This window comes from Stenotrophomonas beteli (genome assembly GCF_001431665.1).
Lineage (GTDB): Bacteria > Pseudomonadota > Gammaproteobacteria > Xanthomonadales > Xanthomonadaceae > Stenotrophomonas > Stenotrophomonas beteli.
On the sequence record NZ_LLXV01000057.1, the window covers coordinates 57,672 to 104,787 of the forward strand.

43 protein-coding genes (1 of these 43 running past the window's edge) are annotated in these 47,116 nt (G+C 67.9%); 30 read left to right on the forward strand and 13 right to left on the reverse strand.

The annotated features are described in order from the left end of the window. Nucleotides 1-1,777, forward strand: partial view of a LamG-like jellyroll fold domain-containing protein gene (locus tag ARC23_RS15550; RefSeq protein ID WP_057498036.1) — the 3' portion only. The gene continues 2,027 nt to the left of window position 1, outside the view; only the last 1,777 of its 3,804 coding nucleotides appear in the window; its start codon lies beyond the left edge, outside the window; it ends in the stop codon at nt 1,775-1,777. A gap of 34 nt (nt 1,778-1,811) precedes the next feature. Here the strand turns inward: ARC23_RS15550 and ARC23_RS15555 are convergent, their stop codons facing one another. Genes ARC23_RS15555 through ARC23_RS15565 form a run of 3 tightly spaced genes read right to left on the reverse strand, consistent with a single transcriptional unit; the run spans nt 1,812 to nt 5,044 of the window. Further along, nucleotides 1,812-2,399, reverse strand: coding sequence for a cysteine dioxygenase family protein (locus ARC23_RS15555; RefSeq protein ID WP_005421147.1), 588 nt, complete (start codon nt 2,397-2,399; stop codon nt 1,812-1,814). 51 nt (nt 2,400-2,450) lie between these two features. Beyond that, entirely contained in the window at nt 2,451-4,073 is a 1,623-nt protein-coding gene (locus ARC23_RS15560; protein ID WP_057498037.1) for a carboxylesterase/lipase family protein, read from the reverse strand. Then, nucleotides 4,070-5,044 carry an alpha/beta hydrolase gene (locus ARC23_RS15565; RefSeq protein WP_057498038.1) on the reverse strand — a complete coding sequence of 325 codons (975 nt, stop codon included), beginning with the start codon at nt 5,042-5,044 and terminating at the stop codon, nt 4,070-4,072. The genes ARC23_RS15560 and ARC23_RS15565 overlap by 4 nt, the downstream gene beginning before the upstream one ends. 174 nt (nt 5,045-5,218) lie before the next feature. Here ARC23_RS15565 and ARC23_RS15570 point away from each other — a divergent pair, with 174 nt between their 5' ends. The 9 genes from ARC23_RS15570 (at nt 5,219) to ARC23_RS15610 (ending at nt 14,684) form a co-directional block, all read left to right on the forward strand. Then, entirely contained in the window at nt 5,219-6,046 is an 828-nt protein-coding gene (locus ARC23_RS15570; RefSeq protein ID WP_057498039.1) for a 2-keto-4-pentenoate hydratase, read from the forward strand. A 40-nt stretch (nt 6,047-6,086) separates the two neighbouring features. Further along, nucleotides 6,087-7,088 carry a TRAP transporter substrate-binding protein gene (locus ARC23_RS15575; protein WP_057498040.1) on the forward strand — a complete coding sequence of 334 codons (1,002 nt, stop codon included), beginning with the start codon at nt 6,087-6,089 and terminating at the stop codon, nt 7,086-7,088. 10 nt (nt 7,089-7,098) lie between these two features. Further along, nucleotides 7,099-7,629 (forward strand): TRAP transporter small permease, encoded by a 531-nt coding sequence (locus ARC23_RS15580; protein ID WP_005421135.1) that lies wholly within the window; start codon nt 7,099-7,101, stop codon nt 7,627-7,629. Between the two features lie 3 nt (nt 7,630-7,632). After that, the gene (locus ARC23_RS15585) at nt 7,633-8,916 is read left to right on the forward strand and encodes a TRAP transporter large permease (RefSeq protein ID WP_005421133.1); all 1,284 of its coding nucleotides are present in this window, start codon (nt 7,633-7,635) and stop codon (nt 8,914-8,916) included. Between the two features lie 17 nt (nt 8,917-8,933). Further along, nucleotides 8,934-10,523, forward strand: a complete 1,590-nt coding sequence (locus ARC23_RS15590; protein ID WP_057498041.1) for a family 43 glycosylhydrolase — start codon at nt 8,934-8,936, stop codon at nt 10,521-10,523. A 39-nt stretch (nt 10,524-10,562) separates the two neighbouring features. After that, a complete protein-coding gene (locus ARC23_RS15595; protein WP_057498042.1) occupies nt 10,563-11,621 on the forward strand; it encodes a LacI family DNA-binding transcriptional regulator in 1,059 nt (352 codons plus the stop codon). 197 nt (nt 11,622-11,818) lie between these two features. Further along, nucleotides 11,819-12,667 carry a 5-dehydro-4-deoxy-D-glucuronate isomerase gene (gene kduI, locus ARC23_RS15600; RefSeq protein WP_049416190.1) on the forward strand — a complete coding sequence of 283 codons (849 nt, stop codon included), beginning with the start codon at nt 11,819-11,821 and terminating at the stop codon, nt 12,665-12,667. A gap of 71 nt (nt 12,668-12,738) precedes the next feature. Next, complete coding sequence (gene kduD, locus ARC23_RS15605; protein WP_005421125.1) at nt 12,739-13,494, forward strand: 2-dehydro-3-deoxy-D-gluconate 5-dehydrogenase KduD; 756 nt, start codon at nt 12,739-12,741, stop codon at nt 13,492-13,494. 92 nt (nt 13,495-13,586) lie between these two features. Then, the gene (locus tag ARC23_RS15610; protein ID WP_057498043.1) at nt 13,587-14,684 is read left to right on the forward strand and encodes a GDSL-type esterase/lipase family protein; all 1,098 of its coding nucleotides are present in this window, start codon (nt 13,587-13,589) and stop codon (nt 14,682-14,684) included. A gap of 78 nt (nt 14,685-14,762) precedes the next feature. Here ARC23_RS15610 and ARC23_RS20860 read toward each other — a convergent pair whose 3' ends face one another. Then, nucleotides 14,763-15,413 carry a DMP19 family protein gene (locus ARC23_RS20860; RefSeq protein WP_152985285.1) on the reverse strand — a complete coding sequence of 217 codons (651 nt, stop codon included), beginning with the start codon at nt 15,411-15,413 and terminating at the stop codon, nt 14,763-14,765. A gap of 31 nt (nt 15,414-15,444) precedes the next feature. After that, nucleotides 15,445-16,338 carry a phenylalanine 4-monooxygenase gene (gene phhA / locus ARC23_RS15620; protein ID WP_057498044.1) on the reverse strand — a complete coding sequence of 298 codons (894 nt, stop codon included), beginning with the start codon at nt 16,336-16,338 and terminating at the stop codon, nt 15,445-15,447. 125 nt (nt 16,339-16,463) lie between these two features. Here phhA and ARC23_RS15625 point away from each other — a divergent pair, with 125 nt between their 5' ends. Further along, nucleotides 16,464-16,949 (forward strand): Lrp/AsnC family transcriptional regulator, encoded by a 486-nt coding sequence (locus ARC23_RS15625; RefSeq protein WP_057498045.1) that lies wholly within the window; start codon nt 16,464-16,466, stop codon nt 16,947-16,949. 38 nt (nt 16,950-16,987) lie between these two features. On the opposite strand, the gene ARC23_RS15630 is transcribed toward ARC23_RS15625, so the two are convergent. Beyond that, a complete protein-coding gene (locus tag ARC23_RS15630) occupies nt 16,988-17,980 on the reverse strand; it encodes a patatin-like phospholipase family protein (protein WP_057498077.1) in 993 nt (330 codons plus the stop codon). Between the two features lie 181 nt (nt 17,981-18,161). Next, on the reverse strand, nt 18,162-19,181 hold the full coding sequence (locus ARC23_RS15635; protein ID WP_057498046.1) for a TIGR00266 family protein: 1,020 nt from the start codon (nt 19,179-19,181) through the stop codon (nt 18,162-18,164). 158 nt (nt 19,182-19,339) lie between these two features. Between ARC23_RS15635 and ARC23_RS15640 the strand changes: the two genes are divergently transcribed. Further along, nucleotides 19,340-21,610: a TonB-dependent receptor gene (locus ARC23_RS15640; protein ID WP_057498047.1), complete on the forward strand. Its 2,271-nt coding sequence runs from the start codon at nt 19,340-19,342 to the stop codon at nt 21,608-21,610. A gap of 189 nt (nt 21,611-21,799) precedes the next feature. On the opposite strand, the gene ARC23_RS15645 is transcribed toward ARC23_RS15640, so the two are convergent. Beyond that, entirely contained in the window at nt 21,800-22,639 is an 840-nt protein-coding gene (locus ARC23_RS15645; protein WP_057498048.1) for an acid phosphatase, read from the reverse strand. Between the two features lie 260 nt (nt 22,640-22,899). Here ARC23_RS15645 and ARC23_RS15650 point away from each other — a divergent pair, with 260 nt between their 5' ends. Together ARC23_RS15650 and ARC23_RS15655 are read left to right on the forward strand one after the other, a co-directional pair. Then, nucleotides 22,900-23,778, forward strand: coding sequence for a lipase family protein (locus tag ARC23_RS15650; protein WP_057498049.1), 879 nt, complete (start codon nt 22,900-22,902; stop codon nt 23,776-23,778). Between the two features lie 11 nt (nt 23,779-23,789). Then, nucleotides 23,790-24,992 carry a DUF4785 domain-containing protein gene (locus ARC23_RS15655; RefSeq protein WP_057498050.1) on the forward strand — a complete coding sequence of 401 codons (1,203 nt, stop codon included), beginning with the start codon at nt 23,790-23,792 and terminating at the stop codon, nt 24,990-24,992. A gap of 125 nt (nt 24,993-25,117) precedes the next feature. Here the strand turns inward: ARC23_RS15655 and ARC23_RS15660 are convergent, their stop codons facing one another. After that, nucleotides 25,118-25,939, reverse strand: coding sequence for an ABC transporter ATP-binding protein (locus ARC23_RS15660; protein ID WP_057498051.1), 822 nt, complete (start codon nt 25,937-25,939; stop codon nt 25,118-25,120). 151 nt (nt 25,940-26,090) lie between these two features. On the opposite strand from ARC23_RS15660, the gene ARC23_RS15665 reads away from it, so the two are divergent. From ARC23_RS15665 to ARC23_RS15680, 4 genes are all read left to right on the forward strand, one after another. Further along, nucleotides 26,091-27,293 carry a DesA family fatty acid desaturase gene (locus tag ARC23_RS15665; protein ID WP_057498052.1) on the forward strand — a complete coding sequence of 401 codons (1,203 nt, stop codon included), beginning with the start codon at nt 26,091-26,093 and terminating at the stop codon, nt 27,291-27,293. Continuing rightward, nucleotides 27,290-27,622, forward strand: coding sequence for an EF-hand domain-containing protein (locus ARC23_RS15670; RefSeq protein ID WP_057498053.1), 333 nt, complete (start codon nt 27,290-27,292; stop codon nt 27,620-27,622). The genes ARC23_RS15665 and ARC23_RS15670 overlap by 4 nt, the downstream gene beginning before the upstream one ends. Before the next feature lie 19 nt (nt 27,623-27,641). Then, nucleotides 27,642-28,454: a bifunctional DNA-formamidopyrimidine glycosylase/DNA-(apurinic or apyrimidinic site) lyase gene (gene mutM / locus ARC23_RS15675; RefSeq protein WP_057498054.1), complete on the forward strand. Its 813-nt coding sequence runs from the start codon at nt 27,642-27,644 to the stop codon at nt 28,452-28,454. Between the two features lie 104 nt (nt 28,455-28,558). After that, nucleotides 28,559-30,163: an OpgD/OpgG family glucan biosynthesis protein gene (locus ARC23_RS15680; protein ID WP_057498055.1), complete on the forward strand. Its 1,605-nt coding sequence runs from the start codon at nt 28,559-28,561 to the stop codon at nt 30,161-30,163. A 538-nt stretch (nt 30,164-30,701) separates the two neighbouring features. On the opposite strand, the gene ARC23_RS15685 is transcribed toward ARC23_RS15680, so the two are convergent. Both ARC23_RS15685 and ARC23_RS15690 read right to left on the reverse strand, forming a co-directional pair. Beyond that, the gene (locus ARC23_RS15685; RefSeq protein ID WP_057498056.1) at nt 30,702-31,322 is read right to left on the reverse strand and encodes a thymidine kinase; all 621 of its coding nucleotides are present in this window, start codon (nt 31,320-31,322) and stop codon (nt 30,702-30,704) included. Between the two features lie 9 nt (nt 31,323-31,331). Next, nucleotides 31,332-32,060, reverse strand: coding sequence for an SEL1-like repeat protein (locus ARC23_RS15690; protein WP_057498057.1), 729 nt, complete (start codon nt 32,058-32,060; stop codon nt 31,332-31,334). A gap of 363 nt (nt 32,061-32,423) precedes the next feature. Between ARC23_RS15690 and ARC23_RS15695 the strand changes: the two genes are divergently transcribed. From ARC23_RS15695 to ARC23_RS15710, 4 genes are all read left to right on the forward strand, one after another. After that, nucleotides 32,424-34,400, forward strand: a complete 1,977-nt coding sequence (locus tag ARC23_RS15695; RefSeq protein WP_057498058.1) for a UvrD-helicase domain-containing protein — start codon at nt 32,424-32,426, stop codon at nt 34,398-34,400. An 83-nt stretch (nt 34,401-34,483) separates the two neighbouring features. Next, on the forward strand, nt 34,484-35,248 hold the full coding sequence (locus tag ARC23_RS15700) for a DUF3592 domain-containing protein (RefSeq protein ID WP_057498059.1): 765 nt from the start codon (nt 34,484-34,486) through the stop codon (nt 35,246-35,248). 21 nt (nt 35,249-35,269) lie between these two features. Beyond that, on the forward strand, nt 35,270-35,788 hold the full coding sequence (locus tag ARC23_RS15705; protein WP_057498060.1) for a DUF3592 domain-containing protein: 519 nt from the start codon (nt 35,270-35,272) through the stop codon (nt 35,786-35,788). A 60-nt stretch (nt 35,789-35,848) separates the two neighbouring features. Beyond that, nucleotides 35,849-36,376 carry a GNAT family N-acetyltransferase gene (locus tag ARC23_RS15710; protein WP_057498061.1) on the forward strand — a complete coding sequence of 176 codons (528 nt, stop codon included), beginning with the start codon at nt 35,849-35,851 and terminating at the stop codon, nt 36,374-36,376. A 72-nt stretch (nt 36,377-36,448) separates the two neighbouring features. Here ARC23_RS15710 and ARC23_RS15715 read toward each other — a convergent pair whose 3' ends face one another. Next, complete coding sequence (locus ARC23_RS15715; RefSeq protein ID WP_057498062.1) at nt 36,449-37,099, reverse strand: YceH family protein; 651 nt, start codon at nt 37,097-37,099, stop codon at nt 36,449-36,451. Nucleotides 37,100-37,200: 101 nt separating this feature from the next. On the opposite strand from ARC23_RS15715, the gene ARC23_RS15720 reads away from it, so the two are divergent. The 5 genes from ARC23_RS15720 (at nt 37,201) to plsB (ending at nt 43,795) form a co-directional block, all read left to right on the forward strand. Next, nucleotides 37,201-38,124, forward strand: a complete 924-nt coding sequence (locus ARC23_RS15720; protein ID WP_049416065.1) for a 5'-nucleotidase, lipoprotein e(P4) family — start codon at nt 37,201-37,203, stop codon at nt 38,122-38,124. Next, on the forward strand, nt 38,121-38,846 hold the full coding sequence (pyrF, locus tag ARC23_RS15725) for an orotidine-5'-phosphate decarboxylase (protein ID WP_057498063.1): 726 nt from the start codon (nt 38,121-38,123) through the stop codon (nt 38,844-38,846). Before ARC23_RS15720 ends, pyrF begins: the two co-directional genes overlap by 4 nt. Nucleotides 38,847-39,065: 219 nt before the next feature. Further along, nucleotides 39,066-39,890 (forward strand): S1 family peptidase, encoded by an 825-nt coding sequence (locus ARC23_RS15730; RefSeq protein WP_057498064.1) that lies wholly within the window; start codon nt 39,066-39,068, stop codon nt 39,888-39,890. A gap of 315 nt (nt 39,891-40,205) precedes the next feature. Further along, nucleotides 40,206-41,159, forward strand: coding sequence for a hypothetical protein (locus tag ARC23_RS15735; RefSeq protein ID WP_057498066.1), 954 nt, complete (start codon nt 40,206-40,208; stop codon nt 41,157-41,159). Then, nucleotides 41,159-43,795, forward strand: a complete 2,637-nt coding sequence (gene plsB, locus ARC23_RS15740) for a glycerol-3-phosphate 1-O-acyltransferase PlsB (protein ID WP_057498067.1) — start codon at nt 41,159-41,161, stop codon at nt 43,793-43,795. The genes ARC23_RS15735 and plsB overlap by 1 nt, the downstream gene beginning before the upstream one ends. A 99-nt stretch (nt 43,796-43,894) precedes the next feature. Here the strand turns inward: plsB and ARC23_RS15745 are convergent, their stop codons facing one another. Next, nucleotides 43,895-44,098: a YdcH family protein gene (locus tag ARC23_RS15745; RefSeq protein WP_057498068.1), complete on the reverse strand. Its 204-nt coding sequence runs from the start codon at nt 44,096-44,098 to the stop codon at nt 43,895-43,897. Between the two features lie 91 nt (nt 44,099-44,189). On the opposite strand from ARC23_RS15745, the gene ttcA reads away from it, so the two are divergent. Genes ttcA through ARC23_RS15760 form a run of 3 tightly spaced genes read left to right on the forward strand, consistent with a single transcriptional unit; the run spans nt 44,190 to nt 46,891 of the window. Then, complete coding sequence (gene ttcA, locus ARC23_RS15750) at nt 44,190-45,110, forward strand: tRNA 2-thiocytidine(32) synthetase TtcA (RefSeq protein WP_203226369.1); 921 nt, start codon at nt 44,190-44,192, stop codon at nt 45,108-45,110. Nucleotides 45,111-45,146: 36 nt separating this feature from the next. Continuing rightward, complete coding sequence (locus tag ARC23_RS15755; RefSeq protein ID WP_004153441.1) at nt 45,147-46,052, forward strand: recombination-associated protein RdgC; 906 nt, start codon at nt 45,147-45,149, stop codon at nt 46,050-46,052. Nucleotides 46,053-46,111: 59 nt separating this feature from the next. Beyond that, nucleotides 46,112-46,891 (forward strand): M48 family metallopeptidase, encoded by a 780-nt coding sequence (locus ARC23_RS15760; RefSeq protein ID WP_057498071.1) that lies wholly within the window; start codon nt 46,112-46,114, stop codon nt 46,889-46,891. Nucleotides 46,892-47,116 lie beyond the last annotated feature (225 nt).

Below are 47,116 nucleotides of genomic sequence, written 5' to 3' on the forward strand. Positions count from 1 at the left end.
CTACAACAGCCAGGGCCGACCGCCCTACACGGCACCCGCCGTGCCCAGGGGCGTGCCGGCGTGGGCGTTCAACCAAGTGCAGGACCTGGCGCAGGTGCGGCAGTTCGTTGACTGGTGGATCGATGAACGGCAGGTGGCCTACGGGGATTTCGGCGGTGGCATCTCCGACGATTCCGACCTGACCCAGCAGTGGCCGGGGCTGGCCCTGATGGGTGTGCAGCCGGATCGATTGAACGCCTCGCTGACCGCGCTGTCCGATGCGGTGTACCGCAACGGCATGTTCAGCAACGGCTTGAGCACCATCGAGACCGACGAGCTGCATTCCTATGAGGAAGGCATCAACACCAACAGCGCCATGCTCTACCTCAACTGGGGCGATCCGCTGACGCTGGAACGCCTGATGGAAACGGTGAAGGCCTTCGACGAGCGCATCATCCTGCGCAACCCGCAGGGCCACCTGCTGTTTTCCAGCAACTGGTTCGGCGGCAACAAGGTCTACCGCGAACCGAACTGGCAGTGGCAGAAGCCGTATTCTTTCCCGGTGCTGCACCCGGCGTTCCTGCTGGGCCAGTACAACGCCGATCCCACCGGCCGCGCGCTGGTGATCGGCCTGGCCGATGGCTATCTGGCCCACGCAGGCAAGGACGACAAGGGACGCTTCACCCTGCCCAACGAGATCAACTGGGCCAGCGGTGCCACCCGCGGCGGCGAGTTGAACAACGGCTCCGGCAGTGGCGACACGATGCACACATTCTGGGCGGCGTGGCGCTGGAGCGGCGATGCGAAGTACCTGCAGGCACTGGACTACCGCGTGGCTCGTGGCGGCCCGGGCGCACTGGCCAACCTGGGCGAGAACGTCGTGGACGTACTGGGCCGGCAACAGGACTGGTATCCGCTGCTGCGCGCCGAGGCGGACGCGGGAAAAACCGGCTTCGCCAGCCTGATGGCCTGGCAGGCCAGCGGCGACAGGTCATACATCGCCGCCCTGCATGCCGACGGCCTGCAGGCGAAAGTGCAGCGCGCGTACATGAACACCGAGGGCCACTGGTGGTCCGACCGCGTGGAAGCGCCCAGTGAATTCCTGCAGCGCGCACGCCTGGGTGGCGTTGCGCTGAAGCGCAACCAGAGTTGGCCCGGTCACGCCGTCAGCTGGCGCTTCGACCGCGAGGGAGCGGCCGAACAGGTCGCCCTGCTGGTGCATGCGCCGTCGCGTGAACGTTTCACCGTTACCAGCTACAACCTGGGCACGCGCACCATCGGCGCCGACATGACCGGCTGGAACGTGGCCAGCGGGACCTGGCGGATACGCAGCGGCGTGGATGCCGATGGCGATGGCCACATCGACGGCACGCCCGCCGAACGCCGCGTGCAGCTGGAAACCAGCGCTTCGGTAGCGCTGCAGTTCCGTCCCGGGCGTACCGAGGTGTTCGAGTTCGAACGCGTGTCCGAGGGAACACCGGTGGAAACACGGCCGGACCTGGGCGTGGGTCGCGGCGACGTACGCATCGACGGCAGCCAGCTGCAGGTGACCGTGCACAGCCTGGGCCATGTCGGCACCGGCGTGGGCGTAGCAATGCTGGAAGACGCGCGCGGTCGCGAGATCGCCCGCACGGACGTGCCGGCGCTGGGCGCACCCAGTGACCTGCAGCCGAAGACCGTGCAGGTCCGGTTGCCGTTGCCGGCCGGCGACCGCAGCGGCCTGCGCGTGCGCGTGGCGCTGGCCGACGGTGGCGAGGAAGTGACCCGGCTCAACAACGTGGTCGGCGTGCCACGATGATGCCTGCATTACGCCCGGCTTGATCCGGCGCGGGTCAGGACGCCTCGGTCTCCAGCCGCTTCATCCGGCGCTGGTACCAGCCATCATCCAACGGCTCGAACACCGCGCTGCGTTCCATCACGCCCTCGTAGACGTGCAGCGACACGGCCACGTCCGCGTCGCTGGCGTTGCACAGCGTGTGGTACTCGTGCGGCGGAATCAGGCTGCCGGCACTACCGCGGTGGCCGTACAGCGTAGGCTGGGCGGCAAAGCGATGACGTTCGCCATCCTGTTCAATCAGCGCATAGGGAGTGACGATCAGTTCGCCCTGCCAGACACCTTCCACGCACCACATGGCATCGTGGTCATGCAGGGGCGTGCCCTGGCCTGGGCCCCAGCACATGGCGATGACGCTGTAGCCCAGGGTCGGGCTGCGGTGCAGTTCACGGCGTGCGTAATGCCCTTCGACCGGGCGCCGCACGCAGGGGGGCAGCTGGATGGACGGATCGACGATGGCCTCGCGCAGCACCCGCTGCAGCGCACCGGTGATGGCCTCCGGCGTACCCAGCATCACCGCGGCATCGATCGCAGCGAACAGCCGCTCCCGGCCGGTGAATGACGGTGGCAAGGACATCGTTCCCATGTCCCGACTCTAGCCGAGAGGGGTTAACAGAATGTTTGCACCGCGGTGTCATCACTGCGTACCGCGCTGCACGAACGGTACTTTCGCGTACAGCGCACGTTCGCCGGCACGAGGATCGTCCACCACGCCGCTCTGGCGATCGAACAGCATGGTCTGCCGCCGGGGCAGCGCGTAGGATGGCCATTGCGGCATTCCGCGATGATTGGGGTCGCCGTTGCGCGCGAAGGCGATCAGTGCGTCGCTCATTGTCGCCGCCAGCGTATGCGCATCCGCGCCGCCACCGGTGCGTGCGCCGGGCAGGCCGGCGTTGTCGAACACCAGTGGGATGTCCAGCGTGTGGAAGGCGCGCAGCCGGCCTTGCTCCACCGGTGAGCCCCAGTCCAGCTGGTAGGCCCAGGTGGGCGCGGCCCCACTGGGCTGGCGCGCACGCGCTTCCAGTTCTTCCACTGCGCCGCGCCAGGAACGGCCTGCGGTAGTGGCCGCGAAGAACACCTCCGAAGGCGTGTAATGCGGGTACAGGCGCCGATACTCGGCGATCACCGCCTGCGGCAGCAGATCCACGAACTGCTGGCGTTGCAGCTGTGCCGGCAGCGTCTCCCAGGTCAAGGTGAAGTTGGCCGGATCGTTGCCGAGGAAGGCGCGGGTCTCGTCGCGCGTATTGCCGATCACCATCGGAATGCTGGCCGACTGCCGCGGTGCCTGCGGCCAGAACGGATGCACCGGAAGGGAGACTTCGTCCAGTACCGGCCCGAAGTACAGCGATGTGCTTTCCACCCGCGATGGATCGCGGGCACGGGTGGCTGCAAGCAGATCGGCGGCCGGGAGCCGCAGCAGGGCAGACAGGTCCTTTGCACCCACTGCCTCCATTGCAATGGCGGCGCGCTGTGCGGCGGCACGCGGGCCGGCCGCGGTGACCTGCTGCCCGCTCATCGTCCACGCGCGCTGGAACAGGCCGCGTGCCGCCGGCATCGCCATCAGCGTGGCGATCTTGGCGCCGCCCCCGGACTGGCCGAACACGGTGATGTTTCCAGCGTCACCGCCGAAGATCGCCGCGTGTTCGCGTACCCACTGCAGCGCCTGTACCAGGTCGAGCTGGCCGACATTCCCCGACGCGGCGTAGCGTGCGTCGCCAAGTGCGCCCAGGTACAGGTAACCGAAGGTGTTCAGCCGATGATTGACGGTCACCACCACCACATCGCCGCGGCGGCACAGCGCACTGCCGTCGTACAGCGGATCGCTGCCGGAGCCGTTGTTGAACCCACCCCCGTGTATGTAGACCAGCACCGGGCGGCGGCCGCCATCCCCCAGTGCGGGGGTCCAGACGTTGAGGAACAGGCAGTCTTCGCTGCCGGGGCCTTCCGCGCCGCCCTGCGGTGCGGCCGCGCCATAGTCCAATGCATCGGCGATCCCGTTCCATGCCGCTTCCCGGCGTGGTGGCTGGAAGCGATGGGTGCCGGTATCGGCGCCGTAGCGCACGCCGCGGAATACCAGCACGCCTTGTTCATGCTGGCCGCGCAGGCGCCCCCCGCGCACGCGGACGATCGGCAAGCGTTCGTCGCGTGCACCGGGCAACGCCGCTGCCGGCAGTGCCACCAGCGTGGCCGTGGCCAACGCCCAGCGCGCGCTGTCGCGCAGGAAACGGCGGCGCTGCAGATCGTCGGGTGCTCCCGTCATCGGCTGCCCTCCGCACCCTTTCCTGCTGTCAGCCATGCCTGTGCCAGCGCTGGCCACTGCGCCAGGGTGGAGCCGGGCTGCAGGTGCATGCCGAAGCCGTGGCCACCATGGGCGAACACATGCAGTTCGTGCTCGACACCCGCCCTGGCCAGCGCCTGCGCCATCGCCTCGCTGTTGTGCACGCTGACCACGCGATCGTCGTTGGCATGGATCAGCATGGTCGGTGGCATGTCCGCGCGCACGTGCTCCTGCACCGAGTACTGGGCCGCCAATGCGGGGTCAGGGTGCTCGCCCAGCAATCGCCCGCGCGAACCGCTGTGCGCATGCGCGCCCATGTCGATGACCGGGTAGACCAGCACCGCCCGTGCCGGGCGCGCGCTCAGTTGATCGATCGCATCGCGTGCGGGATAGACCGGCGCATCGAAGCCAGTGGCCAGCCGCGCAGCCACGTGGCCGCCGGCGGAAAAGCCCATGACCGCCACATTGTCAGCCTCCAGGCCGCGGCGTGCGGCCTGGTCGCGCACGACCCGCAGCGCACGCTGGGCATCGGCCAGCGCCGCCTGGCGGTCCCTGCCCGGCTGCGGCAGGCGATAGCGAAGCACGAACAGGGTGAAGCCTGCCCGCTGCACCCAGTCCGGTACCAGCGCGCTGTCCTCCTTGTCGATCACTACCCGCTGGTAGCCGCCGCCCGGGATGACCAGCACCGCCTGCCCGTTCGGACGTGGCGGCGCGTGCACGATCATGTACGGCGCATCGATCCCGTCCACGAACCGGTCCGGATGGGCCGGTTCGGGGCTGCGCTCAACCACCCGCGCCTTCCGTGCCGGAGCGCTCAGGCCAGGAACCTGGCCGTCCGGCCACAGCGGCAGGCGTTCGCCCGCCACCTCCCCGGCAAGTCGCTGGCCGTCGCGCAGCGGGACGTCGGTGGCACGTGCCGGGGCTACCGTCAGCAGAACGGACAGGCACAGCACAAGAGGGGGCAGACGCATGGCGGACCGGGCTCCAGCGAAGGGTGGGCAGCGTGCCGCAGGCGCCCCGGAAGCGGGTGTGATGCGCTGCGGCTTGCGTGATGACACCGGTTTACCATATACACCTCCTGCAGACGCTGTCGATGGGCAGTGCAACAACGCAGAGGGAGACCGTTCTTGAGCAACGAACACGGCACACAGGGGCAGAGGCCGGCGCCGGACGGTGCAGCCGCCATCGCCCGCGCCTTCACCGATGCACGCCGCGCAGGCAAGGCCCTGCCCGCGTTCCCCGGAGAGATCCCCGGCGATCTGGTGGCTGCCTACCACGTGCAGGACCAGGCCATCGGTCTGTGGAGCGATACGGTGGTCGGCTGGAAGGTGGGTTACATCGCTGCCGAGCGCCGCGACGGCTCCGGCGATGAGCGCCTGCTGGGGCCGATCTTCAAACGTCAGCTCTGGAATGATACCGGTGGAACAAGCGACATCCCGGTCTTCGTCGGGGGCTTCGGCGCAGTCGAAGCAGAGTACGTGCTGGAGCTGTTGGAGGACGCGCCGGCCGGACAGCTGCACTGGTCCCCGGAACAGGCCGAAGCGCTGCCTGCGCGCCTCTATATCGGCGTGGAAGTGGCCAGCAGTCCGCTCGCCACCATCAACGAACTCGGTCCGCGCGTGGTGGTGTCCGACTTTGGCAACAACAACGGCTTGGTGCTGGGCCCGGAGATCGTCGACTGGACCGGACGCGACGAAAACTCGCTGCGTGCCGAGACACTGATCGAAGGTGAGGTGGTCGGCACCGGTGGCGCCACCCGCCTGCCCGGTGGCCTGCGGGCGGCCTATGCCTTCGCGCTGTCCCGTTCGGCCCTGCGTGGCCGGCCGCTGCGCAAGGGCGACCTGATCGCCACCGGCAATGCCACCGGCATCCACGATATCGAGGCAGGACAAACGGCGCTGGTGCGCTTTGCCGGCTTCGGTGACATTGCCTGCCGGGCCGTGCCCGCGGGATGACCGCGGGGCTGCCCTGGTGAACACGCGCGGGAGGGCGCAGATGATCACACGACGTAACTTCCTGGCCGGTGGCGCTGCTGCCCTGGTTACCCCGATGCTCGCCGCCTGTGGCCGCGGGCCGGGCAGCGATATGGCCGGTGGCGCGCTGTTGACCGCCACCGACGTGCATGTGGCCGACTACCCTACCGTCACCGCGGTGAAGTGGATCGGCGAAACGCTGCAGCGCGAAACCAACGGCCGCCTGCGCCTGCGCCAGTACCACTCCGGCCAGCTGGGCCGCGAATCCGAGGCGATCGACATGGCGCGCTTCGGTGCCATCGATATCACCCGCGTGTATGCCGGTGCGCTGAACAATGCCTTTCCGCTGACCCAGGCGCTGTGCCTGCCCTACGTGTTCACGTCGGTGGCGCACCAGCGTGCCGCGTTGGATGACGGCGTGGCCGAAGCCGTGCTGCGCGGCTTCCAGGGCCGCGGCCTGGTCGGCCTGGCGATCTACGATTCCGGTGCACGCTGCTTCTACAACACCAAGCACCCCATCGTTTCGCCCAAGGACCTGCACGGCCTGAAGCTGCGCGTCGCCTCATCGGACATCTTCATCCAGCTGATGCGCCTGCTCGGCGCCAACCCGACGCCGATGTCGCTGGGCGACACGTTCTCCGGCATGGAAACCCACATGATAGATGGCGCCGAGAACAACATGCGCAGCTTCCATTCCAGCCGCCATTTCGAAGCGGCGCACTACTGGTCGCAGAGCGACCATTCGTACGCGCCGGACGTGTTGCTGATGTCGCGTGCCAGCTTCGAACGCCTGTCGCCCGACGACCGCCAGCTGCTGCTGCAGACCGCGCGCGCATCGGTGAAGGTGATGCGCGAGCAGTGGGATGCGTCGGAGGACGCCGCACGCCGCGCCGTGCTGGCCTATGGGGTGAAAGCCAACGAGGTGGACATGCCCGCCTTCCGCACCGCCGCCCAGCCGCTGCTGCAGCAGTACCTGCAGCAGCCGGAGATCGCCGCGCTGGTCGACCGCATCCGCGCCGCCTGAGGACACTGCCATGACCGAGACGACGACGCCCGCCACCGGGCCTGGCCAGCGCCTGCTGGACCGCATCGCCGACATCGCCATCTACGGCGCCGTTGCTGCCCTGCTGGGGCTGGTGGTGGTGCAGGGCTGGCAGGTGTTCGCGCGCTACGTGATCAACGATTCGCCCAGCTGGACCGAGCCGGTCACGCTGCTGCTGCTGGCCACGGCGATGAGCCTGGGTGCCGCCTGCGGTGTGCATACCAACCGCCACTTCGGCTTCTTCCTGCTGCATGCCTGCATGGGCCCCGGCCTGCGCCGTGCGGTGGACGTGCTGGTGCAGCTGGTTGTGGCGGTGCTGGGAGGCTTCATCGCCTTCTGGTCGGGCGATCTGCTGCTCGACGGCCTGGACATCAAGACCGCCGGCGCCGATCTGCCGCAGAGCATCAACTACCTGCCACTGGCGGTGGGCGGCGGGCTGATGCTGCTGTTCGCGCTGAACCGTGCGTGGAACGCGCTGCAGGCCCGCGCCACCGGCGCCGAAGACGCTGAAGGAGATCGTTGATCCATGGGTATCACCATCCTGTTCTCCGTGTTTGCCGTGTTGCTGCTGCTCGGCGTGCCGGTGGCTTACGCGCTGGCCGCAGCCGCGCTGGCCACTCTGCTCTACCTGGATATTCCCAGCATCGTGCTGGTGCAGCAGATCTCGGCCGGTACCGGCTCGGCCTCGCTGATCGCCATTCCGTTGTTCATCTTCGCGGGCGAGATCATGATGCGCGGCGGCATCTCGGAGCGCCTGATCGCCCTGGCCTCGTCGCTGGTTGGCCGCTTGCGCGGTGGCCTCGGCCAGGTCTCGATCCTGTCCTCGCTGTTCTTCGGCGGCGTGTCCGGCTCGGCCATCGCCGACGTTTCGGCAGTCGGCGGCACGATGATCCCGCAGATGGTCAAGCGCGGCTACGACCGCGATTTCGCCGTCAACGTCAGCATTACCGCCGCGCTGGTGGCGCTGCTGGTGCCGCCGTCGCACAACCTGATCCTGTTCTCGGCCGCTGCCGGCGGCGGCCTGTCCATCGCCGACCTGTTCGCCGCCGGCATTGTCCCCGCGCTGCTGATGACGCTGGCGCTGATGGTCACAGGCTATGCGGTGGCGCGCCGCCGCGGCTATGGCGTGGAGGTCTTTCCCGGCTGGCGCGCCGTGGCCCTGCGCATCGTCTCCGCCCTGCCCGGCCTGGGCCTGGTCGCGCTGATCTTCATCGGCATCCGTGCCGGCATCTTCACCGCGGTGGAAAGCGCAGCCATCGCCGTGGTCTACGCCTTGCTGGTGACCACCGTGCTGTACCGGCAACTGCGCTGGCGCGAGTTCTTCGACACCGTCATCCATGCCGCGCGCAGCACGGGCGTGATCCTGTTCGTGATTGCCACCGCCGCCGTGTTTGGCTGGCTGCTGGCCTACCTGCAGGTGCCCGCGGCCGCCGTCGAGTTCCTGCAGTCGTTCGCGCACAGCCAGTTCATGGTGCTGCTGATGATCGTGGTGATGCTGCTGCTGCTGGGCACCTTCATGGACCTGGCGCCGATGATCCTGATCTGCACGCCGATCTTCCTGCCGGTGGCCCGCGCCTACGGCATCGATCCGATCCACTTCGGCCTGGTGCTGGTGCTCACCGGTGGCCTGGGTCTGGTCACGCCCCCGGTAGGCTCGGTGCTGTTCATCGGCACGGCCATCGGCAAGATCAGCGTGGGCCAGAGCATGCGCACCATCTGGCCGTTCTGGTTCGCCGCGCTCGCCGTGCTGCTGGTCGTGGCCTTCTTCCCCTCACTGTCGCTGTGGCTGCCCGCCGCGCTGCGCGGCTGAGCCACAAGGAGACTGCCATGCGTGCACTGCGTATCGCCGCCACCGTCACTCTGCTCGCGCTGTTGCTGCCGGCACGGCCTGCACCCGCGGCGGAGACCGCGCGCGCCCCGGCGCAGTGGGCGCGGGGGCTGGAACAGCAGCGCCAGGCGGACCGTGGCGATGGCACGTTCCTCAATCCGGTGCTGGCCGGCGACCATCCGGATCCCTCGGTGCTCAAGGACGGAGACGATTACTACCTCACGCTGTCGTCGTTCGACGCCTATCCCGGCCTGCCGATCTGGCACTCGCGCGACCTGGTGAACTGGCAGCCGCTGGGCCATGCGATCACCCGCAACGTGGGGGCGATCTGGGCGCCGGACATCGTCAAGCACCGGGGGCGCTACTTCATCTACTTCCCGGCCCGCACCGGCGAGCGCCGCAGCAACTTCGTGGTCTGGGCCGATGACATCAAGGGCCCGTGGAGCGCGCCGATCGACATCGGCCTGGGCGGCTACATCGATCCCGGCCATGCAGTGGGTGAAGACGGCAAGCGCTACCTGTTCCTCAGTGGCGGTGATTACGTGCAGCTGGCCGACGACGGGTTGAGCGTGGTCGGCACGCCGAAACACGTCTATGACGGCTGGCGCTACCCGCAGGACTGGGACGTTGAGGCCTACGCGCAGGAAGGCCCGAAGATCCACGTCCGCGACGGCTGGTACTACATGACCACGGCAGTGGGTGGCACCGCCGGTCCGCCGACCGGGCACATGGTGATCACGGCGCGCTCGCGTTCGATCCACGGACCATGGGAGAACGCGCCCAACAACCCGATCACGCGCACGCAGTCGGCGGCCGAGCCCTGGTGGTCACGCGGCCACGCGACGGTGATCGAAGGGACCGATGGACGCTGGTGGATGATGTACCACGGGTACGAGAACGGCTTCTGGACGCTGGGTCGGCAGGCCCTGCTCGAACCGATCGAATGGACCGCTGACGGCTGGTTCCGGGCCACCGGCGGCGACCTCGGCCAGCCACTGCGCAAGCCGGCCGGACAGGCGCTGTCGCCTCATGGCATGGCGCTGTCGGATGATTTCCGCGGCAGCACGCTTGGCCCACAGTGGGCGTTCTTCAACCCGGCGCAGGACGAGTACCGCCGGCTGGGCTTCAGTGGCAACGGCCTGGTCCTGCAGGGCAAGGGCAGCACGCCGCGCGATGCCTCGCCGCTGACCACCATCGCCGGCGACCGGGCCTACCAGTTCGAGGTGGAGATGGAGATCGCCCCCGGTGCCGTGGGCGGCGCGCTGCTGTTCTACAGCGACCGGCTGTACGTGGGCGTGGGCAGCAACGGCGAGTCGTTCATCATGCATCGCTACGGCGAGGAGCGCCCTGCCCGGCCGGCGCCGGGCCGCGGCGGCCGGCTGTGGTTGCGGGTGACCAACAACCGCCACATCGTCACCTTCCACTCCAGCACCGACGGGCACACTTGGCAGAAGTATCCGGTTCAGATGGAAGTGTCCGGATACCATCACAATGTCGCGGGCAGGTTCCTGGCGCTGAAGCCGGCGCTGTATGCGGCCGGCGACGGTGCGGTAACCTTCCGCAACTTCCGCTACCGCGCGCTGGACTGAGCGCGGAGCCGGAATCCCCAGACTTACCGGGTTCAAAACATGTCAGTGCGCAACAAGAACGATGCCGCTACGCCGGCATTGGCGAAGGGCAAGGCAGCCACCATCAACGACATCGCGCGACTGTCGGGTGTATCCAAGAAAACGGTTTCAAGAATCATCAACAACTCGCCACTGGTGCGCAAGGACACGCGCGACAAGGTGGAAGCGCTGATGCGTGAAGTGGGCTATACGCCCGATCCACTGGCCCGCGGGCTGGCGTTCCGCCGCTCCTTCCTGATCGGCATGGTCTACGACAACCCCACCGCGCAGTACATCGTGGACATGCAGTACGGCGCGCTGGATGCATTGCGTGGATCCAGCTTCGAGCTGGTGGTGCATCCCTGTGACAGCCGCAGCCCCGGCTACATCGAAGGCGTGCGTCGCTTCGTGCAGCAGCAGAAGCTGCACGGCGTGATCCTGGTGCCGCGTGCCTCGGAAGACCAGGCGCTGGCGGACATGCTGGATGAGATCGGCTGCCGGTTTACCCGCGTGGCAGCGCTGCCGCTGGACGAAAGCTCGCAGATGGTGGTCACCCATGACCGCGATGGTGCGGCCGAAGCCGCCGACTACCTGCTCTCGCTCGGCCACCGTGACATTGCCCTGGTGACCGGTCCCAGCGCCTACCGTTCGGCCCATGAACGTACTGCCGGCTTCATCGACGCACTGTTGCAACGCGGTATCGAGCTGCCGAAGGACCGCATCATCGAGGCCGGCTACACCTTCGAATCCGGTGTAGCCGCTGCCGAGAAACTGCTGCTGGGCAAGCGCCGCCCGACCGCCATCTTCACCGGCAACGATGAAATGGCTGCCGGTATCTACAAGGTGGCGCTGCGCGCGGGCATCAACATTCCGCGCCAGCTGTCCATCGTCGGCTATGACGACAGCCCGCTGGCCTCGCGCCTGTGGCCCTCGCTGACCTCGGTGCGCCGGCACACGCGCGATACCGGGCGCACCGCCGCGGCGATGCTGATCCAGCCCGAAGGCCAGGCCGCGCTGCCCATTGCCAGCGTGCGGCCGCACCTGATCGTCCGCGATTCCTGCCAGCCGCCGGAGGATTGATCCCCCAAGGATCAATCCTGCAGGTCACGACCTCTGGTCGTAACACGCCCCTGCCCCATCCATCCGATCCACCGCGCCTGCCCGGGCCATCCCGGCATCGTGCGACGCAAAATGACACCGGTTTCCTGTCTGGCTAGAATCGACCGTGAACCGCGCCGGGGCCGACCCGTCGGCCCGCCCCCCGCTCTGGAGACGCCATGTACAGCAAGACCCATTACGCCACCCATCCCGATGCCATCCACGGTGCCAGCAACGACCAGCTGCGTGACCTGTACCTGCTCGATGGCCTGTTCAACGCCGGTGCGGTGACCCTCAAGTACACCCACTACGAGCGCTTCGTGATTGGTGGCGCCGCCCCGGTGGACGCACCGCTTGCGCTGCCGACCCAGACCGAACCCGCTTCGGCCGCAGGCCACCCATTCCTGGAGCGCCGGGAACTGGGCGTGATCAACGTCGGCAGCGGCACCGGTACGGTCACCGTGGATGGCACCGTCTACACGCTGGGTCCGAAGGACGGTCTGTACGTGGCCATGGGCAGCAAGGAGGTCGTATTCGCCTCGCAGGACGCCGCCAACCCCGCCCAGTTCTATCTGGCCTCGACCCCGGCCCATGCCCGCTTCGAAACCCGGCAGCTGTCCATCAAGGACGCCGTTGCACTGGACCGCGGCGCGCTGGAAACCAGCAACGAGCGCACCATCTACCAGTACATCGTGCCGGCCACCTGCCAGTCCTCGCAGCTGCTGCTGGGCCTGACCGTGCTGAAGCCGGGCAGCGTGTGGAACACCATGCCGCCGCACCTGCACGACCGTCGCAGCGAGGTCTACTTCTACTTCGACCTGGGCGACAGCGACCGCGTCTACCACTTCATGGGCGAACCGGACGCGCAGCGCCACATCGTGATCCAGAACAACGAAGCGGTCGTGTCGCCGCCGTGGTCGATCCACATGGGTGCCGGTACTAGCAACTACGCCTTCATCTGGGCGATGGGGGGCGAGAACCTGGACTACACCGACATGCACGTGCTGGACATCTGCCAGCTCAAGTAAGCCCGCTTGGCCGCCGCGCACCGTGTGCCGGCCGTCGACACCGCCCGTCTCTATCAAGGAACGCATACGCAATGGCTAATCCCTTCAGCCTGGAAGGCAAGGTCGCTCTGGTAACCGGTGGCAATACCGGTCTGGGCCAGGGCATCGCCGTGGCACTGGCCGCCGCTGGCGCCGACGTCGCCGTGGCCGGCATCGCCCCGCCCACCGACACCATCGAAAAGATCACCGCGCTGGGCCGCCGCTGCCTGGCCATCGAAGCCAACCTGATCAGCATCGAGCCGGTGGCGCGCGTGGTCCGCGAGACCATCGAAGGCCTGGGCGGGTTGGACATCCTGGTCAACAACGCCGGCCTGATCCGACGCGCCGATGCGGTGGACTTCAGCGAGCAGGACTGGGACGACGTGATGAACGTCAACCTCAAGTCCGCGTTCTTCATTTCGCAGGCCGCCGGCCGCCACTTCATCGAACAGGGCCACGGCAAGATCATCAACATCGCTTCGATGCTGTCCTTCCAGGGCGGTATCCGCGTGCCGTCGTACACCGCCAGCAAGAGCGGTATCGCCGGCATCACCCGGCTGCTGGCCAACGAGTGGGCGGGCAAGGGCATCAACATCAATGCCATCGCCCCGGGCTACATGGCTACCGACAATACCGCCCAGCTGCGCGCCGATGAAGCGCGCAACAAGGCGATCCTGGAGCGCATCCCGGCCGGCCGCTGGGGTACGCCGGATGACCTGGCCGGTGCGGCCGTGTTCCTGGCCTCGTCCGCGTCGGATTACATCAACGGTGCCGTGCTGCCGGTCGATGGTGGCTGGCTGGCGCGCTGACGCGGCAAGGCGGCGAACGGTGGGTGCGGACCTTGGTCCGCACCGCTTTCCCAAAGCAGCCGAGCACGGCTCGGCTCTACAAGGGCCTGGCCATGCGCAAGTTGTTGCTGCTGTTGCTGCTGTCGTGCACCACCGCACAGGCGGCGCCCGTGCGGGTCTTCATTGCCGGAGACTCCACTGCGGCCGCATACGGCCCCGAGCGCGCGCCGCAGGCCGGCTGGGGCCAGGCGCTGCAGAGCTACCTGGACCCGGCGCGCGTGGAGGTGCACAACCACGCCAAGGGCGGGCGCAGCACGCGCAGTTTCATCGAAGAAGGGCGCCTGGATGCCATCGCCGCCGAGCTGCGCCAAGGCGACGTGCTGCTGATCCAGTTCGGCCACAACGATGCGAAGTTCGAAGACCGCACGCGTTATACCGACCCGGACAGCGACTATCCGCGCCTGCTGATGCGCTACGTACAGGTCGCGCGCGGAAAGGGCGCCACGCCGGTGCTGGTCACGCCGGTGGCGCGGCTGCTGTACGACTTCGGTTCACTGCTGGACACGCATGGCCGCTACACGCAGTCGATGAAGGCCCTGGCCGCGCGCGAGCAGATTGCGCTGATTGATCTGAACGACCGCAGCACGCGCTGGATCCGCGCGCTGGGCGAACAGGGCGCGCGACCGTACTTCCTGTTCATGCCCGAACAGGACAAGGCCGACGGCACCCATTTCAGCGAGACCGGCGCCCATGCGGTGGCCTGCCTGGTACTGCGCGAGGCGGTGCCGCTGCTACCCGCGCTGCAGCCGGCGCTGGTGCGGGACATCGACTGCGACGTGATGGATGCAGGGCAAGGCGCCGGTGCGACGGGAGATTCGCAGGTCGTGCACGAAGGCACGATTGCGCGCATGCAGCCCGGCCCGCATGGCGGCGGCGGGCCCACCACCGCGTATCCGTTCTTTGCCGGCGCGGCGGACCTGCCCTTCGTGCTGCGCAAGCGCGTGCTGCACAAGGGCGCGGGTATCGGCCTGCATCCGCAGCACAAGGATGAGATCTACTACATCGTCAGTGGGCAGGGCAGCTACGTGCTGGACGGCAGGCAGTACGACGTGCACGCCGGGCACGCGCTGCTGACCCGCAAGGGCAGCCGCCATGCGCTGCAGCAGGTGGGTGAGGAGGACCTGGTGCTGCTGCTGGCGTACCCGCGCTGATCCTGTAGAGCCGGGCCTATGCTCGGCTGTCCTGCATCCGGTTGATCGCAGCCGAGCATGGGCTCGGCTCTACACGGGCTACAGCCGCTCTGCACCGAAGTGCAGCAGGCCCAGCCGGGCAAGGTCTTCCGGGCGTTCGAAATAGGCGTCCTCGAACGCCTCCAGCGCCTGCTGTTCGTCTTCGCTCAGCGCGTCGTACAGGTCAGCCAGTTCTTCGATCGCCGGGTCGTCCTCCAGCCGATCCAGCAGCCCGCGCATGCCGGCCAGGATCGCGTGGGTCTGCATCGCGCCCATCGCCTGCAGCGCACGCAACGCCAGCTGGCAGGTGGGGTCGCCCCAGTTGCACTGGAACTGCATGAAGCCGCCGTTGTTGATGTCCGCTTCCATGCGCCACAGCGCTACCAGCTGCTGGTCCTCATCGGACAGCGCGTCCAGCGTCCATCCGGCGCCCTTCAACCGCGCCAGCGCGGCATCGTAGCGGTCTTCCCAGACTTGGTTGGGGATATTGACCACACCTTCTTCGCGTGCCGGCAGCAATGCCGGCCAGTTCACGCCCAGGCCATCGGCGGTGGTGACCCACTGCGCGCGCTGCCCGGCATCGGCTTCGAACAACGCAGGTGCCCAGCGCAGCGGCTGTCGGGTGCGCCGGCCATCGGCCAGGGCCAGCAGGATGAAGTCGTCGTCGAAAGCGACGTTGGTCACGCGCAGGGCGGCACACACATCGGTCATGCCGCGCAGGATACCCGCGCGCCGGCCCGCCTCACACGTCGCCGCCGTCGGCCCAGCCTTCACCCGTGCCCTTCTGGAACACGCGGTCGTCGTCCTGCACATCACCGGCAGGCAGGTGCGCCTGGTCGGCCAGTGCTGCGTAGATCGGAGTGAAGTCCGGTGACGTCGCCTGCATCAGCTGTTCAAAGCTGTCGATGACGAAGTAGGTCTTCTGGAAGGTGTCGATGCGGTACTTGGTGCGCATGATCCGCTGCAGGTCGAAACCGATGCGGTTGGGCGCGGCCGATTCCAGCGAGTACAGCGACTCGCCCTTGGACGACACGATGCCGGCACCGTAGATGCGCAGGCCGTCGGGCGTATCGATCAGGCCGAACTCCACCGTGTACCAGTACAGGCGGGTCAGGTTCTGCAGCGCATCCGGACCGATGGCGTGGGCCTTGACGCCACCACGGCCGTACGCCTCCATGTAGTCGGCGAACACCGGGTTCATCAGCAGCGGTACGTGGCCGAACAGATCGTGGAACAGGTCCGGTTCGGCGATGTAGTCGATCTGGTCCGGGCGGCGGATCCACCAGGTCACCGGGAAACGGCGGTTGGCCAGGTGGTCGAAGAAATCCAGTTCCGGCAACAGGCCTTCGACGCCGACCACGGTCCAGCCGGTGGCCGCGCCCAGTACTTCGTTGAGCTGGTCGAAGCGCGGAATCATGTGCGCGCTCATGCCCATCTCGTCCTGTGCATCCAGGAATTCCTGGCAGGCGCGGCCGACCAGCAACTCGCGCTGGCGCTGGTACAGCGTGCTCCAGGTGGCATGGTCGTCGGCGCTGTAGGTCTCCCACGGCTGCTCGACGAGCGCGGTGGTGTACACCGGCACGTAGCCCTTGTCGGTCTGCTGGTGTTCGACGCGGCGGGGCTGGGCGAGGTCCATGGGGCACTCCTTGAAGGGATAGCCACGATGCTAGGCCAGGGGCCGCGCAACAGGGTTGCAAAAGTTGCGTCGATTGGCCTTGTTGGCGCAATATCCTTGCGTACTCACCATGTTGCGGGGCAACAATGGCCGGAGAAGTCCAGTTCGATCGCACGGATATACGCCTGCTGGCTGAAATCCAGCGGGATGGGCGCGCCACCAACGCCGAACTGGCGGCGCGGGTGAATCTTTCGCCCTCGGCCTGCCTGCGCCGCCTGCAGCGGCTGGAAAGCGAGGGCGTGATCGTCGGCTACGGCGCGCGGCTGGAGCCACGGCAGCTGCGCCTGGGCCTGCAGGCCTTCGTGCGCGTGCAGCTGGAGAAGCACGACCAGGCCGCCATCGGCCATTTCGTGGACAGCGTGCAGGGCTGGGACGAGGTGGTGGCCTGCCACGCCCTGACCGGCGACATGGATTATCTGCTGCACGTCTATGTGCGCGACCTGGAGCACTTCTCGCGCTTCCTGCTGGACCGCCTGCTCAACGCCGGCGGCGTGGCCGATGCCAACTCCAGCTTCGTGCTGCGCACGGTGAAGGGGTTCCAGGCGCTGCCGCTGTCGCAGCTGGAGCCCTGAGCGACCCCGGGCGGTGCCGGGGGCCCGGCCTCAACCGATCAGCACTTGTCCTTGCGGCCCATCAGCTTGCCCAGGCGCGAGGCTTCCTCGCACTTCGGCGCGGCCACCGGAGCCGGAGCAGCGGCAGCGGCGCGTGCCTTCTGCAGCTGCTGGATCCTGGCGCGGATCTGCGGCATCGCGGCCATCGCGGCCTTTTCGCCTTCCAGGATCGCCGTGCCGCGCTGGCTGAAATCGGCAGCGCCGATGTCCAGCACCTTCGGCCGGATGACGATGTCGGCGCGTGCCAGTTCCTGCTCGCCCAGGCGCTGGCCCATGATCGAGATGGACTGGTTGACGATGCCCAGCATGCCGGTCGGTGCCTTGCCGCTGGCCTTGCTGGAGATGTCCACGGCGATCACGAAGTCGGCGCCGAGCTGGCGCGCGGCATCCACCGGCACCGGGCTGACCACGCCGCCGTCGATGTAGTTGCGGCCGCCGATCTTCACCGGTTCGAACACGCCGGGAATGCTGCTCGAGGCGCGCACGGCCTGGCCGACGTTGCCGCGCACGAAGATCGCGCGCTCGCCGGTTTCCAGCTGGGTGGCGACGGCGGCGAACGGCTTCTTCAGGCGCTCGGCCGGGCGGTTGGCCACCTGTTCGTTGACGTAATCCTGCAGCTTCTGGCCCTGCACCAGGCCGCCGGAGAACAGGCGCACGTCGCGGATGCTGGCTTCATCCAGCGCCACCGCCCGGCTCTGCATCTGGAACGCGTCCATGCCGCTGGCATACAGGGCGCCGACCACGCTGCCGGCACTGGTGCCGGACACCACCACCGGTTCGAAGCCGTTGGCCTCGAGCATCTTGATCACGCCGATGTGGGCAAAGCCCTTGGCCGCGCCGCCACCGAGGGCGATGCCGATCTTCACCGGCTTGGCCTGCGGCACCGCCGTGGGCGCCGGCGGCGGCGTTGGGCGCACCGGGTCGCCGCCGCACCCGGCCAGCAGGCCGATCAGGGCGACGGACAGCAGCATGCGGGGGCGGAACAGGCTCATCGGCAGTGCGCTCACGGCGCCGGAATCGGGAAAGGGCGCCAGCATACCGAAGCGGCGGCGGGGCGGGCAGGGTGGGGGAGTTACCTATTCAGCAAGGTAGTGCCGGCCGCTGGCCGGCAATGGCCGGGATGCTGGCAGGTGCAGGAGGTTGCCGGCCAGCGGCCGGCACTACCGGAGCCGGTCAGAACCGGTTGTCACCGTCCAGGATGCGCCCGATCCCGCCCAGCACCGAGCCTTCGCCACGGCTCTGGCCGCCGCCCTGCGGCGCGGCCATCCACATGCGGCCTGCCAGGCGCGAGAACGGCAGCGACTGCAGCCAGACCTTGCCGGGCCCGGTCAGCGTGGCCAGGAACACGCCTTCGCCGCCGAACAGCATGCTCTTGATGCCGGCCACCCGGCGCACGTCCATGTCCACGGTCGGGTGGTAGGCCACCACGCAGCCGGTATCCACGTCCAGGCGCTCGCCGGCGGCCAGCTCGCGCTCGACCACGCAGCCGCCGGCGTGGATGAACACCCAGCCGTCGCCCTCCAGCTTCTGCATGATGAAGCCCTCGCCGCCGAACAGGCCGGTCATGATCCTGCGCTGGAACTGCACGCCGATCTGCACCCCGCGCGCGCCCGCCAGGAAGCTGTCCTTCTGGCACACCAGGCGGCCGCCATGCTGGTCCAGCTTCATGGCCAGCACCGTGCCGGGGTAGGGCGCGGCGAAGGCGACCTTGGCCTTGCCCTGGCCGGTATGGGTGTACAGCGTGGCGAACAGACTCTCGCCGGTCAGCACGCGCTTGCCGGCCGCCATCACCTTGCCCATGAAGCCGCCGCCCTGGCCGCTGTGCGAGCCGTCGCCGAACACGGTGTCCATCTGTACCGAAGCGTCCTTGAACATCAGCGCGCCGGCTTCGGCCACCGCGCTTTCACCGGGGTCCAGCTCGATTTCCACGAACTGCATCTCGTGGCCGACGATGCGGAACTCGATGTCGTCGGCCCGCCCGCTGGCGCCGGCCGGGACCGGCGGCGGGGTGTTGGGCATGCCCGGGGCCGGCGACTGCAGCTCGGCTACCTCGGTGATCGGTGCCCAGCCGCTCATGCCCTGGCACCAGGCCAGGGCGCGCGGGTTGGCCTGCGCGTAGCGGCGCGCAGCCTCGTCATCAAGCGGGCCGATGCGTTCGGCCTGGGCGGAGGCATGGAAGTACCACTGGGTCATGGCGGCGGGTCTGTCGCGGTGGAAACCCCGAGTCTAGCGGGCGGCCGGGGGCGCGGGCGACGACGCCATGAACGGCCGGCATTTGCGGCGCAGGTGCTGTATTGCAACAATTATCTGGTAGCGCCGTTTTACCACCCCTCCAAACACAGCCTACCGCCATGTCCCCGACCCGCACTTCCCGTGGCCGATTTCCGGTCGCGCGCCCCCTCGTTGCCGCTCTTTCCGCCCTGCTGCCGCTGGTAGCAGCCGCCCAGGAAACCCCCGCTGCCAAGGATCCGGTTGCCCTCGATGCCCTGCAGGTGACCGCGCAGCGCCGCGTCGAGAACGCCAAGGACGTACCGGTCGCACTGAGCGCGATCCAGGGCGAGAAGCTGGATGTGCTCGGTTCGGCCGGCGATGACATCCGCTTCCTGGCCGCGCGCGTGCCCAGCCTCAACATCGAATCGTCCTACGGCCGTGCTTTCCCGCGCTTCTACATCCGCGGCCTGGGCAACACCGACTTCGACCTCAATGCCTCGCAGCCGGTATCGCTGGTGTATGACGACGTGGTGCAGGAAAGCCCGCTGCTGAAGGGCTTCCCGCTGTTCGACCTGGCCAACGTGGAAGTGCTGCGCGGCCCGCAGGGCACGCTGTTCGGCCGCAACACGCCGGCCGGCGTGGTCAAGTTCGATTCGGCGCGCCCGTCGCAGGATGCCGACGGCTACCTGCGCGTCGGCTACGGCAGCTACAACAGCTGGAACGTGCAGGGCGCCTATGGCGGCCCGCTGACCGACCGTTGGTCGGCACGCGTCTCGGCCATCTACCAGCGCCGCGACGACTGGGTCGACAACACCCGCGCCGGCGCGCCCAACAGTGGTTTCGAGGGGTATGACGAAGCTGCCGGCCGCGTGCAGTTCCTGTACGAAGGCGATGACTTCGAGGCGCTGTTCAACCTGCACAAGCGCAAGCTCAACGGCACCGCGCGCCTGTTCCGCGCCAACATCATCCAGAAGGGCAGCAATGCGCTGGTCGAGAACTTCGACCGCGACAAGGTGGCCAACGACGGCGTCAACTTCTCCGACCTGGAAACCTGGGGCGGCAGCGCGCGCCTGCAGTGGAACCTCGGCTCGGTGACCCTGCACTCGATCACCGGCTACGAGACCGCCGAATCGCTCAACCGTGGCGATATCGACGGTGGCTACGGCGCAGCCTTCCTCGGTGCCGGCAACTCCGGCCCGGGCCTGATCCCGTTCTCGTCCGAATCGGCCGACGGCCTGCCGCATCACCGCCAGTGGACCCAGGAATTCCGCATCGAGTCCAACGAGTGGGGCCGCTTCGACTGGCAGGCCGGCGTCTTCTACTTCGATGAAGACGTGACCATCAACAACTTCAACTACGACTCGCTGACCGCGGGCAATCCGCAGACCGGCCACGTGGTGCAGAACCAGCGCAACAAGGCCTGGGCGGTGTTCGCCTCGGGCGACTTCGACGTCACCGATCGCTTCAAGCTGCGTGCCGGCGTGCGCTACACCCAGGACAAGAAGGACTTCAGCGCCAGCGTGCTGCAGGCCGTTCCGTTCGGCACCCCGGTCAGTGGCCCATACCTGGCCAACACTGACGTCAACGACGTCAGCTGGGATCTCAGCGGCGTGTACAAGCTGACCGACGACATCAACGCCTACGCCCGCGTCGCCAAGGGCTTCCGCGCGCCGTCAATCCAGGGCCGCCTGGCCTTCGCCCCGGGCCTGTCGCAGGCCGATTCGGAGAAGGTCATCTCGTACGAGGCCGGCATCAAGGCCGACCTGTTCGAGCGCCGCGCGCGCCTGGGCCTGAGCGTGTTCCGCTACGACGTCGATGGCCAGCAGCTGATCGCCGTGGGCGGTTCCAACAACACCGCCACCCTGCTCAACGCCGACAAGACCATCGGCCAGGGCGTCGAGCTGGACCTGGAGGCCTACCTGGCCGACAACGTCCTGCTGACCTTCGGCAGCAGCTACAACGACACCGAGATCAAGGACAAGAACCTGGCGGTGGCGATCTGCGGCGGCGGCTGCACCATCACCGACCCGACCACCGTGATCGGTGGGCAGACCTACGCGCTGGTCAACGGCAATCCGCTGCCGCAGGCACCGAAGTGGATCCACAACATGACCCTGCGCGTGGGCTTCCCGCTGACCGATGGCAGCGAGCTGTACGCCTACACGGATTGGGCCTACCGCAGCCCGGTGAACTTCTTCATCTACGAGTCGCCGGAGTTCCGCAGCCGCAGTTCGCTGGAAGGTGGCCTGCGCCTGGGCTACAACTGGGAGTACGGCCAGTACGACGTGGCCGTGTTCGGCCGCAACCTGACCAACCAGACCCGCGTGGTCGGTGCGATCGACTTCAACAACCTGACCGGCTTCCTCAACGAGCCGCGTACCTGGGGCGTGGAGTTCACCGCCAAGTTCTGATGTGGGTGCTGCCGAGAGGCAATGAAGAAGGGCCGGCGCAATGCCGGCCCTTCTGTTTCACAGCCACCGGGTGCCGAATGGGGTCAGAGCGCTTTCCAGCGGAAAGGGATCCGACCCCGATGGCACCGGCATTCCGCGCTGGGGCCAGATCCCTTTCCGAAGGGAAGGGCTCTGACACCGGATCGCTGCTTACAGCGCGCTCTGCGGGCGCACCTTCAGCACCGCATTTTCGGTGGCGCAGTCGCGGCTGGAATGCAGGCCGGCCTTGCGCGCGGCAGCGATTTCCCTGCGTGCGGCCAGCAGATCCTTCTGGAACGCGGCGTTGTCGTGCAGGCGGGCCACGGCGGCGGCGCCCATGAAACGGCCTTCCAGGATGTCGCTCTGCCAATGCACGTTGCACACCAGGCGGCTTTCGCCGTAGTTGCGGCCGCGGGCCTGGATCGCATCGGCGCGGTCCGGTGCGATCTCCGACAGGATCAGTGCCCAGGCCCAGCCGATCGAGGTGTGGCCGGACGGGTAGGAGCCATTCTTGCGCAGGCCGTCCTCGTCCTTCGGCGAACAGGTCGGCTCACCGTTGACCATGAACGGGCGAGGGCGCTGGTAGTGGTTCTTGGCGGCCTTGGTGGCGGCACTGGCGTCGATCCGGCTGCGCTCCAGCAGGCGGTACAGCGCGGGAGTCTTCACCGCATCGACGTCGATGTCGGCGGCGCAGGAAAAGTGGTTGGCGCCTTCCGGGAAGCCAAGTTCGGCATCGACGCCGGCCTGGGCGAAGCGCGGGCTGCCGCGCAGCGCGCGGGCTTCACGGCTGACCTGTTCGTCCAGGGCGAGGGCGGCCGAACCGGCCACCGGCGGTGCAGGCACCAGGCCGAGGCTGGCCGGAACCGCGTCCTTGTCCAGATAGCCCACCGCCTTGGTGGTGATGTTGGCTTCGACGGTCGTCGGCTTGGCGGCGGTGGCGGCACAACCGGCCAGGGCCACGGCAACGGCGAGGCCGAGCAGGGCGCGGGCGGGGTGGGAAATCGGCGACATGGATGGGCTCCGGAGGAAAACTTCGCGTCATGATCGCAGCCCGGATACGACACCGCAGTGGCCGTCGGTCATACGGCCAGACCCGGCATGGTCATTGCCGCGATATGAAAAACGTCATCGAGTGGCCTCAGTCTCCTGAATCCGGGCGCAGCGCACGGACTTTCACGCCGCTGCACCGCGAGCATCGGCACAGCGGCAAGCGCCAGGGCCGTCCAGTTCCAGCCGGGTCGGGGGGATCCGCAGACAGAGGGAGAGAAGCGATGCGCAGCACCGCAACAGGAAGTACCGTCCTGGCCCTGCTCCTCGGGCTTGCAGCAACGCCGGCGCAGGCCGCCGACGTGGTCGGCGTGGCCTTCGTGCATGGCACCGGCGCGCAGACCAATGCCACCCAGGACTACTGGCAGCCGGCGATCATCGACACCGTGCGCCAGGGCCTGCCGAACAGCAGCAACTACGTGGTCATCAACTGCGACTTCACCCAGTACATGTGGAAGCCGGAGGCCGCCGGCTGCCTGGCCAACCAGCTGACCGGCTTCATCGACAGCCGTGGCATCACCCAGCTGGTGGTGATCACCCACTCCAACGGCGGCAACGTGGTGCGCTGGATCCTGTCCAACCCGACCTACGACAGCCGCTATCCGAAGATCATCCGCACCGTGCGCAAGGTCACCGCGCTGGCGCCGTCTTCGGCGGGTACGCCGCTGGCCGATGCGGTGCTCAACGGCAACACCTTCGAGACCTCGCTGGGCTGGCTGCTGGGCTACAAGAACGACGCGGTGCGGCAGCAACAGGTGGCGAGCATGGCCACCTACAACGCGCAGAACCTCTATGGCACGGCCGGTCGCCCGGCGTTGCCCAAACCGTTCCGTGCGGTGGTCGGCAGCGATGTGGAATCGGCGGTATGGGACAGCAACAGCTACTGCGGTGGCTACGCCGCCAATGTCGGCCTGGAGTTCACCCAGAACTGGCTGTCGTCCTGCTCCGATGGCTTCCTGGAGTGCAGCAGCCAGAAGGCCGCAGGCACCACCTGGTTCACCGACAAGGCGCGTACCCAGGGTGCCGAACCACTCAGCCACAACCAGAGCCGCCGTGAGTGCTTCGGCCTCGGCACCCTGCTGCGCAACGACCTGACCCAGTGAGGGAGACGACCATGACGAATCATTCCACTCTGCTGGCCGGCGCCGTCCTGGCAGTGCTGTCCCTTTCCGCAGCCCAGGCCGCGCAGCCGTTGCAGGCGGCCCGCGCGGGCGATCAGGTGCCGGCCGCCCTGGTGGCCGCGCCGCTGCCCACCGATGAAAGCGAACACGCGCCGCTGGCCTTTGCCTGGGCGCTGGACCCGGCACAACCGTTGCAGGCCGCAACACCGTATGCCTCGGTCAGCCGCAGCTACTGGCAGCAGGTCGATGGCACGCAGCTGCAACGTGGCGTCGACCTGCCGCTGACTGCTGCGGACGCCGTCATCCAGCTGAGCCCGGCCGCAGGTGCCCGCGCGCTGCCGGCCAACACCCTGCAGGTGCGCGATCCGGCCGGCCGCAGCAGCGTGGCGCGCAGTGTCGATGCGCGCGCGCTGCAGGACGCCGGCATGCCGGTGAGGGACGGCAGCAGCATGCTGCGCACCGGCGCGACCAGTGCCGCCGGTGCGTACACGCTGCAGAGTACGCAGGCGCAGGGACGCTATGTGGTGCAGGTACTGGAGCCGAACAGCCCATTGCGGCTGGAGGTGCAGGCCAACCAGGCGCAGGTGCTGGCCGGTGGCAACGTGCAGCTGCAGGCACGCCTGCTGGAAGACGGCGCCACCACCGTGCAGTTGGCATCGCGTCGTGGCGGCCTGGGTGGTGAAGCGCTGCTCGTCGCACCCGATGGCCGCAGCTGGCCGCAGCGCCTGCTGCGCACCACCGATGGCGCCCTGCGCGCGCAGGTGCGGATTCCGGCCGATGTCGGCACCGTGCAGGGGCTATGGGAACTGCAGGTGTTCGCCCAGGCCGATGGCGTGCTGCGCGATGGCAAGGTGGCCTTCGCGGTGGCACGGCCGACCGCGCGCTTCAGTGGCCAGGCGGCACCAGACCCGGCCAGCCGCCAGGTGGCGCTGCCGGTGCAGGTGGCCGCTGCCGGCCGCTACGAGGCGCGTGGCACGCTGTATGCCACTGCCCGCGATGGCCAGTTGAAGCCGGTTGCCCAGGCGCACGCGGCGGCGTGGTTCGATGGCCCGGGTGCTGGCCAGCTGGTGCTGCCGTTCGACCAGGCCGCGTTGCCGGTTGGCTTCGGCGCACCGTACGAGCTGCGTGATCTGCAGCTGCAGGATCAGAGCCGGATGGCGCCGATCGAATCGCGCGCGCTGGCGTTGCGGTTCTGAGGTTGCGTGCAGCGGGCCGGGTTCCGGCCCGCTGCATTGCATCCTGTAGGGCCGAGCCCATGCTCGGCTGCCGATTGCCGTGATCAGGAGCAGCCGCGCGTGGGCTCGGCTCAAAGGCATGCCGATCACCCCGCGTACGCAGTCAGCCGGCCTTCCTGCTCGCAGACGGTGATTGCGCCGCCGAACACGGCCGACAGGGGCTCACTGCGCAACAGCTCGGCGCGGGTGCCATCGGCCAGCACGCGGCCATCGCGCAGCAGCACCACGCGCTCGATCTCGGGAATGATCTCTTCGATGTGGTGGGTCACCAGCACCAGGGTGATGCCCTGCTGCGCCAGCACGCGCATGGTCGCCACCAGCTGCTCGCGGGCGACCAGGTCAAGGCCGGTGGACGGCTCGTCCAGCAGCAGCGCCTGTGGCCGGTTGACCAGTGCGCGGGCGATCAGCACGCGGCGGGTCTCGCCGGCCGACAGCTCGGCATAGGCGCGTTCACGCAGGGACAGCGCTCCGGTCATCGCCAGCGTCTCGACGGCGCGCGCGCGCATGTCGGCGGTCACTTCGCGGAAGGCCGGCACCACATAGCTGGCAAAGAAGCCGGACAGGACCGCCTGTTCCACGGTCAGCCCCGGCATGTCGGCCAGGTTGCTGCTGAGATCACCGGTGACGATGCCCAGCTGCGAGCGCAGCCGGTCCACCTGCCAGCGGTTCTGGCCCAGCACCTTCACGGCCACCGCGCCGTCGCCCTGGGCCAGCGGATACAGCTCGCGGGTGATCAGCTTGATGAAGGTCGACTTGCCGCAGCCGTTGGGGCCGAGCAGGGCAGTGTGCTGGCCCTGCGCGATGCGCAGGCTGAGCCCGTGCAGCACCTTCACCTGGCCACGGACCACGGTGGCGCGGTCCAGTTCGATCAAGGGCGGCAGCCCGGCGGCGGGCAGAGCGCCGGTCATGGCGCTGGTGCGTTGATCAAGGCTCGACAACTCAGGTCCCCAACTGTGAACGGTGCCACGGAAGGCGGTGGCAATCACCGCCGCAGGGATGCAGTTTGCAACGCAAGCGCCCATCATGTCTGCCATCGCCCCGTCGATCCGGAGAGCCGCCATGCCTGATGCCCTGATGTCCCTGTTGACCGGTGGTGTGCTCGGCCTGGGCGGCTGGGCCCTGCTGGTGGTGCTGCTGGTGTTCACCCAGCTCACCATCTTCTCGGTGACCCTGTACCTGCATCGCAGCCAGGCCCATCGGGGCGTCGACTTCCATCCGGCGTTGGCCCATGTGTTCCGCTTCTGGCTATGGCTGACCACCTCGATGATCACCCGCGAGTGGGTGGCCATCCATCGCAAGCACCACGCCAAGGTGGAGACCGAGGACGACCCGCACAGCCCGGTCACCCGCGGCATCGGCACCGTGTTCTGGCGCGGCGTGGAGCTGTATCGCGAGGCGCGTGGGATGCGCGCGGACATCGAGCAGTACGGGCGCGGCACGCCGGACGACGCGATCGAGCGCTACCTGTATACCCCGCACGCCACGCTCGGCCCGGTACTGTTGTTCGCGGTCAACAGCATGTTGTTCGGCCTGCCTGGCGTGGCGCTGTGGGCGATCCAGATGGCCTGGATCCCGTTCTGGGCGGCCGGCGTGGTCAATGGCCTGGGCCACTGGTGGGGCTACCGCAACTACGAATCGGCCGATACCTCCACCAACCTCACCCCGTGGGGGTTCTGGATCGGCGGCGAGGAGCTGCACAACAACCATCATGCCTTCCCCAGTTCGGCGCGCTTTGCGATGCGACGCTGGGAGTTCGACATCGGCTGGAGCGCGATCCGCCTGCTGCAGGCGCTGCGCCTGGCCAGGGTGCTGCGGGTGGCGCCGGCCATGGACGTACGCCCGAATATCGCCGTGCCCGACGCCGAGACCCTCAAGGCGCTGCTGTCGCACCGCTTCCAGGCGATGACCGACTACCAGCGCAACGTGTTCATGCCGGCGCTGCGCGAGGAAGCCAGCCACGCCGGCGCCAGGCTGCGCCGCCTGCTGCCGCGCCGGTTGCGCCGTGGCCTGGTCAACGATGGGCGCTGGCTGAAACCGGACAGCCGCGCCCAGCTCAGCGAGTGGGTGGCGCAACGCCCGCGCATCCGCACCCTGGTCGAGTACCGCGCGCGGCTGGCGGCGCTGCTGGAGGCGCGTGGCCACGATGCCGCCGAGCGCCTGCGCCAGCTGCAGGCCTGGTGCCATGAAGCCGAGGAAAGCGGAATCGCAGCATTGCAGGCCTACGCCGCGCGTCTGAAGGGCTACCGGCTGGTGGGTGGGTGAGGGCAGGGTATGCGCTGCTGCTGGCGGTGCTGCTGCCGGGCGCGGCGCCGGCCCAGATTACCGACACCGCCAGCTACCTGCAGCGGATGGACAGCGATGGCGACGGCAAGGTCAGCGAGGCCGAGTACGTGCAGTGGATGCTGTATGCCTTCGATCGCATGGACCGCAATGGTGACGGCGTGCTGGGCGCCGACGAGCTGCCCGGTGGAAAGGGCAGGGCGATCAGCCGCGAGCAGCAGCGCCAGGTGATCGTGCAGCGCTTCCACAAGCAGGACGCCAATGGCGATGGCTTCCTCGATGCCCGCGAACTGGCGGCGCCGCCACGCTGAGCGGGCGTAGAATCGGTTCATGCCTGAACTGCCCGAAGTCGAAACCACCCGCCGCGGCCTGGCGCCGCACCTGCAGGGTCGCCGCGTGCATGGGGTGATCCTGCGCCGCGCCGACCTGCGCTGGCCGATTCCGCCGGAAGTGGCCGAGCTGCTGCCGGGGCAACGCATCGAGGAGATCCGTCGCCGCGCCAAGTACCTGCTGCTGGATACCGCCATCGGCAGCGCGGTGCTGCACCTGGGCATGTCCGGCAGCCTGCGCGTGCTGCCCGGTGACACCCCGCTGCGCGCGCACGATCATGTGGATATCAGCCTGGACAACGGCCGCCTGCTGCGCTTCAACGACCCGCGCCGCTTCGGCAGCCTGCTGTGGCAGCCGGCGGGCCAGATCCATCCGCTGCTGCAGGGGCTGGGCCCGGAGCCGCTGGACGACGCGTTCGACGGCGACTATCTGTTCGCCCGGAGCCGGGGCCGCAGCGCGCCGGTGAAGACCTTCCTGATGGATCAGGCGGTGGTGGTGGGCGTGGGCAATATCTACGCAGCCGAGAGCCTGTTCAAGGCCGGCATCAGCCCGCTGCGCGAGGCCGGAAAGATCGCGCGCGGGCGCTACCAGCGGCTGGCCGACGCGGTGAAGGAGATCCTCGGCTACGCCATCACCCGCGGCGGCACCACCCTGCGCGACTTCATCAGCCCCGACGGTGCGCCGGGCTACTTCGAGCAGGAGCTTCTGGTCTACGGCCGCGACGGGCTGCCGTGCCCGAACTGTGGCCGCGCACTGAAGCACGCCACCATCGGCCAGCGCGCCAGCGTCTGGTGCAGCCACTGCCAGCGTTGAGGGGGCGGCCAGCGGCAGCTGAACGGGCAGGGCGCGTCTCCGCTGCCCGTTAACGTTTGTCTGCCTATCATGGCCGACCTTCCTTCCGTGCCTGACGCGCCTGCATGCAACGACGCGACTTCATCCGCAATGCCTCCCTCGCCCTGGCTGCATTCGGCCTGCCGTCCCTGCCCGCATGTGCGGCCAGCAAGAGCGGCCAGATGGGCCTGCGCCGCCTCGGCCAGCCGCAGCCGTTCGACTTCGCCACCCTGAAGGGCCAGGCGCGCGCGCTGGCGCAGGCGCCCTACAAGAGCCACAAGCGGGTGCTGCCGGGTCGCCTGGAGGGCCTGGACTGGGACCAGTACCAGTCGATCGGCTACCGCCAGGACCATGCGCTGTGGGCCGACCAGCCCGGCAGGTTCCAGGCCAAGTTCTTCCATCTGGGCCTGTACTTCCATTCGCCGGTGCGCATGTTCGACGTGGTTGACGGCAAGGCGCAGGAGCTGGCCTATGACGGCGCAGCGTTCAACTACGGCAAGAGCGGCATCAAGAACGGCGAGCTGCCGGCCGATCTGGGCTTCGCCGGTTTCCGCCTGAACACCCGCAAGGACACCGACCGCGACTTCGCCGCCTTCCTGGGCGCCAGCTATTTCCGCGCGGTCGGCAAGGAGGGCCAGTACGGCCAGTCCGCGCGCGGCCTGGCGATCGATACCGGCATGGGCAAGCCGGAGGAGTTCCCGGATTTCATCGCCTACTACCTGGAACAGCCTGCGGCCGATTCGGAGACCATCGTGGTCTACGGCCTGCTGGATTCGCCCAGCGTGGCCGGCGCCTATCGCTTTGCGATCACCAATGGCGATGTGCTGCTGATGGACATCGACAGCGCCTTGTACCCGCGCAAGGCGATCGAGCGGCTGGGCATCGCCCCGTGCACCAGCATGTACCAGGTGGGCGAGAACGACCGCCGCATGGGCTGGGACTGGCGCCCGGAGATCCACGATACCGATGGCCTGTCGCTGTGGACCGGTGCAGGCGAGTGGATCTGGCGGCCGCTGCTGAACCCGCGCAACCTGCGCTTCAACATGTTCGTGGACCGCAACCCGCGCGGCTTCGGCCTGCTGCAGCGTGACCGCAACTTCGATCACTACCAGGACGACGGCGTGTTCTACGAGAAGCGCCCGTGCCTGTGGGTGGAGCCGAAGGGCGAATGGGGCGAGGGCTCGGTGCAGCTGGTGGAGATTCCCACCGTGGACGAGACCTTCGACAACATCGTGGCGTTCTGGAACCCGAAGGAAAAGCCGCAGCCGGGCCAGGAACTGCTGGTCGGCTATCGCCTGTACTGGGGCGCCGAACCGCCGGCCCGCCCGCCGCTGGCGCACTGCGTGGCCAGCCGCACCGGCCTGGGCGGCATCATCGGCAAGAAGCGCGAGTACTTCAGCTGGCGCTTCGCGGTGGATTTCGAAGGCGGCGAGCTGGCTGCGCTGATCGACAAGGCCGAGGTGGAGGCGGTGGTGGAAGCCAGCCGTGGCCGGGTCGAGATCGTGTCGGCGCGTCCGCTGCGCGAGATCAACGGCTACCGCGCGATGTTCGACCTGGTACCACCGGACGGCAGCACCGAGCAGATCGACATCCGCCTGTTCCTGCGCAGTGGTGGCAAGACCCTTACCGAGACCTGGCTGTACCAGTACACCCCGCCACCGGCCGGTGCGCCGGAGCGCACGCTGTACTAAGCGGGGTGCGGGATTGCAGGGCTTGCAGCCCTGCGCCTGCCGAGGCCAAAGCAACCGCAACAGCCGAAGCAGAAGCTGGTTTCCTGAGGGTAGGCGGGGTGGGTCCGGTGGCGGGAGACGCCGTGAACCCGTCCATGGGGGGCTTGGCCGCGGCATCATGCCGCGGACACTCCCGCCACCGGATCCACCCCGCCTTCGACAGTTTTGTGCGATCTGTTGGAACAGCTCGCGGGGTCAGATCCGTTTTCCGAAGGAAAACGGATCTGACCCCGGAATTTCATTCGATATCTGACAGATGTGTCGACCAAGGTCGACACCTACCAACAGCTGCAGGAATCTGTCAGAGGTGGGGCGGCGTCGGAGTGCGGGGTGTCAGCCGCATGGATGCGGCTGCCAAGCCCCCATGGACGGGTTCACGGCGTCCCCGCAGTCCGACACCGCCCCGCCATCACACGCAGTGCCAGCTCTTGCTGTTGCTGTTGCCGGCCAGCGGCCGGCACTACCGCGGGTGCAGGGCGCAGCCCTGCCGAACACCGCTTTACAACGGCAAGGGCGCCTGCATCGGCTCGATCCGCCCTTCGCCACGGGTAATCTTCTTGAACTCCGCGCGGCTGACCGACACATAGCGGTCGTTGCCACCGATCTCCACCTGCGGGCCGTCCTGCACGGCGTGGCCATGCTCGTCCACGCGCACCGTCATCGTCGCCTTCTTGCCGCTGTGGCAGATCGTCTTGATCTCCTGCATCTCGTCGGCCCAGGCCAGCAGGTACTGGCTGCCTTCGAACAGTTCGCCGCGGAAGTCGGTGCGCAGCCCGTAGCACAACACCGGAATGCGCAGCTGGTCGACCACCTCGCTGAGCTGCCAGACCTGGGCACGGGTCAGGAACTGCGCCTCGTCCACCAGCACGCAGCCCATCGGGCCGTTCGCAGCCAGGTCCTGTTCCACCCAATGCTGCAGGTCGGTGTCGCGGTCGAAGGCCATGCCGTCGGCGCGCAGACCGATGCGCGAGGCGACCACGCCGGCCCCGGCGCGATCATCCAGGCGCGGGGTCAGGATCGCCACCCGCATGCCGCGCTCGCGGTAGTTGTGCGCGCTCTGCAGCAGCGTGGTGGTCTTGCCGGCGTTCATCGCCGAATAGTAGAAGTAGAGCTTGGCCATCGGCCAATTCTAGTCGCCCCTCGGCTCGCCGTCGCGGACCGCAGCCGGTGCCCCGACGTCGACCTGGGGCGTCCGTGCCGGCCGCCAGTAGTTGTCCTGCAGGCACCAGTAGTCGGCGGCGCGCCAGTAGCGGTCGTCGTAGACGATGCTTCCCGGTGTCCGGATATCCGCCTCGCTGCCACGGCGCTGAACCACGACCAGGCCTGAACTCACATAGCCGACACGGCTGCCGGTGATCCGCTGGCGCCCGTCGCGCAGCGCGCGCTCCATGCGCGGCTTGGCTTCGCGGTCGCCGTATTCGGCATACACCTGCTGACCACGCGCGATCGCCTGTGCCTGCTGCGACGGGTCCAGCCGCGCCCAGTAGTGTTCACGCAGTACCAGGAAGTCGTGGTACATGCGCTCGGCAGCCAGGTCCATCCACACATAGGCCATCACCGGATCGGCGGCGGTGCCGCTGCCCTGCTGGTACATGCGCGCCACCATCGCCTGCGAGAACTTGTCGGCATAGCGCGCCGAACGCCGGTAGTACTCCAGCGCTCTGGCCGGCTGCTGGTCGCGCTCGGCACGCTGTGCCAGGCTGCGCCAGAACAGATCCGGATGAGCGTCGAAGAAGCCGCCGGTGAGCACCGTATCCGGGATCGGGCGTGGCGCCTCAACTGGGCAGTCGGACGCGCCGGCGGTGGCGATGGCCGATAGGCCCAGCAACAGGATCGATGCAATGCGAAGTCCTTTCATGGAATCCCTCCCTGCGGGCCGTGGCCCGTGAATGCATGTCAGCGCGCCGGCTCTTCGAGGGTGAGCAACGGGCCGACCTCGACGCTCTGGCTGCGGGTACCGTGCTGCCGGATCGGGTCGCAGGAAACCTTCGGTCAGCAGCGCCGGCGGGATCGACGCGACCGGCCGGGTCTGGCAGGCCTGGCCCGGGGCCGCGACCGCCGCCGGCAGCAGCACGATCCAGGCCGGGGCCCGCCGTGGCCTTGCGAAGAGGATCGGTGACATGGACCACGCTCCTGTGTTCCGGTGCCGATTCAATACCTTACGATCTCCTGCCACGCAAGTCAGGTGGGCCCGTCGGCACCCCGCTACAATCCTGTCCCCATGCACGGTCTGAATCCTCCTCAAGCTGCCGCCGTCCTGCACATCGAAGGCCCGCTGCTGGTCCTCGCTGGCGCCGGCAGCGGCAAAACACGCGTGATCGTGGAGAAGATCGCCCACCTGATCAGCTGTGGCCGCTACCCGGCGCGCCGCATCGCCGCGATCACCTTCACCAACAAGTCGGCCAAGGAAATGCGCGAGCGCGTGGCCAAGCGCCTGCGCGAGCAGGACGCCGACGAGGTGACGATCTGCACCTTCCACGCGCTGGGCCTGAAGTTCCTGCAGATCGAGCATGCCGCGGTGGGCCTGAAGCGGGGCTTCTCGATCTTCGATGCCGATGATGCGGCCGCGCAGATCAAGGACCTGATGTACGGCGCCAAGCCCGATGACATCGAGGACATGAAGAACCTGGTCTCGCGCGCGAAGAACGCCGGCCTGTCGCCCGAACAGGCGATGGCCGCTGCACGCAGCAACCGCGAGAAGGAAGCGGCCAGCGTCTACGAGCGCTACCAGCTGCGCCTGACCGCGTTCAACGCGGTGGACTTCGATGACCTGATCCGCCTGCCCGTGCAGATCCTGGAAGAAAACCCGGAGATCGCGCTGGCCTGGCGCGAGCGCATCGGCTACCTGCTGGTGGACGAATGCCAGGACACCAACGACGCGCAGTACCGCCTGCTCAAGCAGCTGGCCGGTGAGAAGGGCAACTTCACCTGCGTGGGTGACGATGACCAGTCGATCTACGCCTGGCGCGGCGCCAACCCGGAAAACCTGCAGCAGATGGGGCGCGACTATCCTGCGCTGGAAATCATCAAGCTGGAGCAGAACTACCGCTGCTCCAACCGCGTGCTGCGCGCGGCCAATGCGCTGATCGCCAACAACCCGCATGAGCACCTGAAAAAGCTCTGGAGCGACCAGGCCGACGGCGAGCGGATCCGCGTGTGGGAATGCCGCAACAGCGAACACGAGGCGGAAAAGGTCGCCGCCGAGATCGCCTTCGTGGCGCAGTCGCGCAACGTGCCGTGGAGCGATTTCTGCATCCTGTTCCGTGGCAACTTCCAGTCGCGTCCGCTGGAAAAGGCGATGCAGCTGCTGCGCATTCCCTACCACCTGACCGGCGGCACGATGTTCCTGGAGCGCCAGGAAGTGAAGGACACGCTGGCCTGGCTGCGCCTGCTGGTGAACCCGGACGACGACACCGCGTTCATGCGGGCAGTGCAGTCGCCCAAGCGCGACGTCGGTGCCGGCACGCTGGCCAGGCTGGCCGAACTGGCGCAGGAAAAGGACATGCCGATGGCGCAGGCCGCCGAAGCCATCGGCGCCCTGCAGCAGCTGCCACCGCGCGCAGCCAACAGCCTGGCGCGCTTCACCGACATCCTGCGCGACCTGCGCGCGCAGATGCGGCAGATCAGTTCCGGCGACATGATCCGCAAGGTCGCCAAGGAATCCGGCCTGCTGAGTGAACTGCGCCAGCAGGCCAAGGAAGAAGCCAGCTACCAGCGCCGTGCCAACAACATCGAGGAACTGGCACAGTGGTTCGAGGGTGGCCCGCGCGGTGCCACCGCCGCCGACCTGGCCGGCCAGCTGGCGCTGCTGTCACGCAGCGACAAGGACGAGGGCGGCAACCAGGTGCGCATGATGACCCTGCATGCCTCCAAGGGCCTGGAATTCCCGTACGTGTTCATCGTCGGCTGCGAGGACGGCGTGCTGCCGCACCAGGTGAGCCTGGACGAGGGCAACCTGCAGGAGGAGCGGCGCCTGCTGTACGTGGGCATCACCCGCGCCAAGATCCAGCTGTGGATGAGCTACAGCAAGCTGACGCGCAAGTTCGGGGAGCATGTGCGGCTGAAGCCGAGCCGGTTCTTCGACGAAATTCCAGCCGAGGAGATCCAGCGCGACGGTGCCGACCCGGTGGCCGATGCGGCGCGCAAGAAGGAACGGGCGAGTGCGGGGTTGGCGGCGATCGAGGCGTTGTTCGATTGAGGATCGAAAAGCCACTAAAGTGGTATTCCAATCCGTCCGATTGACGCTTCTGGCCTTGAGCCTGCATCGGGTTAAGGCCTAGTGTGAGCGCACCCGAAGTGCGCGCCGTGCCTTTCATCGTGTCCAACGATATCCCTGCTGTTCTCACCCGTACCTTCCTCGGGCTGGGCCTGGTCCTGCTTGTTTCAACGCTTCTGGCCTACGTTGGTGCCAGGCGCTTCCTCGATGGGGCGGTCATTGCCGATGGCAGGATCACCCATGTGGATGCCGTCAGCGTTGATCGCGGTGGTTCGCGTACTTCAGGGGTGAAGTTCCTGTACTGGGTGGACTTCACTACCAGCAGCGGGCAAGTGATGCGGTTCTTCGCAGGTCGTACCCGCCATCGTGCCTACATGACGGGCGATCATGTAGATGTGCTGTACCTGCCGGACCGCCCGGACAAGGCCCTGGTGCGTTCGCTCTCATCACCCTGGGGCCTGAGCGTCATACTGGGAGTGACCGGCGGCCCATTCTTGCTGGCGGTGGGACTTCTGCACCTGCCGCAGGCGGCGAGGGCATGGCGGCGCAGGCAGCTCCTTCGCCACGGGACACGGGTGCAAGCCAAGGTCCGGGCGATCAAGCGCGATCGCGGAGTATTCTCGGGGGGAAGGCATCCGTTCGTCATCGTCTGCGCCTGGCGCGATCCTGAAACCACTCGATGGCATGTCTTCCACAGTGCGTATCTCTGGGCCGATCCCCGTGCACAGGTGAGTGGGCGTGAACTGGATGTCCATGTCATGCCGGGCAATCCGCGCTACTACCATGTCGATATCTCCTTCATTCGATCAGCGCCGGCACCTGCACGCTGATCGATCAACCCGGCCAGCACCATGCCCACCCTCCTCAGATGTTTTTTGCTGTTTTTCTTTGCCGTGGGCCTGCTGATCCTTGTGGCCGCCGCCTGGCTGTTCGTGGACGTCCAGCGTTTCGCGCGCAAGGCCGTTTCCGTAACCGGAACGGTGGTGGCCGTCCAGGCAGAGGATGCCCGGTCGGAAATGGAGGGGATGCCCGCACGTGACATCACCCTGCATCGCCCGGTGGTGAGGTTCCAGACCGCACAGGGGCAGATGATTCAGTTCACCGCGTCCTTTGCTACCGGGGCACCACTGTACGTGGTCGGCGAACAGGTACAGGTGCTATATCCCGGCGGCATGCCTTCCAAGGCTCGTATCCAGCACCCGGGTTTGCGCTGGGGCGCACCGCTGCTGTTGGCGCTGATGGGCATGGGGTTCTGCCTGATCGCCGCATGCGTCCATCGCCTGTGCGTGCGCTACTGGCCGATCCTGTTCGGCCAGCGTGACGGGGGGCATGTGGCTAGGCTGGGCATCGTAGTGGCCCACTTGGCCTGAGCGTGCTGCACGGCGGGCGCTGGCGTTGCAAAATCGAGGTATTCCTTCCGGAGCCCACCCATGCATCCCATCGAAAGCGAACGCCTGCGGCTGCGCCGCCTGGAACCAGACCGGGATGCTGCGCCGATGCTGGCATTGCTCAATGATCCAGGCTTCGTGCGCTTCATCGGCGACCGCAACGTGCACAGCGAGGAACAGGCGCGGGAGTACATCGCGCTGCGCGTGCTGCACAGCTATGCCTTGAACGGGTTCGGCATGTATGCCATCGAGCGGCTGTCCGATGGCGCCTGGCTGGGCAATGCCGGCCTGGTGCGGCGTGACGGCCTGCCGGGGCCGGATATCGGCTATGCGGTGCTTTCGCAGTTCGCCGGGCAGGGCTATGCCGGTGAGGCGGCGCGGGCGGTGTTCGCGCATGCACGCGGAGCGCTGGGCCTGCACGATCTGTATGGCATCACCGACCTGGACAACGTGGTGTCCGGGAAGATCCTGCTGGGGCTCGGCATGCAGGCGCGCGGAGTGATCCAGCTGCCGGGCATCGAAAGCGCCAGCCGCCTGTATGCCACGCCGGGGGCGGCGCAGGTCGGGTAGTGCCGGCCGCTGGCCGGCATCCAGGCATCACCGGGTTGCCGGCCAGCGGCCGGCACTACCGCCTGCAGACGCTCAACCGCGCAGTTCGGCCAGCTGCGCCTGCAGTTCGGCCACCGCCGTTTCCAGCTGGGCTACGCGCTCGGCCAGGCCCGGATCGGCCGCGTCGCCGCTGCCGCCAGCGCTGGCGTACTTCGCCGCCAGCGCCGCGCCATCCACTTCACCGCACAGCAGGTGCATGTAGCGGTCCTCGCGCTGGCCGCTGGCACGCGGCAGCACCACCAGCAGCGCGCGCTGCTGCAGGCGCTCGACGGCGTGGCGGGCCTCGTCGGTATCCGCAAACCGGTACAGACGCTCGCTGCGCGACACCAGCTCGCCCAGGGTCTGTGGGCCGCGCAGCAACAGCAGTGCCAGCAGCACGGTCTGCTGCCGGGTCAGGTCCAGCGCGGCCTGCAGGCGGTGCTCGTAGCGGTCGGCGCGCGAGGAGAAGTGCTGGCGGGCCAGGCCCAGTGCTTCCAGCTGGCGCAGCGCATGCTGCACGCTGCCGGCGTCCACGTTCATCACCGGCTCGCGGGCGGTCTTCTGGTTGGCCGCCGACTGGGCCGCGTTGACCGTCAGCGGATAGGTATCGGGGGTGGTTGCCTCCTTCTCCACCAGGCAGCCCAGCAGGCGGGCCTGCACGGCGTCGAGCAGGGGGACGTCGGGGGTCTGGCTGGAATCGGTCATGGCGGCCTCCGGAAGGGCAACGGGTCAACCGCCAAGCATAGCCGTCCCGGCGCCGGCTTTGCCGGTAAAATGCGCCGGTATATCTGATTGCCGGTGAATCCATGCGTCGTCCCGTTTCCCTGTCCCTGACCCTGCTCGCTACCGCGGCGCTGGGCCTGTCCGCCTGCAAGCGCGTGGAGGCGCCTGCCGCCGAAGCCGCTGCCCCGCAGGCGCCCGCTGCCGCTGCCAAGGCCGATGGCGCGCTTGATGCGACCGCCAACGACAATCTCAATGCGGTGCTGTGGATGCAGCGCGCGCAGGAGTACAAGGCGATCACCGAGCAGACCTATCGTGCCGCCGCCGACCACCTGGATGCCGCGCTGAAGGAGGCCCACTGGGACGCACTGGTGCCGGAAGAACGCGGCAACGAGGCCAAGGGCCTGAAGCCGGCGGTGGTGCTGGACGTGGACGAGACCGTGCTGGACAACTCGCCCTACCAGGCGCGCCTGGTGCGCGACGGCAAGGAATACGACGAGCTGAGCTGGGACCAGTGGGTGGCCGAAAAGAAGGCCAAGGCGATCCCGGGCGTGGTTGATTTCGCCAAGGCGGCCAACGCCAAGGGCGTGACCCTGCTGTACATCTCCAACCGCGCCGTGCACCTGAAGGACGCGACCCTGGCCAACCTGCGCGAGCAGGGCCTGCCGGTGGCCGATGACAGCGTGTTCCTGGGCCTGGGCACCGTGGTCGAGGGTTGCGAGCAGGCCGGCAGCGAGAAGAACTGCCGCCGCCGCCTGGCCGGGCAGAAGTACCGCGTGCTGATGCAGTTCGGCGACCAGTTGGGTGACTTCGTGGAAGTGACCGCCAACACCAACGAAGGCCGTGACGCCCTGCTGCAGCAGTACCACGACTGGTTCGGCGAGCGCTGGTGGATGCTGCCGAACCCGACCTACGGTGGCTTCGAGCCGGCGCAGTTCAACAACGATTACAGCCAGTCGCGCCAGGCCCGCCACGACGCCAAGCGCGCCGCCCTGGACTACGCACCGTGAGCCGCGCGCCGCTGCCGCTGCGCGATGACGAGCGCCTGATCTTCGCGCTGGACGTGCCCGACCGCGCGCAGGCGCTGGAGTGGGTCGACCGCCTTGGCGACAGCGTGGCCTTCTACAAGATCGGCATGGAACTGCTCGCCTCCGGCGAGTACTTCCAGGTGCTTGATGAGCTGGCCCGCCGCGACAAGCGCGTGTTCGTCGACCTGAAGTTCTTCGACATTCCGGCCACCGCTGCGGCGGTGATCAAGCGCCTGTCGCAGTGGCCGGTCAGCTACGCCACCATCCATGGCTGGCACCCGGCCATGATGGAGGCGTGCGCGGCCGCCAACAGCGGCGACATGCGCCTGCTGGCAGTGACCGTGCTGACCTCGATGGGTCGCCCCGACTTGGCGCAGATGGGCATCGACCGTGAGCCGGTGGAGGTGGTGGTCGAGCGTGCACTGGCCGCCCAGGCCGCCGGCATCGATGGCGTGATCGCCTCGGGCCAGGAAGCCGGCCCGATCCGCGCGGCCACCGGCGCCGGGTTCTCGATCGTGTGCCCGGGCATCCGCCCCGGCGGTCCGGTCGGTGATGACCAGAAGCGCACGGTGGGCGTGGCCCAGGCCTTCGCCGACGGCGCCGACGCGATCGTGGTCGGACGGCCGATCCGGCTGGCCGCCGATCCGCAGGCGGCAGCACGGGCGATCCAACAGGAAATCGCGTCGGCTCTGGCTGATCGCTGAGCCTGCCGCTGACGCCGGTCACGCCGGCACCACGAACGCCATCCCGGCTCATCCGGGATGGCGTTCGCATTCGTGCCTGTTGCTCTGACGCACCCGACCCCAGCCGGGAAAACTGTGCGCCGTATCGCGATGTGCGTAGGGAGCGCCCTCTATCAATCGGTACACCAGCACGGACCGCGGCCGTGCCGGTTCCAACCATCGATAGAGGAATACACGGATATGTATCGCAGCACCTCTCTGTTGTTCGGCGGCCTGCTGGTGGCTGCCATCGCCTTTCCCGCCACCGCTGCACCCCAACCGCGCGAAGCACCACGCATCATCGGCGGCGAAGATGCCAAGCCGGGCGACTACCCGTTCATGGTCAGCATCCAGCGCTTGTCCTACGGTGACAGTGACCACGGTCGCCACTGGTGTGGCGCCACGCTGATTTCGCCCTCCTGGGTGCTGACGGCGGCGCATTGCGTGCAAGGTGATCGCCCCGACGATCTGGCCGTGCTCGGCGGAAGCACCACCCTGTCCGGTGAATCATCACCACGACCGTCCAACGTCAAGGCGATCCACGTCCATCCCGCGTTCAACAGCGGTAATTCGCTGGAGCACGACGTGGCCCTGATCCAGCTCAGCGTTCCCTTGGCCGATGCGCAGCCGGTGGCGCTGCGGCTGCGACCCGATGCCAGCTATCTCAAGCCGGGCCGGGAGTTCACTGTGATCGGCTGGGGCGACACCGATATCACTGACGGGCGGGTCTTCCCCACCCAACTGCAGACCGTGCAGGTGCCGTTCGTATCCTTTGCCGAGTGCCAGCAGGCCTATGCGGGCGAGCTGGCACGCGGCAAGGTCATCTGCGCCGGCCGCGAGGGCATGGACAGCTGCCAGGCCGATTCGGGCGGGCCGTTGCTGCTGCGCCTGCGCGAGGGCTGGACCCAGTTCGGCATCGTCAGCTGGGGCGAGGGCTGCGCGCTGGCCGGCTACCCCGGCGTTTATGCCCGAATCGCCGAAAAACATGCCGTAGATTTCATCGAGGCGGTCTGGCAACGCGACTGATTCAATAAAATCAACAAGATAGATCGTACTAGGTAAAGTGTTGCCTTAACTTGAAGGGCAGCGTAGGATCGCCGCCATCCGGTCCTCGGACCGGACATGCGCCACAACACTGTCCTCCGGCCTCGTGCCGGCTTGAAGAGCCTGCGATCCCCGTGATCCGGGCTCTTTTTTTATCCCGGTGGTGGCTCTGGGGCCAGATCCCTGCTGCCGCCGGCAGAAGGGATCTGACCCCTCGGCCGGAAACCGTGACCGCACGGCTTGCCGCTGTCACGTCGCAGGCCGCAAGATGCGGACCGGTCCGGGGAGTCCGAGTGCATGAGCGTGGCGGTGCGAGGAAGGTCTGCGCGTGGATGGGGGCTGGCAGCCCTGTTGCTGCTGGCCGTGGTGGCGTGCCGCGAACCCGGCACCGACCCGGCCAGGCCGGCGGCCGAGCCGGTGGCGGCGGTGCAGGCGATGGCCCTGCGCCTGGCCGAAGATGATCTGGTCGGCTACGCAAAGCTGTCGGTGCCGCCGGGCCAGTACCAGCGCCTGCAGCAGGCCTGGGCCGACGGCCACAGCCAGTGGCCGCTGACCGAACTGCCGCTGGGTGACCAGCTGCTGCCGATGCTGGCCGCACTGCGCAAGCCTGATGCCAGCGCAGAGCTGCAGCGCAGCTTCGACCGCCAGCTGGCCGGCCAGGCCAGCGCCGTGCGCCAGGCCGCGCAGTCGATGGGCAACTTCGGCGTGCAGTACCTGCGTCACCAGAAGGGCTACACGCCGGGCCAGCAGGCCCACTACATCGCCCTGGTCGAGACCCTGGCGGTGTGGGCGCAGGGCGCCCCGATCAGCGACCGCGCACGCGCGCGCAGCACCATCGCCGCGCTGGTCGGTGCCGCCAACAAGGTGGGTTTCGACGACGAAGCCGGCCTGCAGGCTGCCGGCATGGAAGGCAGCCTGCAGCAGCTGGCGCCGTTCATCCACACCCTCAAGGCAGTGCTCGGCAGTTACGGGCTGGGCGTGGACGACGCGCTGCGCAGCGTGCGTGGCGAGCTGCTCTCGGTGGAGGGCGACAACGCGCTGGTGCGCCTGCGCTACGACCTGGCCGGGCGCGAAATGGCCCTGCAGCTGCCGCTGAGCCGGCGCGAAGGCCACTGGTACCTGACCCGCACCCTGGCCGACACCGACGCCCTGCTGCGCAAGGCCGATGCGGCCCGTGCCGCGGCGGCGCCCCCGCCGGCCGACGCCCCTGCCCAGGGTGGGGAGGCGGCAACGCCACCGCCTAAGCCATAATGGCGCCGATGTCGAAACAGAACCCGCTGCCGTTCCCCGGCGAAGAATCCCAGACGACGCCCGCCGATACGGTGCCGGCGTCCCCCTCGATCGGTACCGGCCCCAACCCGGTACCGCCGCCGGCGCACGCGCGGCCGGCCGGCCGCCGCCCGCTGTGGGCTCGCCTGCTCGGTCGCCTGGTCGAGCCCTGGCTGTCGTTGAAGATCGAACCGGAAGACCCGGGCCAGTACAACGATGGCCGCCCGGTCATGTACGTGCTGGAAGATTACGGCCTGTCCAACGCACTGATCCTGGACAAGGCCTGCCGCCAGGCCGGGCTGCCTTCGCCGCTGGTGCCGCTGGCCGGTGACCCGACCGGCCGCAAGCGCGCCTACCTGGCGCTGTCGCGGCGCAGCTCCAGCAACTCGCTGATTCCCGAGCAGCGCGGTGCCAAGACCCACTCCGATTCGCTGGCCAAGGTCCTGCAGGCACATCGCGTGCGCGACGACCTGGACGTGCACCTGGTGCCGGTATCGATCTTCGTCGGCCGCGCGCCGGACAAGCAGAGCGGCTGGTTCGCAGTGCTGTTCTCGGAAAACTGGGCACTGGTCGGCCGCTTCCGCCGTCTGCTGGGGCTGCTGCTGAACGGCCGCAGCACCATCGTCCGTTTCGCCCCGCCGATCTCGCTGCGCAGCACCGTGGACGAAGGCCTGGAGCCGGAGCGCACGGTGCGCAAGCTGCAGCGTGTGCTGCGTACCCACTTCCGCCGCATCCGTGAATCGGTGATCGGCCCGGATCTGTCCACCCGGCGCCTGCTGGTGGACCAGGTGCTGGCAGCCGAGCCGGTGCGCGAGGCGATCGCCGCACAGGCCAAGCGCGACAACTCCAAGCCGGCCGATGCCTGGAAGAAGGCGCATGCCTACGCCTGGGAAATCGCGGCAGATTACTCCAGCCCGGTGGTGCGCTCGGCCAGTTTCATGCTCAGCCATGTCTGGAACCGCATCTACGCCGGCGTGCTGGTGCACCACCTGGACAAGTTCAAGGCCGCCGCGCCGGGCCATGAAGTGGTCTATGTGCCCAGCCACCGCAGCCACATGGACTACCTGCTGCTGTCCTACCTGCTGTACGACCGCGGCATCGTGCCGCCGCACATCGTGGCCGGCATCAACCTGAACCTGCCGGTGGTCGGCACCCTGCTGCGCAAGGGCGGTGCGTTCTTCATCCGCCGCTCGATCCGCGGCAACGCCCTGTACTCGGCCGTGCTCAGCGAATACGTCGCGCAGCTGGTGGCCGGCGGCTACTCGCTGGAGTACTTCGTCGAAGGCGGCCGCTCGCGTACCGGCCGGCTGCTGCAGCCCAAGGGCGGCATGATCTCGATGACGCTGCGCGCGTTCCTGCGCCAGCCGCGCAAGCCGGTGCTGTTCCAGCCCATCTACATCGGCTACGAGAAGCTGATGGAAGGCGGCAGTTACCTGGACGAACTGTCTGGCCGGCCGAAGGAAAAGGAATCGATCTGGTCGCTGCTGTGGGGCATCCCCAAGGTGCTCAAGCAGAACTATGGCCAGGTGGTGGTGAACTTCGGCGAGCCGATCGCGCTGAACGACGTGCTGGCCGAGAAGGCGCCGGAGTGGAAGGGCGAGGCCGTATCGGAAGACGAGAAGCCGGCCTGGCTGTCGACCACCGTCGATACGCTGGCCGAGCGCATCCAGGTGCGCGTCAACGCGGCCGCCGACGTCAACCCGATCAACCTGCTGGCCCTGGCGCTGCTGTCCACGCCGAAGCATGCGATGGGCGAGGCCGACCTGATCGCGCAGATCGAGCTGTGCAAGACGCTGCTGGCCGAGATGCCGTATTCGGACCGGGTGACGGTCACCCCGCACTCGCCGGAGCGGATCATCGCCCACGCCGAGGAGATCAACGTCCTCACCCGCATCAAGCACCCGCTGGGCGACGTGCTGAGTGTGAGTGGCGATACCGCGGTGCTGCTGAGCTACTTCCGCAACAACGTCATCCACCTGTTCACCGCCTCGTCGTGGGTGGCGTGCTGCTTCCAGAACAACCGCCGCATGAGCCGCACCGGCCTGGTCCAGCTGGGCCGCACGGTGTACCCGTTCCTGCAGGCCGAGCTGTTCCTGCCGTGGAGCGAGGACGAGTTCGCCCAGCGCATCGACCAGACCATCAATGTGTTCGTGCGCGAGGGCCTGCTGCAGAACGTCAACGATGACGACGGCGGCATCCTGGCGCGCAACACCGGCCAGACCGACGAGGTGTTCCGCCTGCGTGCGATCGGCCATTCGCTGCAGCAGGCCTTCGAGCGCTACTACATCGCGATCTCGGTGCTGGTGAAGAACGGCCCGGGCGTGCTCGGTGCCGCCGAGCTGGAAAGCCTGTGCCAGCAGGCGGCGCAGCGCCTGAGCCTGCTCTATGCGCCGGCCGCGCCGGAGTTCTTCGACCGCACCCTGTTCCGCGGCTTCATCCAGAAGCTGCGCGAGCTGCGCCTGGTCTGGCCGGACGAGAACAGCAAGCTGCTGTTCGACGAGCGCCTGGATGCCTGGGCCAAGGATGCCAAGTTCATCCTCGGCCGCGAGCTGCGCCACACCATCGAGCGGGTGAGCCCGGAAGCGGCCCGCCCGGACGAGCCGGCACCGCAGGATTGACGGTCGCGCCGGGCCCTGCCCGGCGGCTGGCATGCCAACCAAGGTTGGCATCCACCGGGCGGGGCAGCAGGTCCACGCGATGCGCGGATGACCCGCCGGTCAAGCCGGCTCGTCGGGAATCTGCAGGCTTTCCAGCTTGGCGATGCAGTCCTTCAGCTGCAGCTTGCGCCGCTTCAGCCGCTTGGACTCCAGTTCGTCCTGGCCATTGGCCGCCATGCGGGTGATCTGTTCATCCAGCAGGCGATGCTCGGCGCGCAGGGCGGCGAGGCGTTCGACGATCTCGGCGGGGCTGTAGGTGTCCACAGCCTCCGAGCATACACAGCGATGATGACCGCCGGGAGAGGGGAATCCCCACCCCCGGCCGCGGCCGCTCCGAGCCGTTAGAATGGAACCCATGAGTGCCGTGATTTCCCTTCCCGATCCCCTGCCGCGCGCCGCCCGCGATCCGCGCCTGGCCGAGCGCGAGCAGCACAAGCTGGCCAAGCGCCTGCGCCGCCAGGTCGGCGAGGCGATCGCCGACTTCGGCATGATCGAAGCCGGCGACAAGGTGATGGTCTGCCTGTCCGGCGGCAAGGACAGCTACACCCTGCTGGACGTGCTGCTGCAGCTGCAGAAGAAGGCGCCGGTGCCGTTCGAGCTGGTGGCGGTGAACCTGGACCAGAAGCAGCCGGGCTTCCCCGAGCACATCCTGCCGGAGTACCTGGCAGGGCTGGGCGTGCCGTACCACATCATCGAGCAGGACACCTATTCGGTGGTCAGCCGGGTCATCCCGGAGGGCAAGACGATGTGTTCGCTGTGCTCGCGGCTGCGTCGTGGTGCGCTGTACAACTACGCCGAAATCCATGGCTTCACCAAGATCGCGCTGGGCCACCACCGCGACGACAGGGTGGCCACGTTCTTCATGAACCTGTTCCACCACGCCAAGCTGTCGGGCATGCCGCCGAAGCTGCGCAGCGATGATGGCAGGCACGTGGTGATCCGGCCGCTGGCCTACGTGCGCGAGAGCGACATCGTCGAGTACGCGCAGGCACGCCAGTTCCCGATCATTCCCTGCAACCTGTGCGGCAGCCAGGAGAACCTGCAGCGCCGCCAGGTTGGCCTGATGCTGAAGCAGTGGGAGAAGGATCACCCGGGCCGCATCGAGCAGATCGCGCGCGCCATGGGTGACGTCCGGCCCTCGCAGCTGGCCGACACCACCCTGTTCGACTTCATGGCGCTGGGCCGTCGCGACGACGCGCCGCTGCCCGACGCCCATGCCTGGCTGGCCGGCGCCCCGGCCGATGCCGACGCAGATCCCGAGACGCCCACCGTTTAAGGTCGGTCGCCCTTCCTCTTTGCCATCCGGAATTCCATGTTCTTTCGCAACCTGACGTTCTTCCGTTTCCCGACCGCCACTGATTTTTCCGAAGTCGATACCCTGCTGCCGCACGCCCTGCTCAAGCCGGTCGGCGCGCTGGAAATGAACTCGCGTGGCTTCATCTCGCCGTTCGGCCGCGAGGAGAAGGAACTGCTCTCCCATCGCATTGCCGAGCACCTGTGGCTGACCGTGGGCGGTGAGGACAAGATCCTGCCGGCGGCGGTGGTCAACGACCTGCTCGAGCGCAAGCTGGAGGAGATCGAGGAGAAGGAAGGCCGCCGCCCGGGTGGCCGCGAACGCAAGCGCATGAAGGACGACCTGCTGCATGAACTGCTGCCGCGCGCCTTCGTGAAGTCCTCGCGCAACGATGCCTTCATCGACCTGCAGCACGGCTACGTGGCAGTGGATACCTCCAGCCGCAAGACCGGCGAGTACTTCATGTCCGACATCCGTGGCCTGCTCGGCAGCTTCCCGGCGATGCCGCTGAATGCCGAAGTCGCGCCGCGCTCGATCCTGACCGGCTGGATTGCCGGCGAGCCGCTGCCGACCGGGCTGAGCCTGGGCGAAGAGTGCGAGATGAAGGACCCGGTGGAAGGCGGCGCGGTGGTCAAGTGCCAGCACCAGGAACTGCGCTGCGACGAGATCGACAAGCACCTGGACGCCGGCAAGCAGGTGACCAAGCTGGCGCTGATCTTCGAGGACAACCTGTCGTTCGTGATCGGCGACGACCTGATCGTGCGCAAGCTGAAGTTCCTCGACGGTGCCCTGGACCAGCTGGAGCACGCCGACGAAGATGGCCGCCGCGCCGAGTTCGACGCCCGCTTCGCCCTGCAGAGCGCCGAGATCCGCCGCCTGTTCCTGTTGCTGGAAGAAGCCTTCAAGCTCAGCAAGGCTGACTGAACAGGCAACCCGCCGGCCGCCGGTCATCCGGCGGCCCGAAGCGGCGCTATGCTGGGCGCATGAGCCGTCTGCTGCGCCGCCTGATCAGCCCGACCCCGCCCGCCACCGTACAGCGCGACACCGTTCGCCTGCGCCTGGAGGATGCCGAGATCGAGGTACTGCGCGTGCGTGACCCGCGTGCGCGGCGGATCAAGCTGAGCGTGGACGAGCGCGGCGCACGCTTGACCCTGCCGCCGCGCGCAAGCCTGGCGATGGGCGAACGCTTCCTGGAACAGCACCGCGACTGGCTGGCCGTGCAACTGCGCCAGTACCAGGGCCAGGGCCTGCCCGCGGCGCTGCAGCCGGGCGTGGAGGGCGTGCTGCCGCTGCGCGGCGAGCTGTTGCCGCTGCGCTGGCAGGAAGGCCGTTTCGCGCGGCTGGAGATCGACGCCCACGGCGCCTGTGTGCAATGGCCGGCGCGTGGTGGCGATGCCACGCTGCGCCGCCTGTTGCGCGAGTTCTACGAAGCACAGACCCGCGCCGATGTCGGCCGTTGGCTGCCGAAGTACCTGCCCGGCCTGCCGCGCGCGCCCAGCCGGCTGCGGTTGAAGGTGATGTCCTCGCAATGGGGTTCGCTGGCGCCCGATGGCAGCATGGCGCTTGACCTGGCCCTGGTGCTGGGCAGCCCGCAGGCCTTCGAGTACGTGCTGGTGCACGAACTCTGCCACCTGATCCAGCCCAATCACTCGCCCGCGTTCTGGCACGAAGTGGAGCAGCGCTTCCCCGGCTGGCGGCAACAGCGCGACTACTTCCAGCTCGAAGGGCGGCGCCTGAAGGCCATGCTCCGGCAACTGCTGTAGCGCCAGCGCTACAGCAGTTGCCCACGCATTCTTCCTCTACCCCCGCCTTCGGCGCGCCCCTTCAACAGAAGGGGCTTTCCTCCAGCCCGCCCTGGCAACGCGCCATGGAGCGCGCGCAGCGCGCGACCCGCTCCTGCTCTTCCTTCCTTCTTCCGTGGTGGGCACACCGGAAACTGTTCGTGGCCGGGCGGGGTGGGTTGCGCAGGGGCGTGAGCCGCATGGATG

Excerpts from the sequence above, each read along its gene's own strand:
- ARC23_RS15555 (WP_005421147.1), bottom strand. The coding sequence starts at position 2,399 with ATGGGAACGATGTCCTTGCCACCGTCATTCACCGGCCGGGAGCGGCTG.
- ARC23_RS15560 (WP_057498037.1), bottom strand. The coding sequence starts at position 4,073 with ATGACGGGAGCACCCGACGATCTGCAGCGCCGCCGTTTCCTGCGCGAC.
- ARC23_RS15575 (WP_057498040.1), top strand. The coding sequence starts at position 6,087 with ATGATCACACGACGTAACTTCCTGGCCGGTGGCGCTGCTGCCCTGGTT.
- ARC23_RS15580 (WP_005421135.1), top strand. The coding sequence starts at position 7,099 with ATGACCGAGACGACGACGCCCGCCACCGGGCCTGGCCAGCGCCTGCTG.
- ARC23_RS15585 (WP_005421133.1), top strand. The coding sequence starts at position 7,633 with ATGGGTATCACCATCCTGTTCTCCGTGTTTGCCGTGTTGCTGCTGCTC.
- ARC23_RS15590 (WP_057498041.1), top strand. The coding sequence starts at position 8,934 with ATGCGTGCACTGCGTATCGCCGCCACCGTCACTCTGCTCGCGCTGTTG.
- ARC23_RS15595 (WP_057498042.1), top strand. The coding sequence starts at position 10,563 with ATGTCAGTGCGCAACAAGAACGATGCCGCTACGCCGGCATTGGCGAAG.
- kduI (WP_049416190.1), top strand. The coding sequence starts at position 11,819 with ATGTACAGCAAGACCCATTACGCCACCCATCCCGATGCCATCCACGGT.
- kduD (WP_005421125.1), top strand. The coding sequence starts at position 12,739 with ATGGCTAATCCCTTCAGCCTGGAAGGCAAGGTCGCTCTGGTAACCGGT.
- ARC23_RS15610 (WP_057498043.1), top strand. The coding sequence starts at position 13,587 with ATGCGCAAGTTGTTGCTGCTGTTGCTGCTGTCGTGCACCACCGCACAG.
- ARC23_RS20860 (WP_152985285.1), bottom strand. The coding sequence starts at position 15,413 with ATGACCGATGTGTGTGCCGCCCTGCGCGTGACCAACGTCGCTTTCGAC.
- phhA (WP_057498044.1), bottom strand. The coding sequence starts at position 16,338 with ATGGACCTCGCCCAGCCCCGCCGCGTCGAACACCAGCAGACCGACAAG.
- ARC23_RS15625 (WP_057498045.1), top strand. The coding sequence starts at position 16,464 with ATGGCCGGAGAAGTCCAGTTCGATCGCACGGATATACGCCTGCTGGCT.
- ARC23_RS15630 (WP_057498077.1), bottom strand. The coding sequence starts at position 17,980 with ATGAGCCTGTTCCGCCCCCGCATGCTGCTGTCCGTCGCCCTGATCGGC.
- ARC23_RS15635 (WP_057498046.1), bottom strand. The coding sequence starts at position 19,181 with ATGACCCAGTGGTACTTCCATGCCTCCGCCCAGGCCGAACGCATCGGC.
- ARC23_RS15640 (WP_057498047.1), top strand. The coding sequence starts at position 19,340 with ATGTCCCCGACCCGCACTTCCCGTGGCCGATTTCCGGTCGCGCGCCCC.
- ARC23_RS15645 (WP_057498048.1), bottom strand. The coding sequence starts at position 22,639 with ATGTCGCCGATTTCCCACCCCGCCCGCGCCCTGCTCGGCCTCGCCGTT.
- ARC23_RS15650 (WP_057498049.1), top strand. The coding sequence starts at position 22,900 with ATGCGCAGCACCGCAACAGGAAGTACCGTCCTGGCCCTGCTCCTCGGG.
- ARC23_RS15655 (WP_057498050.1), top strand. The coding sequence starts at position 23,790 with ATGACGAATCATTCCACTCTGCTGGCCGGCGCCGTCCTGGCAGTGCTG.
- ARC23_RS15660 (WP_057498051.1), bottom strand. The coding sequence starts at position 25,939 with ATGACCGGCGCTCTGCCCGCCGCCGGGCTGCCGCCCTTGATCGAACTG.
- ARC23_RS15665 (WP_057498052.1), top strand. The coding sequence starts at position 26,091 with ATGCCTGATGCCCTGATGTCCCTGTTGACCGGTGGTGTGCTCGGCCTG.
- mutM (WP_057498054.1), top strand. The coding sequence starts at position 27,642 with ATGCCTGAACTGCCCGAAGTCGAAACCACCCGCCGCGGCCTGGCGCCG.
- ARC23_RS15680 (WP_057498055.1), top strand. The coding sequence starts at position 28,559 with ATGCAACGACGCGACTTCATCCGCAATGCCTCCCTCGCCCTGGCTGCA.
- ARC23_RS15685 (WP_057498056.1), bottom strand. The coding sequence starts at position 31,322 with ATGGCCAAGCTCTACTTCTACTATTCGGCGATGAACGCCGGCAAGACC.
- ARC23_RS15690 (WP_057498057.1), bottom strand. The coding sequence starts at position 32,060 with ATGAAAGGACTTCGCATTGCATCGATCCTGTTGCTGGGCCTATCGGCC.
- ARC23_RS15695 (WP_057498058.1), top strand. The coding sequence starts at position 32,424 with ATGCACGGTCTGAATCCTCCTCAAGCTGCCGCCGTCCTGCACATCGAA.
- ARC23_RS15705 (WP_057498060.1), top strand. The coding sequence starts at position 35,270 with ATGCCCACCCTCCTCAGATGTTTTTTGCTGTTTTTCTTTGCCGTGGGC.
- ARC23_RS15710 (WP_057498061.1), top strand. The coding sequence starts at position 35,849 with ATGCATCCCATCGAAAGCGAACGCCTGCGGCTGCGCCGCCTGGAACCA.
- ARC23_RS15715 (WP_057498062.1), bottom strand. The coding sequence starts at position 37,099 with ATGACCGATTCCAGCCAGACCCCCGACGTCCCCCTGCTCGACGCCGTG.
- ARC23_RS15720 (WP_049416065.1), top strand. The coding sequence starts at position 37,201 with ATGCGTCGTCCCGTTTCCCTGTCCCTGACCCTGCTCGCTACCGCGGCG.
- ARC23_RS15730 (WP_057498064.1), top strand. The coding sequence starts at position 39,066 with ATGTATCGCAGCACCTCTCTGTTGTTCGGCGGCCTGCTGGTGGCTGCC.
- ARC23_RS15735 (WP_057498066.1), top strand. The coding sequence starts at position 40,206 with ATGAGCGTGGCGGTGCGAGGAAGGTCTGCGCGTGGATGGGGGCTGGCA.
- plsB (WP_057498067.1), top strand. The coding sequence starts at position 41,159 with ATGGCGCCGATGTCGAAACAGAACCCGCTGCCGTTCCCCGGCGAAGAA.
- ttcA (WP_203226369.1), top strand. The coding sequence starts at position 44,190 with ATGAGTGCCGTGATTTCCCTTCCCGATCCCCTGCCGCGCGCCGCCCGC.
- ARC23_RS15755 (WP_004153441.1), top strand. The coding sequence starts at position 45,147 with ATGTTCTTTCGCAACCTGACGTTCTTCCGTTTCCCGACCGCCACTGAT.
- ARC23_RS15760 (WP_057498071.1), top strand. The coding sequence starts at position 46,112 with ATGAGCCGTCTGCTGCGCCGCCTGATCAGCCCGACCCCGCCCGCCACC.